General features: G+C 73.1%; 44 protein-coding genes and 2 pseudogenes. 19 read left to right on the top strand and 27 right to left on the bottom strand.

The genetic code is table 11. The features are described from left to right. Nucleotides 1–1,150, top strand: a 1,150-nt coding sequence (locus TR50_RS08460; protein ID WP_042417115.1) for a serine hydrolase domain-containing protein, incomplete at its 5' end; no start/stop codon positions are given. 25 nt (nt 1,151–1,175) lie between these two features. Here TR50_RS08460 and TR50_RS08465 read toward each other — a convergent pair. The 4 genes from TR50_RS08465 to TR50_RS08480 form a co-directional block, all read right to left on the bottom strand. Continuing rightward, nucleotides 1,176–2,732 (bottom strand): hypothetical protein, encoded by a 1,557-nt coding sequence (locus TR50_RS08465; protein ID WP_042416892.1) that lies wholly within the window; start codon nt 2,730–2,732, stop codon nt 1,176–1,178. Between the two features lie 248 nt (nt 2,733–2,980). Next, the gene (locus TR50_RS08470; protein ID WP_042416895.1) at nt 2,981–3,472 is read right to left on the bottom strand and encodes an SRPBCC family protein; all 492 of its coding nucleotides are present in this window, start codon (nt 3,470–3,472) and stop codon (nt 2,981–2,983) included. Further along, nucleotides 3,469–3,852 carry an ArsR/SmtB family transcription factor gene (locus tag TR50_RS08475; RefSeq protein WP_042416897.1) on the bottom strand — a complete coding sequence of 128 codons (384 nt, stop codon included), beginning with the start codon at nt 3,850–3,852 and terminating at the stop codon, nt 3,469–3,471. The genes TR50_RS08470 and TR50_RS08475 overlap by 4 nt, the downstream gene beginning before the upstream one ends. Before the next feature lie 95 nt (nt 3,853–3,947). Continuing rightward, the gene (locus tag TR50_RS08480; protein ID WP_063775032.1) at nt 3,948–4,481 is read right to left on the bottom strand and encodes a MarR family winged helix-turn-helix transcriptional regulator; all 534 of its coding nucleotides are present in this window, start codon (nt 4,479–4,481) and stop codon (nt 3,948–3,950) included. Nucleotides 4,482–4,585: 104 nt separating this feature from the next. Between TR50_RS08480 and TR50_RS08485 the strand changes: the two genes are divergently transcribed. Both TR50_RS08485 and TR50_RS08490 read left to right on the top strand, forming a co-directional pair. Continuing rightward, nucleotides 4,586–5,014: a nuclear transport factor 2 family protein gene (locus tag TR50_RS08485; protein WP_052440846.1), complete on the top strand. Its 429-nt coding sequence runs from the start codon at nt 4,586–4,588 to the stop codon at nt 5,012–5,014. A gap of 45 nt (nt 5,015–5,059) precedes the next feature. Then, the gene (locus TR50_RS08490) at nt 5,060–5,818 is read left to right on the top strand and encodes an SDR family NAD(P)-dependent oxidoreductase (protein WP_042416899.1); all 759 of its coding nucleotides are present in this window, start codon (nt 5,060–5,062) and stop codon (nt 5,816–5,818) included. 7 nt (nt 5,819–5,825) lie between these two features. Here TR50_RS08490 and TR50_RS08495 read toward each other — a convergent pair whose 3' ends face one another. The 5 genes from TR50_RS08495 to TR50_RS08515 form a co-directional block, all read right to left on the bottom strand. Further along, entirely contained in the window at nt 5,826–6,377 is a 552-nt protein-coding gene (locus TR50_RS08495; protein ID WP_042416902.1) for a GNAT family N-acetyltransferase, read from the bottom strand. A gap of 83 nt (nt 6,378–6,460) precedes the next feature. Next, nucleotides 6,461–7,348 (bottom strand): glycosyltransferase family 2 protein, encoded by an 888-nt coding sequence (locus tag TR50_RS08500; protein ID WP_174514817.1) that lies wholly within the window; start codon nt 7,346–7,348, stop codon nt 6,461–6,463. Between the two features lie 5 nt (nt 7,349–7,353). Next, nucleotides 7,354–8,178, bottom strand: coding sequence for a CDP-alcohol phosphatidyltransferase family protein (locus tag TR50_RS08505; protein ID WP_084699933.1), 825 nt, complete (start codon nt 8,176–8,178; stop codon nt 7,354–7,356). Further along, complete coding sequence (locus TR50_RS08510) at nt 8,156–9,217, bottom strand: iron-containing alcohol dehydrogenase family protein (RefSeq protein WP_042416906.1); 1,062 nt, start codon at nt 9,215–9,217, stop codon at nt 8,156–8,158. Before TR50_RS08510 ends, TR50_RS08505 begins: the two co-directional genes overlap by 23 nt. After that, complete coding sequence (locus TR50_RS08515) at nt 9,205–9,960, bottom strand: phosphocholine cytidylyltransferase family protein (RefSeq protein WP_042416910.1); 756 nt, start codon at nt 9,958–9,960, stop codon at nt 9,205–9,207. Before TR50_RS08515 ends, TR50_RS08510 begins: the two co-directional genes overlap by 13 nt. A gap of 205 nt (nt 9,961–10,165) precedes the next feature. On the opposite strand from TR50_RS08515, the gene idi reads away from it, so the two are divergent. Further along, entirely contained in the window at nt 10,166–10,732 is a 567-nt protein-coding gene (idi, locus tag TR50_RS08520) for an isopentenyl-diphosphate Delta-isomerase (protein ID WP_042416913.1), read from the top strand. A 224-nt stretch (nt 10,733–10,956) separates the two neighbouring features. Here the strand turns inward: idi and TR50_RS08525 are convergent, their stop codons facing one another. Further along, nucleotides 10,957–12,057, bottom strand: a complete 1,101-nt coding sequence (locus tag TR50_RS08525) for a calcium:cation antiporter (protein ID WP_042416916.1) — start codon at nt 12,055–12,057, stop codon at nt 10,957–10,959. A 128-nt stretch (nt 12,058–12,185) separates the two neighbouring features. On the opposite strand from TR50_RS08525, the gene TR50_RS08530 reads away from it, so the two are divergent. From TR50_RS08530 to TR50_RS08540, 3 genes are read left to right on the top strand one after another with little or no spacing between them, the layout of a single operon-like run. Next, a complete protein-coding gene (locus TR50_RS08530) occupies nt 12,186–12,713 on the top strand; it encodes a MarR family transcriptional regulator (protein ID WP_084699935.1) in 528 nt (175 codons plus the stop codon). Continuing rightward, nucleotides 12,710–14,113, top strand: a complete 1,404-nt coding sequence (locus TR50_RS08535) for an MFS transporter (protein WP_236654335.1) — start codon at nt 12,710–12,712, stop codon at nt 14,111–14,113. The genes TR50_RS08530 and TR50_RS08535 overlap by 4 nt, the downstream gene beginning before the upstream one ends. Before the next feature lie 44 nt (nt 14,114–14,157). Beyond that, the gene (locus TR50_RS08540; protein WP_042416920.1) at nt 14,158–14,703 is read left to right on the top strand and encodes an isochorismatase family protein; all 546 of its coding nucleotides are present in this window, start codon (nt 14,158–14,160) and stop codon (nt 14,701–14,703) included. Nucleotides 14,704–14,765: 62 nt separating this feature from the next. Here TR50_RS08540 and TR50_RS08545 read toward each other — a convergent pair whose 3' ends face one another. After that, on the bottom strand, nt 14,766–15,539 hold the full coding sequence (locus TR50_RS08545) for an SDR family oxidoreductase (protein ID WP_042416922.1): 774 nt from the start codon (nt 15,537–15,539) through the stop codon (nt 14,766–14,768). Nucleotides 15,540–15,675: 136 nt separating this feature from the next. Between TR50_RS08545 and TR50_RS08550 the strand changes: the two genes are divergently transcribed. Beyond that, nucleotides 15,676–16,419: a L,D-transpeptidase family protein gene (locus TR50_RS08550; RefSeq protein WP_042416926.1), complete on the top strand. Its 744-nt coding sequence runs from the start codon at nt 15,676–15,678 to the stop codon at nt 16,417–16,419. Nucleotides 16,420–16,597: 178 nt separating this feature from the next. Here TR50_RS08550 and TR50_RS08555 read toward each other — a convergent pair whose 3' ends face one another. The 5 genes from TR50_RS08555 to TR50_RS08575 all read right to left on the bottom strand — a co-directional run bounded on the left by TR50_RS08555 (nt 16,598) and on the right by TR50_RS08575 (nt 20,830). Next, the gene (locus TR50_RS08555; protein WP_042417133.1) at nt 16,598–17,824 is read right to left on the bottom strand and encodes a saccharopine dehydrogenase family protein; all 1,227 of its coding nucleotides are present in this window, start codon (nt 17,822–17,824) and stop codon (nt 16,598–16,600) included. Nucleotides 17,825–17,840: 16 nt separating this feature from the next. Continuing rightward, nucleotides 17,841–18,512, bottom strand: coding sequence for a class I SAM-dependent methyltransferase (locus TR50_RS08560; RefSeq protein ID WP_042416929.1), 672 nt, complete (start codon nt 18,510–18,512; stop codon nt 17,841–17,843). A gap of 84 nt (nt 18,513–18,596) precedes the next feature. Then, nucleotides 18,597–19,859, bottom strand: a complete 1,263-nt coding sequence (locus tag TR50_RS08565; RefSeq protein WP_369405707.1) for an MAB_1171c family putative transporter — start codon at nt 19,857–19,859, stop codon at nt 18,597–18,599. Next, nucleotides 19,846–20,076 carry a M48 family metalloprotease gene (locus TR50_RS48120; protein ID WP_236654336.1) on the bottom strand — a complete coding sequence of 77 codons (231 nt, stop codon included), beginning with the start codon at nt 20,074–20,076 and terminating at the stop codon, nt 19,846–19,848. The genes TR50_RS08565 and TR50_RS48120 overlap by 14 nt, the downstream gene beginning before the upstream one ends. Before the next feature lie 298 nt (nt 20,077–20,374). Further along, complete coding sequence (locus tag TR50_RS08575; RefSeq protein WP_042416938.1) at nt 20,375–20,830, bottom strand: helix-turn-helix transcriptional regulator; 456 nt, start codon at nt 20,828–20,830, stop codon at nt 20,375–20,377. Nucleotides 20,831–21,048: 218 nt separating this feature from the next. Here TR50_RS08575 and TR50_RS08580 point away from each other — a divergent pair, with 218 nt between their 5' ends. Beyond that, nucleotides 21,049–21,627, top strand: coding sequence for a hypothetical protein (locus tag TR50_RS08580; RefSeq protein ID WP_042416941.1), 579 nt, complete (start codon nt 21,049–21,051; stop codon nt 21,625–21,627). Between the two features lie 150 nt (nt 21,628–21,777). After that, complete coding sequence (locus tag TR50_RS08585; protein ID WP_084699939.1) at nt 21,778–22,677, top strand: ABC transporter ATP-binding protein; 900 nt, start codon at nt 21,778–21,780, stop codon at nt 22,675–22,677. Here TR50_RS08585 and TR50_RS08590 read toward each other — a convergent pair. Both TR50_RS08590 and TR50_RS08595 read right to left on the bottom strand, forming a co-directional pair. Further along, complete coding sequence (locus tag TR50_RS08590; protein ID WP_236654337.1) at nt 22,649–23,653, bottom strand: FecCD family ABC transporter permease; 1,005 nt, start codon at nt 23,651–23,653, stop codon at nt 22,649–22,651. The two genes, TR50_RS08585 and TR50_RS08590, sit on opposite strands and share 29 nt — an antisense overlap. A 122-nt stretch (nt 23,654–23,775) precedes the next feature. Further along, nucleotides 23,776–24,789 (bottom strand): FecCD family ABC transporter permease, encoded by a 1,014-nt coding sequence (locus TR50_RS08595; protein WP_063775034.1) that lies wholly within the window; start codon nt 24,787–24,789, stop codon nt 23,776–23,778. Nucleotides 24,790–24,945: 156 nt separating this feature from the next. On the opposite strand from TR50_RS08595, the gene TR50_RS08600 reads away from it, so the two are divergent. From TR50_RS08600 to TR50_RS08620, 6 genes and pseudogenes are all read left to right on the top strand, one after another. Further along, entirely contained in the window at nt 24,946–25,980 is a 1,035-nt protein-coding gene (locus tag TR50_RS08600; protein WP_042416947.1) for an ABC transporter substrate-binding protein, read from the top strand. Continuing rightward, nucleotides 25,980–26,798 (top strand): siderophore-interacting protein, encoded by an 819-nt coding sequence (locus TR50_RS08605; RefSeq protein WP_042416951.1) that lies wholly within the window; start codon nt 25,980–25,982, stop codon nt 26,796–26,798. The genes TR50_RS08600 and TR50_RS08605 overlap by 1 nt, the downstream gene beginning before the upstream one ends. A 172-nt stretch (nt 26,799–26,970) precedes the next feature. Beyond that, nucleotides 26,971–28,461 carry a pyridoxal phosphate-dependent decarboxylase family protein gene (locus TR50_RS08610; RefSeq protein ID WP_042416953.1) on the top strand — a complete coding sequence of 497 codons (1,491 nt, stop codon included), beginning with the start codon at nt 26,971–26,973 and terminating at the stop codon, nt 28,459–28,461. A 15-nt stretch (nt 28,462–28,476) separates the two neighbouring features. Then, nucleotides 28,477–29,757: a lysine N(6)-hydroxylase/L-ornithine N(5)-oxygenase family protein gene (locus TR50_RS08615; protein ID WP_042416956.1), complete on the top strand. Its 1,281-nt coding sequence runs from the start codon at nt 28,477–28,479 to the stop codon at nt 29,755–29,757. Beyond that, nucleotides 29,754–30,233, top strand: a pseudogene (locus TR50_RS48545) (GNAT family N-acetyltransferase); the annotation flags it as partial. The gene TR50_RS08615 and the pseudogene TR50_RS48545, both read left to right, overlap by 4 nt. Nucleotides 30,234–30,269: 36 nt before the next feature. Then, the gene (locus TR50_RS08620; protein ID WP_236654342.1) at nt 30,270–32,093 is read left to right on the top strand and encodes an IucA/IucC family protein; all 1,824 of its coding nucleotides are present in this window, start codon (nt 30,270–30,272) and stop codon (nt 32,091–32,093) included. Here TR50_RS08620 and TR50_RS08625 read toward each other — a convergent pair. The 5 genes from TR50_RS08625 to TR50_RS08645 form a co-directional block, all read right to left on the bottom strand. Next, a complete protein-coding gene (locus TR50_RS08625) occupies nt 32,080–32,628 on the bottom strand; it encodes a hypothetical protein (RefSeq protein ID WP_042417145.1) in 549 nt (182 codons plus the stop codon). The genes TR50_RS08620 and TR50_RS08625 overlap by 14 nt on opposite strands. Before the next feature lie 188 nt (nt 32,629–32,816). Further along, nucleotides 32,817–34,088, bottom strand: a complete 1,272-nt coding sequence (locus TR50_RS08630; protein WP_042416959.1) for a S53 family peptidase — start codon at nt 34,086–34,088, stop codon at nt 32,817–32,819. A 289-nt stretch (nt 34,089–34,377) separates the two neighbouring features. After that, nucleotides 34,378–35,343 carry an SGNH/GDSL hydrolase family protein gene (locus TR50_RS08635; protein WP_236654338.1) on the bottom strand — a complete coding sequence of 322 codons (966 nt, stop codon included), beginning with the start codon at nt 35,341–35,343 and terminating at the stop codon, nt 34,378–34,380. A gap of 43 nt (nt 35,344–35,386) precedes the next feature. Next, nucleotides 35,387–35,743: a DUF4387 domain-containing protein gene (locus tag TR50_RS08640; protein WP_042416962.1), complete on the bottom strand. Its 357-nt coding sequence runs from the start codon at nt 35,741–35,743 to the stop codon at nt 35,387–35,389. Then, on the bottom strand, nt 35,740–37,110 hold the full coding sequence (locus tag TR50_RS08645; protein WP_042416965.1) for an acyclic terpene utilization AtuA family protein: 1,371 nt from the start codon (nt 37,108–37,110) through the stop codon (nt 35,740–35,742). The genes TR50_RS08640 and TR50_RS08645 overlap by 4 nt, the downstream gene beginning before the upstream one ends. 166 nt (nt 37,111–37,276) lie before the next feature. Here TR50_RS08645 and TR50_RS08650 point away from each other — a divergent pair, with 166 nt between their 5' ends. Next, a complete protein-coding gene (locus tag TR50_RS08650; RefSeq protein ID WP_052440850.1) occupies nt 37,277–37,615 on the top strand; it encodes a hypothetical protein in 339 nt (112 codons plus the stop codon). Nucleotides 37,616–37,657: 42 nt separating this feature from the next. On the opposite strand, the gene TR50_RS08655 is transcribed toward TR50_RS08650, so the two are convergent. Both TR50_RS08655 and TR50_RS08665 read right to left on the bottom strand, forming a co-directional pair. Beyond that, nucleotides 37,658–38,605, bottom strand: a complete 948-nt coding sequence (locus TR50_RS08655; RefSeq protein ID WP_152648309.1) for a hypothetical protein — start codon at nt 38,603–38,605, stop codon at nt 37,658–37,660. Beyond that, nucleotides 38,602–38,931 (bottom strand): PadR family transcriptional regulator, encoded by a 330-nt coding sequence (locus TR50_RS08665; RefSeq protein ID WP_084699945.1) that lies wholly within the window; start codon nt 38,929–38,931, stop codon nt 38,602–38,604. The genes TR50_RS08655 and TR50_RS08665 overlap by 4 nt, the downstream gene beginning before the upstream one ends. 195 nt (nt 38,932–39,126) lie before the next feature. Between TR50_RS08665 and TR50_RS08670 the strand changes: the two genes are divergently transcribed. Continuing rightward, nucleotides 39,127–40,377, top strand: coding sequence for a styrene monooxygenase/indole monooxygenase family protein (locus TR50_RS08670; RefSeq protein WP_042416971.1), 1,251 nt, complete (start codon nt 39,127–39,129; stop codon nt 40,375–40,377). A 421-nt stretch (nt 40,378–40,798) separates the two neighbouring features. Here the strand turns inward: TR50_RS08670 and TR50_RS08675 are convergent, their stop codons facing one another. Both TR50_RS08675 and TR50_RS08680 read right to left on the bottom strand, forming a co-directional pair. Continuing rightward, the gene (locus TR50_RS08675) at nt 40,799–41,464 is read right to left on the bottom strand and encodes an ABC transporter ATP-binding protein (protein WP_042416973.1); all 666 of its coding nucleotides are present in this window, start codon (nt 41,462–41,464) and stop codon (nt 40,799–40,801) included. Between the two features lie 179 nt (nt 41,465–41,643). After that, the gene (locus TR50_RS08680; RefSeq protein WP_042416975.1) at nt 41,644–42,339 is read right to left on the bottom strand and encodes a hypothetical protein; all 696 of its coding nucleotides are present in this window, start codon (nt 42,337–42,339) and stop codon (nt 41,644–41,646) included. A 97-nt stretch (nt 42,340–42,436) separates the two neighbouring features. Here TR50_RS08680 and TR50_RS46605 point away from each other — a divergent pair. Further along, nucleotides 42,437–42,836, top strand: a pseudogene (locus TR50_RS46605) (hypothetical protein); the annotation flags it as partial.

The raw sequence follows: 42,836 nt of genomic DNA on the forward strand, positions 1-42,836 counted from the left end.
CGCGCCCGCCGGTGCCGCCGACGCGGCCCGCGGGCACCGGGGGCCCGACTGCGTCGCCTCCCCGGGCCCGGCCCGCGGCCAGGGCCGGGCCGTCCGCGACATCGTGGTCAAGGACCGGCGCGAGCTGAAGCTCCGCGCGGTGGTGGCCCGGGTGACCGAGCACGGCCGCGACGTGTGGACCGGCGCGGTCGGCCCGTCGATGACGGACGTCCCGGCCCGCCCCGACATGCGCTTCCGCACCGGCTCCGTGGGCATCGCCTTCATGGGCACGATCCTGCTGCAGCTCGTCGACGAGAAGCGGGTCAGCCTGGACGACCGCCTCTCGCGCTGGATGCCCGAGATCCCGCATTCGCGGGAGATCACGCTGCGGATGCTGGCCACCACCACGACCGGCTTCCGGGACTACGTCACCGACCCGGGCTTCCTCGCCGAGCTGGAGGCGACGCCGTTCAAGCACTGGTCTCCCGCGGAGCTCCTCCACTACGCGAACCCGAGGGTGCTGCTCTACAAGCCCGGCACCAACTTCAGCTACTCGCACGCGAACTTCCTGCTGCTGGGCGAAGCACTGGAGCGGATCACGCACACGCGTCTCGACCACCTGCTGGAGCAGCGCATCTTCCGCCCCCTGGGCCTGCGCGCGACCTCGAACAGCTACACGCCGGACATCCCCACGCCGGTCCTGCACGCCTTCACGGCGGAGCGCGGAACGTACGAGGAGTCGACGTTCTGGAACCCCTCCTGGACGACCGCCCCGGGCGCCGTGATCAACCAGGACATCTGCGACCTCGCCCGCTCGGCCGCCGGCATCGGCTCAGGACAGACCCTCTCCCAACACGGGTACCAGACCCTGCTCGACCCGGGCACGATCGGACTGGGCACGCCGACCAAGAGGTGCCCGGCGACCGTCTGCCTGCCGCAGACCGAAACGAACCACTTCGGCGTGTCCGTCCTGGTGGTGAACGGCTGGGTCATCCAGAACCCGTCCTTCTCCGGCTACGCGGCGGTGATGGCCTACCTGCCCTCCAAGGACCTGTCGATCGCGGTGTCGGTGACCGACTCGCCCGCCACCGACCTCAACGCGCAGAACCTGGGGAACAACATCGTCAAGGACCTCTCGGAGGCGCTGGCGCCCGACCAGCCGATCACCTGAGCCGTCACCTCCCCGTCGAGGGAGATCACGCGTGCCGGGTCAGCAGCGAGCGCATGACCTCGACCGGCAGCGAGGGGTTCGCCCCGGCCGCACACGCGACGCCCCACCTGTCGTCGTCGACCAGCCCGGCGATGACGCCCGGTGGGAGCTCCGGGCGGCCCGCGGCGGCGGAGGGGTCCGCGTGGCGGCCGGCGCGCCGCTGCGAGAGACAGGCGAGGAGGACCGGGACCGTCGCGTTCGGGTGCTCGGCGACCGTACGCAGCACGCTGTAGGCGGCGGCGTGACGAAGCACCAACTGCTCCAGCAGAGCGGGCGTGGCGTTCGGGTTCGCGGCGACGCGGTCGGCCACGCGCGGTCCGTGACGGTCGACCATGGCCCGGAGTCGGGCCTCCGAGAGGCCCGGATGCGGGGCGATCGCCGCGAGGACCCCGGCGTCCGGGTCCGCGGCGAGCGCGTCGCGGATCGGCTCGGGCAGGTCGTGGCGTACCGCCACGAGCCTTCGCAGGGCCGGATGGGTCGCCGTGGCGAGCTCGGCGACCTCGGTCGCGGTCGCTGTGACGACGCACGGGAGCGGCACGAAGCCGAGCCTCATCGAGCGGGCGATACGCGTCAGGACGTCCAGGGACAGCCCGGGGCGGTGCGCGAGCGACCGCTGGACGTCGGGGCCCTCGTCCTCGGCGAGGCGCTCGATCGCTGCCGCGTCGATCGACGGGTTTCCGGCCAGGACCGCACGGACCCGCCGCACCGGATCCTCGGCCAACCGCGCGTAGACGTCGGCCGGCAGGCCCTCCCGGGCGGCCACGAGTTCGCGCAGCTTCGCGGACGGGTGGACGGCGAGGGCAGCGACGGCGTCCACGGGTGTCGCCGGGTTGCCCAGCGCCCGGCATCGCATGGCGTGCACGGTCGACTCGTGGGCGCCGTCGCAGGCCTCGCCGGGCAGCAGCCTGCGCTCACCGCGCGGGCGCTCCGGCGCACGGCCCGGGGGAACGGGTTCCTGATCGCAGACCAGGCAGGCCCTCGCGGGCGGCAGCCCTCCGACCGTCCCTTCGCTCCCTTCGCCCGCGAGCAGGGCCCGCAGCGACCTGGGCGGGGTCTGCTCGTTGGCAGCCACCCAGCTCCTGACCTCCGCATGCGGGTGCCGCGCGAGTTCGGCCGCGAGAAGGCCCGGAGCATGGCGGGCGAGGGTGGAGACGACCCGGACGTCAGGGTCGTCCGCGAGTCTGCGGAGCACCTCCGGCGGGAGCCCGGGGCAGCCTGCCAGCTTCTCCCGATACTCCGCCGCCGGATCGTCGGCGAAGCGCCGCACCCATCGCTGGAGTCCCACCCCCTCCTCGAGCAGGGCGAGCGCGGCGAGAGGCTGCACATCCGGGTCGACGTCCTCGGCCCTGAGCGCGGCGTCGTGGACGAGTTGGACGGCGACGGACTCGAAGCGGGCCGCCAGTGCGCGGACCTGCCCGGTCGTCAGATCGGGACGCCGCGCCAACTGGCTCGCGAGCTCCTCGTCCGCCATCGGGACGAGCCGGTCGAGCAGGTCGGCTGGGAGGGAGGGATTCGCGGCGAGGCCGAGCAGCGCGGGGTTCACGGCACGCCATGCTGGCGCAACGGCCCCGTTCCCTCCTCCGGATTTCCGGTGCGGCTCGCGTATGCCGCTCGCGGGCCGCGGCGGCAGGGCGGGCCGCGGACGGCGCGACGCTCGCGCCGAAGCGGGTTCTGGGGTGGTCCGCCGACAACCGGAGCGCCTGGGCCGGGCTGCCCCGCGCCCCGCGCCCGCCCGGCCCGGTCCGGTCCGGTCCCCACACCCTGCCCGTCGAGCCCAGCCCCGAGCGCCCGTCAGTCGAGGCCGGACAGTACGTCGTCCAGTTGCTCGTAGCCCTCGATCACGCCGCGGTCCATGCCGCTGGACAGGATCATGTCGCGGTTCATGAGCGAGGCGACGAGAGACAGGACGGTGACGCGGGTGCGCCCGCCGCCGATGTCCTCGAAGGTCGCGGTGTCCAGGGCGACGCCGTCCGGGTAGCCCTCGTACGTGAAGGTCTGCACCAGGCGACTCTCGGGGCGCACCTCGTGGAAGGAACCGTAGAAGGCGGCGACCTCCTCGCCGTCGCGCAGCTGGCGGTAGCGGTAGTGGCCGCCGGTGCGCAGCTCCCAGGTGTCGAACTCGGTGGTGAGGTCCTTCGGTCCGAGCCAACGGCCGACCAGCTCCGGGTCGATCCAGGCGCGGAAGACCTTGCTGACGGGCGCGTCGAACTCGCGGGTGATGCGGATGGTGGGCAGCTGCGGGTCGGCCTCGATGGCGGTCTCGTGGACCGGTCGCGTGGTCATGGTGATGCCACTCCTTCGTCCTGCTCGTGCTGCTGGTCCTCGTGGTTTTCCTGTACGTCGTCGTCCATGGCCGCCAGCACGGCGTCCAGGCGGCGGAACCGCTCCTCGGCGTTGCGCCGGTAGCGGTCGACCCAGGCGGTCATCTCGTCGAGCACGGCCGTCTCCAGATGGCACGGGCGGCGCTGCGCGTCGCGCGTCCGGCTGATCAGCCCGGCCTCCTCCAGCACCTTGAGGTGCTTGGAGACCGCCTGGAGCGACATCGCGAACGGCTCGGCCAACTGGCCGGGCGTGGCGTCGCCGAGCGACAGCCGGGCCACTATGTCCCGCCTGGTCGGATCGGCGAGCGCGGTGAACGCCCGGGAGAGTTGGTCGTCGGCCACCGTGATCCTTTCTCCGGTCGCTTTCTCAACCGATTGGTTGACAACAACGCTACGCCGGTTCCGGGCTTTGTCAACCGATGGGTTGAAGAAGTCGCTCAGGCGGTGCCGCGGCGCTGCTGCTGCGCCGGCGCGGTCTCCTCCGCCAAGCCGGCCCAGGGCGGCGCGCCCACGCCGTCGGGCCCGGCCTCCGACTCGGGGCCGACGTTGGCCGCGAGGCGTTTCAGCAGGTCGGCGAGGAGAGCCCGCTCCACCTCGGTCAGGCCGTCGTTGAGCTGTTCGTCGAACGCCATGGCCGCCTCGCGCATGCGCAGGAAGGCGGCCTCGCCCTCCTCGGTGAGGGTGACCACGTGGATGCGGCGGTTGTCGGGGTCGCGCTGACGCGAGATCAGGCCGCGCTTGTCGAGCGCGTTCAGATGGTGGGTGAGCGTGGCCTCGCGCAGACCGACCGCCTGGGCCAGCTCGCGCTGGGTGCCCGGACGCCGGATCTTCAGGTTGAGCAGGATCAGCCAGACCGGCAGCGAGCCGCCGGCCCGCTCCAGGGCGTCGTCGAACGCCCGGCTCACCACGCGGGCGGCCTGGCCCAGCTGGAGGCCGGTGGGCGGGCGCATCGGAGGCTGCGGCGTCTGCATACCGGGAGGGTACCAGGATCCGTAGACGCCTAACCCTTTGACATCGAAGCTTTCGAGGTCTACGTTTTCGGGTGAGGGAACTTCGAGAGAACGGGAGACCGATCATGAGCAGCACGCTCTCCGGCGCCGGGACCGCCACCGTCACCGACTGGCTCACCGCCTGGGCGGCAGCCGAGCGCGAGGGCGACGCCGACGCGCTGGACGCCCTGTTGCACGAGGACTTCCGTGGAGTCGGCCCCTTCGGCTTCGTGCTCGACCGCGAGCAGTGGCTGCGGCGCTTCGCCGACGGCCTGCACTACTCGGCGTTCGCCTTCGCGCCGGATCTGGAGGTGCGCGAGGTCGCCGGCACGGCGCTCGTCATCGGCACCCAGGAGCAGGCCGGGACGTACCAGGGCAGGCCGACGGACGGCGCGTTCCGTGCCACGCTCGTCCTGACCGGCGGGCCGGCCTGGCGGCTCGCGGGCATACATCTGAGCCTCCGCACGCCGCCGACCCCTGCGCCTGCGCCTGCATCTGCGCCGCCTGCGGCCTGACACTCCCCCGGATCCCACTCGTCGTCAGGAGAAAGGCAGGGAGCCATGAACGCCCTTCAGAACCGGGTCGCGCTGGTCACCGGCAGCTCGCGCGGCATCGGCGCAGCCATCGCCGAGCTCTTCGCGGCCGAGGGCGCGCGGGTCGTCGTCCACGGGCGGGACGTCGACGCGCTCGAGTCCGTCCGCGCGAAGATCGCCGCGACGGGCGCGGAGGTGTTGGCCGTGCCCGCCGATCTGACCAGCTTCGAGCAGATCGAGGCCCTGCGGGGCCGGGTGGAGGCCCAGTTCGGCCCGGTCGACGTCCTGATCGCGAACGCCGGCGGCAACCCGGTGCGCCCCGGGCCAGTCGAGGAGATCAGCGAGGACGGCTGGCGTGCCGCCGTCGACGCCAACCTGACCAGCACCTTCCTGACGGTGAAGAGCTTCCTGCCGGGCATGAAGGAGCGCGGGCACGGCAGCATCGTCACCCTCTCCTCCGCCGCGGCGCGGCGTCCCACGCCCCACACGCCCGCTGCCTACGCGGCGGCCAAGGCCGGCGTCGAGCTGCTCACCAAGGAGCTCGCCCTCCAAGCCGGCCCGCACGGCGTCCGGGTCAACTGCATCGCCCCCGAGACCATCCTGACGGAGCGCAACCAGCGCCAGATCCCGGAGGAGATACAGCGCACGATGGTCGAGGCCCATCCGGTCCGCCGCCTCGGCACACCGGAGGACGTCGCCCGAGCCGCGCTCTTCCTCGCGGCGGATTCGGCCGCCTGGATCAGCGGCGTCGTGCTGGACGTGGCCGGGGGCTCGGTCCTGGCCTGAAGCAGGCTCACCCGCCCCGGCGAGCGGCGTACTCCTCGCGCGTGATCGCGTCGACGAGCACCCGCGTGCCGCGTACCGGGACGACGGCCTCCTCGGCGAACCGCAGGCCGAGCTTCTCCATGACCCGCCTGGACCGGTCGTTGTCCGGGTGACGGATGCTCACGATCCGGTCCAGCCCCGCCTCGTCGAAGGCGAACGCCAGCAGCGGCGCGGCGGCCTCCGTGGCGTATCCGCGTCCCCAGAATGCGCGCCGGAACCGCCAACCGATCTCCACGACCGGGAGGAGCTGCGGCAGGAACCTCGGCTCGGCCAGGGTGACCCACCCGGCGTACTCCCCGCCGTCCCGCGTGAGCACCGACAGCATGCCGAACCCGTTGTCGGCCCACCCCTGCCGTGCCCGCGCCACGATCCCCGCCGTGGACTCCGGGTCCGACGGGCCGGGGGAACCGTCGCCGATGTACCGCATGACCTCCGGGTCGGTGTTCATCTCCAGCAACGGCGCGATGTCCTCCTCGGACGGAGGACGGAGCAGGAGCCGGTCGGTCGTCAGCGTGATCATGACGCCACTGTGCCAGGGGGACGACGAACCCCCGGACTCCTTTTCGAGGAGCCCGGGGGCGGCAGCTCTGCGACGCACTCCGCTCAGATGACCGGCGGGCGGCCCAGCTTCGTCATGCGCCACACCGTCGACCAGCGGATCGGCCGACGCGGACCGGCGGGCTGGCGCCAGCCCGCGGCGAAGCCGCCGAGCCAGGCGCGAAGGGCCTCGCCGGAGGGGCGGCGTGCCAGCGTCAGCAGCAGCCAGACGCCGAGGTAGACCGGGACCAGGACCGCGGGAAGGTTGCGTCGGGCGAGCCAGACGCGGTTGCGCGCGATGTTGTGGTTGTACGTCGCATGCCGCGAGGGCAGCGTGCGCGGGTGACGGAGCACCACGTCCGAGCGGTACTCGATCTCCCAGCCCGCGTCCAGCGCGCGCCAGGCGAGATCGGTCTCCTCGTGGCCGTAGAAGAACTCGCCCGGGAGCTGTCCGGCCGTGGCGAAGACCCGCGAGCGCACCGCGCTCGCACCGCCGAGGAAGGTCGTCACGCGCGAGGAGCGCATCGGGTCGGCGGCCCGCAGGCGCGGCACGTGGCGGCGCTGCGACAGGCCCTCCTCGTCGACGATGCGGAAGGAGACGATGCCGAGCTTCGGATCGGCGGCGAACGCCTCCCGCAGCTTCTCGGCGGTGTCCTCCAGGGGCAGCAGGCCGTCGTCGTCGAGGAACAGCACGACGTCGACCTCGCGGCCGTCCGGCCCGAACGCCTCGATGCCGACGTTGCGGCCGCCGGGGATGCCGAGGTTCTCCGGCACCGCGACACCGCGCACGCCCGCGGGGAGTTCGGGCAGCGGCGCGCCGTTGGCGACGACGGCGACCTCGACCACGGGACCGCGCTGGGCGGCCACGGAGTCGAGCAGCGCCTTCAGCTCCACGGGGCGGGTGCCCTGGGTGATGACGACCGCGCCGAGCTTCAGGTCCTTGGGTTCTGTCATGTCACTCACTTGAGCCGGCTGGAGAGGACGATGCTGAGCAGGTGCAGTGCGGTCTGCAGCAGGGCGATCGCCGCGAGGACCGCCACCGCGAGGCGGGTGAAGAACAGGTCGCCGTGGACCGCGTCCGCGATGCCCGCCGCCAGGATGACCAGCGACGCCTCGACGCCGCCGATCAGGCGGTGGAACTTGAGCGCCGACGCGATCTTCCGTGCCTTGGCGACGCCCGCCGCGCGCGGGACCGACGCCGAGTCCTCGACGGCCGCCAGGCCGCGGCGGATCCTGGCGACGTCGACGAGGTCCGTCTCCGCCTTGATCAGGATCGCGCCGAGCGCGGCCAGGGTGCCGAGGAAGGCCCAGAGCCAGGCGCGCGCACCCTGCTGCTGGAACAAGTCCGCGGCACGCAGGCCGAAGCCGGTCAGCAGGGCCGCCTCGGAGAGGTAGTGGCCGATGCGGTCCAGGTAGACGCCGGTGGTGGAGGTCTGCTTGCGCCAGCGGGCGAGTTCCCCGTCGACGCAGTCCAAGCCGAGGTAGACCTGGATCAGCAGGGCGCCGAGGACGGCGCCCCAGAGGCCGGGCACCAGCAGCGCGGCCCCGGCCAGCACGCCGGCGGCCATCATCAGCCAGGTCAGCTGGTTGGGCGTGACCGGCGCGTCGACCAGGTGCCGGGTCACCCGCGAGGAGATCCGCCGCATGTAGAGGCGGCCGGCCCAGTGCTCGCCGGAGCGGCGGTCGAGCAGGCCCTCCGGGTGCGCGACGGCGCGGAACTCGGCGAGGGTCGGCTTGCCGGTCTTCATGGCGGTGCCCCGCTCAGGAGCAGACGTCTTTGACATAGGAGGAGTACGCGTCCCGGATGGCGGAGGGGGAGAGGTCGAGGTGTTCCAGGATGGTGTAGCGGCCCGGACGGGTCTGCGGCGCGAAGTGGACGGCCTGGACGAACTCCTCGTCGGAGAAGCCGATCTGGTCGGCCGCCACCGGCAGTCCGTGGCGTCGCAGGGCCTCGACCATCTGCCCCGCGACCGGCAGGTCGCCGCGCAGGTAGGTGGCGAACGCGGCGCCGAGGCCGCACTGCTCGCCGTGCTGCGCCTTGCGCTCGGGGTAGAGGATGTCGAGCGCGTGGTTGATCTCGTGGCACGCGCCGCTGGCGGGGCGGCTGCTGCCCGCGACGTTCATGGAGATGCCGGTGAGCACCAGCGCCTCGGCGAGCGCGACGAGGAAGTCGTTGTCGGCGATCGTGCCCGGGTGGCGCAGGATCGTCTCCCCGGCGGTGCGGGACATGGCGGCCGCGAGACCGTCCACGACCTCGCCGGTCTCGCGCTGCGACAGCTCCCAGTCCGCGATGCAGGAGATGTTGGAGACGGCGTCGCCGATGCCCGCGGCGACGTAGCGGGCGGGGGCCTGCCGGATGACGTCGAGGTCGACGATCATCGCGATCGGGCTGGGCACGCCGTAGGAGCCGCGGCCGGCGTCGTTGTCGAGCGTGGAGACCGGCGAGCACAGGCCGTCGTGGGCGAGGTTGGTGGCGACGGCGACGACGGGCAGGCCGACGCGGGCCGCGGCGTACTTCGCCACGTCGATGATCTTGCCGCCGCCGAGGCCGACGAGCGCGTCGTAGTGGCCGCCCTTGATCTGGTCGGCCAGCTTGACCGCCGCGTCGAGGGTGCCGTCCGCGACCGTGAACCAGGCCGCGCCCGGCAACTGCGGCGCAAGGCGTTCCCTCATCGCGGCGCCGGAGCCGTTGCTGACGGCGACGGCGATCCGCCCGGTGGAGGCGATGCCGGGGTTGGCCAGCACCTGGCCCAGGTGGTCGAGCGCGCCGCAGCGCACGTCGACCACCAGGGGCGAGGGGACCAGTCGGGTCAGTACCGGCACGCGATCTCCCGGCCGCGCGCGAGGTCGTCGTGGTTGTCCACCTCGACCCAGTCGACCTGACCGATGGACTGGACGTCGATCCGCAGGCCGCGGTCGATCATCTCCTGGTAGCCGTCCTCGTAGTACAGCTGCGGGTCGCGCTCGAAGGTGGCCTGCAGCGCGGAGGCCAGGTCGTCGGCGGCGGAGGGGTTGATCAGCGTGACGCCGATGTACTCGCCGGTCGCGTCGGCGGGGTCCATCAGCTTGGTGATGCGGCGGGCGCCCAGCTCGGGGTCGACCGTGACCTTCATCTCCTCGTCGGCCAGCTTCTTGACCGTGTCGAGGGCGAGCAGAATGCCGGGCTGCCGGCCTTCGGCGGCGAGCTTGGCGTTGGCCTCCAGCAGGGTCCGCTCGACCGAGGCCGGGTGGATGGTGTCGCTGTTGGCGAGGATCACGCCCTCCTTGAAGAGGTCGCGCGCGCACCACACGGTGTAGCAGTTGTTCCAGGTCTCGGCCTTGGGGTTGTCCACCAGGTGCAGCGTGACGCCGTGGCGCCGCTCCAGCGCGGTCTTGCGCTCACGGATCGCGTCGGCGCAGTAGCCCACGATGATCGCCACGTCGCGCATCTCCACCTCAGCGAAGTTGCGCAGGGTGATGTCGAGGATGGTCCGCTCGTCGTCCACCGGCACCAGCGCCTTGGGCAGGGTGTCGGTGTAGGGACGGAGGCGGCTGCCCGCGCCTGCGGCCGGAACAAGGCCGATCATGTGGATTCTCCAGGGATTGCCAGTGCGGTTTCACGTACGTTCACGAAGGGTTCGCCCCCACCCCATCGTGCCGATCATCATTGCGGACCTCGGCGTCGCGGGACAAGCCGCAGCAGATCCGGGGGCCTTTTGGGGCAGACTGTACCTGGCCCGAGAGGGCGCTGTTGCTGACGCTGAACCGCGCGACCGACGCGAAAGGTGATCCATGACCACCACCACCGTGACGACGACGGACGAGATCCTGCTCGAGCTTGTCGACGAGCAGGGCCGGACGATCGGCACGGCGGAGAAGCTTTCCGCGCACCAGGCCCCCGGCCGGCTGCACCGGGCCTTCTCCGTGTTCCTCTTCGACGCGCAGGGGCGGATGCTGCTCCAGCAGCGGGCGCTCGGCAAGTACCACTCCCCCGGGGTCTGGTCGAACACCTGCTGCGGGCACCCCTACCCCGACGAGCCGCCGTTCGTCGCCGCCGCCCGCCGCACGGCCGAGGAGCTCGGCGAGGCGCCGGTCCGGCTGGAGGCGGCCGGGACGGTGACGTACGACCTTCCCGACGAGGCGTCCGGGCTGGTGGAGAAGGAGTACAACCACCTCTTCGTGGGTGCCGCCGCGACCGCGTTCATCCCGAACCCCGAGGAGGTCGGCGACACGGCGTTCGTGACCCCGGCGGAGCTGGCCGCGCTGCGCGCGGAGAAGCCGTTCTCGGTGTGGTTCGGCACGGTGCTGGACGCGGCGCTGCCGACGATCCGCACGGCCTTCCCGGGCGCGGGCTGGTAGCCCCCTCGCACGTGCACGAGCCCCGGCCCGCCGCGAGCGGACCGGGGCTCTTCTGGTGCCTGCGCCTCTGTGCCTGCGCCGTGCCGTGTGCCGGCGGCTCCGGACACTCCCCCGAGTGCGCCCGGCGACCGCCGCGCCTTCAGTGTTCGCTCCGGAGCCCTTTGAGGGCAAACGATTTGATGAGGCTCGAAAGGACGAGCCAGCGACCCGGCGCGTGAGACGCGTCACGGATTGGCGGCCAGCACCAGGTACGCCGCCAGGATCGACAGGTGGACGCCGCCTTGCAGCGGCGTCGCGCGGCCGGGGACGACGGTGAGCGTGCCGACGATCATCGTGAGGGCCAGCAGGACCATGTGGGTCGGGTCGAGGCCGAGCACGAGGGGGCCGCTCAGCCACAGGGACGCGACGGCGACCGCGGGGACGGTGAGGCCGATGCTGGCCATCGCGGAGCCGAGCGCCAGGTTGAGGCTGGTCTGGACGCGGTCGCGGCGCGCGGCGCGCACCGCGGCGATGGTCTCCGGCAGGAGCACCAGCAGCGCGATGACCACGCCGACGACGGAGGCGGGCAGGCCCGCCGCGGCGACGCCCTTCTCGATCGTCGGGGACTCGACCTTCGCCAGTCCGACGACGGCGACCAGGGCGACGGCCAGCAGGCCGAGGCTGGTGAACGCGTCGCGTCTGGTCGGCGGGTCGGCGTGCTCCTCGGACTCGATGACCACGCCTCCGCGCGTCATCGGCAGGAAGTAGTCGCGGTGCCGGACGGTCTGGGTCAGCACGAACAGGCCGTAGAGGGCGACGGAGGCGAGCGCCGCGAAGGTCAGCTGGGTGGAGTTGAACCGCGGGCCGGGCGTGCTGGTGGTGAAGCGCGGCAGGACCAGGCTCAGGGTGGCCAGGGTCGCGACCGTCGCCAGGGCGGCGCCGGTGCCCTCGCTGTTGTAGATCGCGACGCGGTGGCGCAGCGAGGTGACCAGCAGGGAGACGCCGACGATGCCGTTGCAGGTGATCATGACCGCGGCGAAGACGGTGTCCCGGGCGAGGGTGGCGTTCTTGACCGGTCCGCCCGCCATCAGTGTGACGATCAGCGCCACCTCGATCGCGGTGACGGCGACGGCGAGGACGAGGGAGCCGAAGGGCTCGCCGACCTTGTGGGCGATCACCTCCGCGTGGTGGACGGCGGCGAGGACCGCGCAGGCGAGGAAGACCGCGACGACCGCGACCAGCACACCGGGAAGGGACCGCCCCCAGGTGGCGAGCAGCAGGAGCAACGCGAGCGCCGGGACGAAGACGGTCCAGGTTCGGGCGAACCGGCGCAAACGATCACTCATGGTCCGAGCTTGCCACAGCCCGACGCTCCGCCCGGGGCGACGGGCCGCGCCCGCTCCGGCGGCACATCGACAGAGAAACTCAACAGGCAAACTTGCAATATACCCTGTCGAAGTCATACGGTTGCGGTATGCGACCGACAGGAACAGCCGACGCCGCCGAGCTGGCGGTGGAACTGCACACCGTGCTCGGCCTGATCTCCCGCAGGGCTCGCGCCGCGACCGCGGCGACGGAGCTGACCGCCTCGCAGCGGTCCGTCGCCGCACGACTGCTCCGCGAGGGACCGGCCACCACGGCCGACCTGGCGCGGGCGGAGTTCGTGCGGCCGCAGTCGATGCGGATGACGCTCGGCGCACTCGAGGAGCGCGGCCTGATCGCCCGCACGCCCCACCCCACGGACGGCCGCCAGGTCCTGGTCGAGTTGTCCGAGGAGGGCCGGGCGACCATCGCCGGAATCATCACGGCCAAGCACGACTGGCTCACCTCCGCCATCGCGGGCGACCTCGACGCCGGTCAGCGCGCGGCCCTGGCCGCCGCCCTGCCCGTGCTGCGCACACTCGCCGGCGCGACGGGGAGCGAGGCAGCGGCCGAAAGAGCGGCCGGATCGGGGGCCGAACCGGCGGCCGAGACGCGGCCCGCGACGGGGGCCGAGGCGTGAGCACCGAGGCCGAAGCCCGCGCTTCGCACTCCGTTCCCGTCGCGACGCAGGGCATACGCAAGCCGTTCAGCGGCACGATGATGGCGCCGCTGCTGCTCGGCGTGGCCCTGAACCCGATCAACTCGACGATGATCGCCACCGCTCTCGTCGCCGTGGGTCACGCCTTCGGCGTCGGCGTCGCCCAGACGGCCTGGCTGGTGGCCAGCCTCTACCTGGCCAGTTCCGTCGGACAGCCGACCATGGGACGGCTCGCGGACCTCATCGGACCGCGCAAGGTCTTCCTCAGCGGGCTCGTGGTGGTGTTCGCGGCCGGACTGGTCGGCGCCCTCGCCCCGGCCTTCGGCTGGCTGATCGCCTCCCGCGTGCTGCTCGGCATCGGCACCTCCGCCGCCTACCCGTCCGCGATGGCCATGCTCCGCGCCGAGTCCCGGCGCACGGGCGTCGAGGCCCCGCGCACCGTCCTCGGCCGACTCTCGCTGGCCTCGCTCGCCAGCGCCGCGGTCGGACCCGTCCTCGGAGGCGCCCTGGCGGCGACCCTCGGCTGGCGGGCGGTGTTCGCCGTCAACATCCCGGCCGCCGTCATCGGCCTGCTGCTGGCGCTGCGCTGGGCTCCCGCCGACCCGCCGCGGCCGGCCGAGCGGGCGCGGATCAGCCTGGATCCGCCGGGCCTGCTGCTCTTCGCGGCGACCATCGCCACGATGATGCTCTTCCTGATGGACCTGTCCCACCCGGACTGGCTGCTGCTGGCCCTCTCGGTGCTGCTCGGCGCCGCGCTGGTGGTCTGGGAGCTGCGGGCCGGGCAGCCCTTCCTCGACCTGCGCCTGCTGGGCCGCAGCCCCGGCCTGACCAGGACGTTCATCCGCAGCGGCCTGACCTACCTGGTGCTCTACTGCATGCTCTACGGCTTCTCGCAGTGGCTCCAGGAGTCGCACGGGCTCAGTTCCTTCCACGCGGGCCTGATCGCGCTGCCGATGTCGGTCACCGCCGCGGTCTTCTCGCTGCTCGGCGCGCGGACGAAGACGCTGCGCGTGCCGCTGGTCGCGCTCACGCTGCTGCTCGGCGCCGGATCGGCGATGCTGCTGCTCCTGGACGGTCGCACGCCGATCGCCGTGCTGGTGTTCGCCAGCACCGTCTTCGGAGTCGGTCAGGGCCTGGCCTCCAGCTGCAACCAGGCCGCCGTCTACGCCCAGGCGCCGGCCGACGGCACCGGATCGGCGGCCGGTCTCCAGCGCACCTCCGTCTACCTCGGCGCGATCCTGTCCTCCTCCGTGCTGGCCCTGCTCTACGGCTCCCGCGCCACGGACGGCGGACTGCACGCCATCGCCGCCGTGATGGTCGCGCTGTGCGGCGCGCTGCTGCTGTTCACCGTCGCGGACCGCGCCCTGCGCGCCGGCCGCTGAACGCTTCCCGACAACCCGGATTCCGAACGCCCGAAAGGCTCCTGATGACCGCCACCACGCTCGACCCGACCACCGCGCTGATCATGATCGACCTGCAGAAGGGCATCACGGCCTTCGCGGCCGACCACGGCGTGGACGAGGTGCTCGCCAACTCCGAGAAGCTCGCCACCGCGTTCCGCGAGCGCGGCCTGCTCGTCGTCCACGTCAACGTCACGGGCGGTGCCCCGGGCCGCACCTCCTTCTCGCGGCCGCCGCGCGAGCTTCCCGCCGACTGGGCCGAGCTCGTCCTGCCGGTCGAGGACGGCGACGTCACCGTCACCAAGCAGACCTGGGGCGCGTTCCACGGCACCGGCCTCGACGCGGCCCTGCGCGAGCGCGGCGTCACCCAGGTGGTCATCACGGGTGTCGCGACCAGCATGGGCGTCGAGTCCACGGCCCGCGCGGCCCACGAGCACGGCTACCACGTGACCATCGCGTCCGACGCGGTCACCGACATGGACCCGGTTTCGCACGACCACAGCCTCGCCCGCGTCTTCCCGAAGCTCGGCGAGACGGGGACGACGGCGGAGCTGATCGCCCTTCTGGGCTGACGCGCTGACCCGCCGTCACGACGTCGTGGGCATGCCTGGGGCCTGCCCAGGACGTCGTGGGGTCAGCCCCGGCCGAGGAACGGCATGCCCGTGGCCATGATCGTCATGAACGGGACGTTCACGTCCAGCGGGAGCGACGCCAGGTGCACCACCGTCGACGCGACGTGGGCCGCGTCCATGACCGGCTCGACGACGATACGGCCGTCGGCTTGGAGGATGCCCTGGGTCATGCGTTCGGTCATCTCGGTCGCGGCGTTGCCGATGTCGATCTGGCCGACGGCGATGCGGTGGGCTCGGCCCTCCAGGGCGAGGGACTTGGTGAGGCCGGTCATCGCGTGCTTGGTCGCCGTGTAGGCGACGCTGTTGGGCCGCGGGACCTGGGCCGAGATGGAGCCGTTGTTGATGATGCGGCCGCCGGCGGGGTTCTGCTCCCGCATCAGGACGAAGGCGCGCTGGGCGACGAGGAACGCACCGGTCAGGTTGACGTCGACGACCGCACGCCAGCGGTCGGCGGGCAGCTCGGCCGCGGGGGCGGAGGTGCCGAAGGCGCCGGCGTTGTTGAAGAGCAGGTCCAACCGGCCGTAGCGGTCGGCGATCCGGTCGAAGAGCGCGGCGACGGCAGCCTCGTCGGTGACGTCCGCGGGCAGCGCCCATGCCTGGGCGATCTCGGCGGCGGTCTCTCTGAGCGCGTCCTCGCGACGCCCGGTCAGCACCACCGTCCAGCCGGCGCGCCCGAGCGCCCGCGCCGTGACGCGGCCGATGCCCGAACCCGCGCCCGTCACCAGGGCGATCCGGCCCGTCGCGCGCTGTTCCTCCGCGTTGAACCCCTGCGTCATGCAGCTCCTCCCGTTGATCCACAACGCTACCGCTTCCGGGGGACCAACCGTCGTGTCGCGCGTGCGCGGGGACAGTGATCAACACCATAGGCATTGCGGGATTCGAACTGTGACGCCACCTCAGGAGGCAACCGCCATGTCGCACGCGTCCCAACGCCGTCCCGGAAGGCGCTCCGTCCTCGCGGGCGCCGTCGCCCTGCTCGGCGCGGCCGCGCTCCTGGCGGCGACGCCCGCCCTGCCGGCCGCCGCGGCGGCGGGCGGGCGCGGAAAGCCGCCGCATGTCTCCGCGCCGACGGGAACCGGGAGCGCCCGGCAGGTGATCACCGTGCACGCGCAGGGCACCTACGCCACGGTGACGGCGTGGCAGCTGAGCCCGGTCGGGTGGCGGCAGGTCTTCGCCACCTCGGCGGCGCGGATCGGCGCGCACGGGCTGACGGACGGGGCGACACGCAAGCAGGGCACGCTGACCACGCCCACCGGCGTCTACACGATCACCCAGGGCTTCGGCAACGGCCCGGCTCCCCAGGGGACCAGGATGCCGTACCACCGGGTGACGCCGGACGACTGGTGGGTGGAGGACCCGCAGTCGCCCTACTACAACTCGATGCGCACGTCCGGGCAGGGCGGCTTCCCGCTGACGGAGGCGGGCGACCGGGGCAGCGAGCACCTGGTCGACTACCCGGTCCAGTACGACAACGCGCTGGTGATCGACTTCAATATGCATCCGGCCGTCCCGGGGCGGGGCGCGGGCATCTTCCTGCACGACCTCAGCACCTCGGCCGGCCCGACGGCGGGGTGCGTGGCCGTACCGGCCGACATGATGAGCCGCTTCCTGCGGTGGCTCGACCCCGCCGCCCACCCCGTGATCGAGATCGGCTGAGCGGGCGGACCGGCCACGACCCCGTGAGGCCCGGCCTCGTGACGCCTCGGACCGCCGTCCGGCTTCCCCCTCGCTGAGGCCCGCCGTGCGACGCGTGGGGGCCGTGCCTCCCGCCTGAACCCGGAGGCGCCGCCCCGCCGGGAGCCGAGGACGGCGCCTCGGATGAAGGCGCGCGGCGTCAGCCGCGGAAGCGGCCGGGAGCCGCGGTAGGCCGACTCTCGAGGACACGGAAGGCGATGCCGGCCGCACGCAGGCGACCGATGAGGGCGGCGCCGCAGGCGGACGCCGTGGTCTGCTGACCGGCCGTCTTGGGAAGGTCGTCGTAGGCCAGGCAGAGCGCGGTCTCGGCCAGCATCTTGGCCGTCTCGCCGTAGCCCGGGTCGCCGCCGGACACCTCGGTCCAGATGTGCCGGCCGTCGGCCGCGCCGGAGAACCTGACGGTGAACCAGCTGCGGGCGCGCTGCGCCGCGTCCGGGCCCGCGCCGGAGGGGCGGAGCTGCTCGAGCTTGCGGCGCAGCGGCGGGATCTGCGCGCCGAGGGCGACGCCGACCACGCCCGCGATGCCGGCGAGCGCGATCGGCAGGCGCTTGACCGCGGCGTAGTGGCCGTAGCGGAAGTCCGGCCCGTAAACCGGCAGCGCGGCCGCGCTGCGCAGCACGATCTGCTGGTCGATGGCCGGCATGGGCACCGCCCACGCGTGGGCGTCCTTCGACCAGCGCGGACCGACCGCCGCGCCGCGCTGCCTGCGGCCGACGGTGCGCTCCTCGACCGCGCGGCGCGCCTTGGCCGCCTGGCCCATCTGGACCGGGCGGGAGAAGGCCGTCAGCGTGGAGGCGAAGGTGCCGCCGGAGAAGGTGCCGGAGACGCGGACGTAGCCCTCGACGGCGACCGGGCCGTCGAGCTCCTCGCGGCCGGCGGCACGGGCCAGCTCGTCGACGGTGAACAGGACGCCGAGGTCGTGCGGGACGGAGTCGAAGCCGCAGGCGTGCAGCATCCGCGCACCGCTCGCCACCGCGCGGGCGTGGTAGCGGGTGTACATGGTGTCGACGAACTCCGGCTCGCCGGTGAGGTCGACGTAGTCGGTGCCCGCCTCGGCGCAGGCTCGGACGAGGGGCTCGCCGTGGCGCTGGTAGGGCCCGACCGTCGTGACGACGACGCGCGCGGAACGGGCCACCTCGGCGAGGGCGTCGGCGTCCGCACTGTCGGCGACGAGCACGGGCAGCTCGGGCAGGCCGAGCCGGTCCCGCAGCGCCTCGAGCTTGGCCCGGTTGCGGCCCGCGACCGCCCAGCGGCAGCCCTCCGGGGCGTGCCCGGCGAGATACTCGGCCGTCAGGCCTCCGGTGAAGCCGGTGGCTCCGAAGAGGACCAGGTCGTAGGCACGTTCCGACGCTCGATCAGACACCATGGGCAGCACTGTAGCGCTACCCGCTGGTAACCGGCACCGCCTCCCGGCGCTTTCGGACCAGCAGGCAGGCCTGCTCCCGGCGGACGCCGGGCAGCCGCATCAGCGCCTCGCGCTCGAAGCCCGCCGCTGCCAGCTCGGCCGCGACCTCCTCGGGCTGTATCAGGTCGATGGTGTAGTCGACCCCGGCCTGCCCGTAGGCGCCCGTGACCTGCGACTGGCCGTCACCGACGTGGAAGCCGAGCAGCGCGTAGCCGCCCGGGGCGAGGGCGCGGCGCCACTCGGCGAAGACGGCGGGCCGCTCGGCCGGAGGCGTGTGCAGCAGCGACCACCAGGACAGGACCCCGCCGAGCGCGCCGTCGGCCGCGTCGAGGGACCCGAGCGTGCCGACCTCGAACCGGATCTCCGGGTGGGCCCGGCGGGCGGCCGCCACCGTGCCGGGCGAGACGTCGACGCCGAACACCGGCACGCCGAGGTCGCGCAGGTGCGCCGCGACATGCCCGGGACCGCAGCCGAGGTCGGCGACCGGTCCGGCGCCCGCCGCCGCCACCAGCTCGGCGAACGCCGCGATCATCGCGCGCCCCCGCACGTCCTGCGCGAACAGCGCGGGCACCGTCGCCGCGTACGTCTCGGCGACCGCGTCGTAGGCACGCCGCGCCTCGTCCTCACGGTCCGACAGGGTCGTCTCCATGCGCCCACCCCCGGGGAAGTTCCGATCTGTGCTCGGATCCGTCCTACCAGGCGCGACTGACAACGCGCCGGATGCTGCAGATCGTCAAGCGCGCTCAGGAGTCGGGGACGCGGCCACGTCCCCTTCGCCTTCAACGATCGCTCCAGCGGTAGCCTGCACCCAGGGGTCCTTGCGGAGGCGCTGGATGAGCAGCAGAGCCCGCGCTTCGCTGTCGAGGTCGGCTCCTCCGGACCAGGACCCGGAGTCCGGTGGCCCCGCGTGCGGCAGTCCAGCCGACTTGGCTCGGCACGCGATCTCCAGGCGGAGGGCCTCCAAGGTCAGGTCGAGATCCTCGTCAGGCGGTCGCTGGACGTTCCGGAGTGCGGTGGTCGCGCACTCGGTCATGGCCGGCGATACGAAGCCGGCCAGTTCCCATTGCGCATCCCGGATCTCGATCGCACGGCGATACAGCCTGCGTTGCGCTCCTGGGACGCCGACCAGATCCGCCCAGCGAGAGCGAGTGACACCGAGGACGTGCCCGGGCGCGATCTGACTCAGCAGCTCCCAGAGCGGACGAAGACGATGGTACTGACTCAGTCGCCCGATGAACCGTCCCAGGCGGTGGGCCCCGATGATGCACGCGGCGAGACCGAGCATGCCCAGGCCCGCCTCCAACAGCACGACGGGAACGAACCCGAATCGTCCGTCCAATGGGTAGGGCAGCCCGAAAGCGTGGGTGAAGAGGTACCAGACACGCACGCCGACGTAAGCCGAGCCGACGACAAACCCACCGATGAGCATGCGCAGGGCGTTCCGGAGCAAGGGTGCGCCGACGCTTCGGATCCGCGGGCGGAACAACACGATCTCGACGACCAGGCTGGTCGCCAGAGCCCCCTGGTAAAGCAGTTGGTAGGTGAGGACGACAAGCGACCGCGCCTGCCAACAGCCGAAGTCAGGATGGTCGAGGCTGCGCGGAATGGCGAGGAACAAGGCGACCAGGAGAATCCCGTCGAGCGCGAGGAGCGATTGCCCGACCCGTAGCGCGCGGCGCGTCGCGGAGGTCACCCCGGTCAGCAGCGCCGCTGACTCCAACGCGGCGACCATCGCCAGGATCGCCAGAACATGGCCGGCGAGGATCGAGCCATCGGGGACGCCGGTCGTCACGTCCAGCGCGCGCCGGACACTGTATCCGGTGAGCGTCGCCGCACCGCTCGCGAACAGGAAGAGGAACATCAGCGGGCGTCGCCGGGCCGAACCGCCCAAGAAGGCGACCAGCAGCAGAGTGACGAACCACAACAACATGAGGACCGTCAGCCACACCACGCTGGGCCCGACCCCGACGACACCGTGGAGTTCAGAGCAGTTCATCCAGATCACCCAGCGGTCGAGGGTCGACGCCCGGCCAGTCCGCGCGTTCGAGGATGAGCGCGGCCATCAGCTCCGCCTCTTTCTCCTGGGGAGTGGGATAGCCACCACGCGTCAGAACACGCTCGACCATGGCGGGGTCGAGTCGGGAGAACATCGACGCGAGGCCGGCGCCGAGACCGGTGTGATCGCAGAGCATGTGCCCGATCTCGTGCAACACGATGTTCTGCTGGTGCAGCGGACTGGTTCCTCGAGCATGGAATATGTAGTCGACCCTGTCGGTCCCGATCCACATCCCGCAGGGCTGACCGGGCTCCGCGGTCGGAAGGGGCTGCAGCCGTATGGGGCGCCCACGTTCACGCGCGAGCTGCTCGCAGAGCGCGTCCACGGTGAAGGGGCGTGGCATATCGATTCCAGCCAACCGAGCCCGTAATCTCCGCAGCTGTCGAGCATGCCCCATGGACCACTCCCCCCGAAGCCTTCACACCGCAGGGTGCCGATGGTATCGGTCCGGGCCGTCAGCTGGCTGAACCACCTTCGCGGGAGGCGGGGTTGTCATGGTCGGCCGGGAGGCCCTCCAGCGATCGGGCGTGCTCGATCATGGCTTGGATGGCGGCGAGTCCGGACGCCGACAGATCCGCAGCACGCAGTGCGAGGGTGCGCACCGAGGATTCCCGCAGCGCTGCCAGCAGCTGCAACTGGGCGTCGATCTCGGCGGCGTCCTCGTCGAGAAAGTAGGACGTGGGCACGCCGAAGAACCGGGCGAGTCCCTCCAAGTGCCGCATGGTCGGGTTGTCGCGGACGCCCTTGCGCAGCTGCCACACATAGGTGTGGGAGATCATCGTGCCGCGCTCCCGGATGGCCGCCGCGACCTCCTCGTAGGTGTACTCGGCCCGGTCGGCGGGATGCACCGTGCGGAAAAGGCGGTCGAGTCGCCCAGCCAGGGAGGTGTGCGCAGCCTGCTGTTCGGTCATGTGCCGCCTCCTTCCGCCACCGGCACCCAAGTCTAGTTGACGGCCGCCGCGACTCCATCAGCTGTTGACAGCGCGCCGGACGGACGTAAACTCAGATTTATGAGCAGGGCGGCCGTCATCAACTGCCGCCCGGGCCGAGCGCGCCGGCCTTCCGCTCGACGTCGATCACGTCGCGAGCTGCGACGCCATGAAGGCACGACATCGATCGAGGAGAATTGATGATCAAGCACGCCAAGACCGCGCTGGCGATCGCGGCACTGTCCCTGGGCGTCAGCACGGCCGGGGCCACCACGGCGTCCGCGACGGAGAAGCCGGCGGCCGAATCCATCCGGGCGACCGTCGCCGCTCCCACGGCCACCTCCGCGTGGGTGCACTTCCTGCCGACCTACGAGTCCGACCACCTGAGCATCAACAGCGGTGACACGCTCGGGGTCGCGTGCTGGGTGGCCTCCGAGGGGACCATCTGGGATCTGGTGATCGACACGACCAACGACAACGCGGGCTACACCCTGGCGAGCTACCTGACGGTGACGGGGGCGCCCGCGCCGTGCGGCAGCGCGGGCATCGCCAGCGGCGTGCCGTCGCAGACCTGGATACACCTCCACCCCCAGGCGGACTGGGAGCACCAGATCCTCAACCCCGGCGACAGCATCAGGTCCCTGTGCAACCTCGGCTACGTCTACGACCCCAGCGACGGCCAAACGCTGATCTGGGACCTCGTCGTCGACAACACCAGCGGGCTGGCCGGCCTCACCTGGGACAAGGCGGTCTACGGAGTCACTCCGCCCGCATGCTGACGGGGTGACCGGTCGGCGACTCCAAGCGCGCCGCCCATCGGCGACGGGACGCCCGGCACGGGCTCCAGGAGAGCCCGCGCCGGGCGTCGGGGCTACTCCACCGCTCCGCGAGCTTGACATACTTAGGTTAGGCAAACCTAAGTTAGCCCCATGCTTGAGACCCGTGCCCTCCGCCTCTCCTACGACCGCCCCCGCTCGGCCGCGGCCACGGCCGAACCCGTCGTCGCCGACCTCGACATCGCCCTGCCGCGCGACGCCGTCACCGCGATCGTGGGCCCCAACGGCTGCGGCAAGTCGACGCTGCTGCGCGGGCTCGCGCGCCTGCTGAAGCCGGCCGCCGGATCGGTGCTGCTGGACGGCGCCGACCTGCACCGGCTGCCCTCGCGGGAGGTGGCCCGGCGGCTCGGGCTGCTGCCCCAGCAGCCCGTCGCGCCGGAGGGGATCACCGTCGAGGGGCTGGTCCGCCTGGGACGGCACCCGCACCAGGGCCTTTTCGGAGCCTGGAGCGCGGCCGACCAGGACGCCGTCGAGCGCGCCCTCGACCGCACCGGGACGTCCGCCCTGCGTGACCGGCTCGTCGACCGGCTCAGCGGAGGGCAACGCCAGCGTGCCTGGATCGCACTGACGCTCGCGCAGGAGACGGAGTTGCTGCTCCTGGACGAGCCGACCACCTTCCTCGACCTGCGCCACCAGCTCGACGTGCTGGATCTGGCGGTCCGGCTCCAGCGCGAGTCGGGCCGGACCGTCGTCATGGTCCTGCACGACCTCGGCCAGGCCGCCCGTTACGCGGACCACCTGGTGGTGCTGCGCGCGGGCCGCCTCGTCGCGGCGGGTCCGCCGCACGAGGTGCTGGACGCCGAACTGGTCGCGGAGGTCTTCGACGTGGAGTGCCGGGTGGTGCCGGACCCGGAGACCGGCACCCCGCTCGTCGTCCCGTCCGCCCGCCACGGCAGCGCCTGCGGGCTGGCCGGTCCCGCCCGGCTCGGCGTCCCCGCCGCCCTCCACGGCGGTCCCCACGCCGTCACACCGTCGCCGTCCGGCGCTCCTTGACGAGCAGTCGGACCAGGTACCCACCGCCCAGCAGCCCCGTCACCACGCCGACGGGCAGCTGGTGCCCCGGCACGGCCCGCTGCGCGGCCCAGTCCGCGAGGACGAGCAGCAGCGCGCCCGTCGCGGCCGAGGGCAGCAGGTTCGGGCCCGGTGCGCGGGTCAGCCGCCGGGCCAGCTGCGGCGCGGTCAGCGCGACGAAGGCCACCGGTCCGACGGCGGCGGCCGCCGCCGCGGCCAACAGCAGGGCGGCGATCAGCAGGGCCCCCCGGGTGCGCGCCACCGGGACGCCGAGCGCCAGGGCCGCGTCGTCGCCGAGTTCCAGCAGGCGCAGCGAGCGCCCGTGGCCGAGCAGGAGAGGCCCGAGCACGGCCAGCGCGAGGGCGACCACCGCCGCGTCCGACCAGTCACTGCCGTCGAGGCTCCCGGTCAGCCACAGCACCGCGCGGGCGGCGTCGGTGAGTTGGCCGCGCGTCAGCAGCCAGCCGTTCACGCCGGTGAGCACGGCGCCCACCGCGATGCCGACGAGCACCAACTGCTGCCGGCCGCCCCGGGCGAGCAGCACCACCGCTCCCCCGGCCACCAGCGCGCCGAGGACCGCGCCGACCGGAAGCGCGAGCGCACCGCCGCCGAGCAGGACGATCGCGGTGAGCGCTCCGGTGGCCGCACCCTGGGTGAAGCCGAGCACGTCGGGGCTGCCGAGCGGGTTGCGCGTCAGCGCCTGGAACGCCGCCCCGGACAGGGCGAGGGCCGCGCCCGCGAGCAGCCCCGTCGTCACCCGCGGCAACCGCAACTCCCAGACGACGAAGTGGGTGGCGGGGTCGGCGGCTGCCGAACCGGGGTCGACGAGGGCCCTGACGACGTCGGCCGGGGTGAGGGCCAGATCGCCACCACCCGCGAGGGCCAGCACCGCGACGGCGGGCGCGGCGAGCAGGACCAGCGCCGTCACCAGGCGCGCGCGACGGGCGGTGCGGTCCACCGCACGCACCGGCGTTCCGCCGAACCCGTACAAACCGAGCCTGCGAAAACCGAGCCCGTGGAAGCTGAGCCCGCGCAAGCCGAGCCTCGACCGAGGCCGAAACCGGGAGCGGAGCGGGGCGCTCATGCGGTGCCTCCTCGTCGGCAGACCAGCGCGAGCAGCAGCAGTCCGCCCGCGACCGCGGTCACGACGCCGACCTGCACCTCGCCCGGACGGGCGACCAGGCGGCCGAGGACGTCCGCCCCGAGCAGCAGGACCGGTCCGAGCAGCGCGCAGTACGGCAGTTGCCGACGCGGGTCGGGGCCGGTGAGGCGGGCGACCAGGTGCGGGGTGAGGAGGCCGACGAAGACCAGCGGTCCGCAGGCCGCCGTCGCCGCGCCGCACAGGAGCGTGACGGCGACCGTCGCGCCCGCGCGGGTCGCGGGCAGACGGGAGCCGAGGGCGCGGGCGGAGTCCTCCCCGAGCGCCAGCGCGCCCAGCGGCCGGGCGAGCGCCAGTGCGAGGCCGAGGCCCGCGACGACGAAGGGCGTCATCGCGGCGACGGTGCCGAGCTGCGCGGAGGCGAGCGAGCCGACGGTCCAGAACCGCATCCGGTCGAGCGCGTCGGTGTCGACGAGTTCGATCGCGCTGACATACGAGAACAGGGCGGCGTTGACGGCGGTTCCGGCGAGGACCAGGCGCGCGGGGGTGGCCGTGCGCCCGCCGCCGACGGCGTGCACCAGCACGGCGACCAGCGCCGCGCCCGCGAAGGCGAACCAGACCGCCCCGCCGAAGCCGGAGAGGCCGAGGAAGGCGGAGGCGGTGACGACGGCGGCCGAGGCTCCCGCGTTGACTCCGAGCAGACCTGGGTCTGCGAGCGGATTGCGCGTCAGCGCCCGCATGACGCCGCCCGCGAGGCCGAGGGCGGCTCCCGCCAGCAGGCCCAGCAGGGTGCGCGGCAGCCGTATGCCGTGGACGACGTCGTAGGCGGGCGCGGCCGGGTCGGTGAGGCCCTGCCAGACGGCGGTCGGCGAGAGCGGCCTGGCGCCGAGGACGAGGGAGAGCGCGAGTGCTGCGAGGAGCAGTGCGGTCGCGGCCAGCGGGAGCCGCCACCCCCGGGAGGTGGGTGAGGGCGGATCAGCGGTCAGGGCGGTCATGGGCGGGGGCCTCCGGCGGGGTGGAAAGCGAGGTGGACAGCGTGGTGGATCGCGGGCTGGACAGCCGGGTCAAAACTTAGGTTAGGCTACCCTAAGTTGACCTTGAGCTCATGGTTTCGCCTCCCTCCCGCTTCCCCCGAGAAAGCGTTCTGCGCCATGCCCGTTCAGCCCTCCCGCCGTACCCTGCTCGCCGCCGGCGGCGTCGCCGGTCTCGGCGCGCTCCTCGCCGCCTGCGGTGCCGGATCACGCTCCGGACCAGGGAGCGGCGACGCCGCGGCGTCCGGCTCCGCCTCCCGCGGGCCGTGGCGTTTCACCGACGACCGCGGCACCACCGTCTCGCTCCCCCAGGCCCCCGCCCGCGTCGTGGCCTACACCGGCACCGCCGCCGCCCTGCACGACTTCGGCGCCGCCGACCGCCTCGTCGGGGTCTTCGGGCCCACCAGGCTCGCCGACGGCAAGGCCGACCCGATGGCCGGACAGCTCGACGTCTCCCAGGTGACCGTCCTCGGCAACGCCTGGGGCGAGTTCGACCTCGAGAAGTACGCCGAGCTGCGCCCGCAGCTGCTCGTCACCGACATGTGGCAGCCGAAGCAGCTCTGGTACGTGCCGGACGCGAGCAAGGACAAGATCGCCGCTCTCGCGCCGACGGCCGGGATCAGCATCGCGAACGTGCAGCTGCCCGAACCGCTGCGCCGCCACGAGGAGTTGGCCGGACTGCTGGGTGCGGACCTCACCGCCGCATCCGTCGTCGCCGCCAAGCAGCGCTTCCAGCAGGCCGTCGAGACGCTGCGTCGCACGGCGAAGGGACGGGGCGGGCTGAAGGTGCTCGCCGCCTCCGCCAGTGCCGACCTGCTGTACGTCTCCGACCCGGCGGTCTACCCCGATCTCTCCTACTACCGCAGCCTCGGCGTCGACCTGGTCACCCCGAACAAGGTGCAGGGCGGCTTCTTCGAGCCCCTCAGCTGGGAGAACGCCGACACGTACGGCGCGGATCTGATCCTCCTCGACAGCCGCAGCTCCGCGCTGCAGCCCAAGGACCTGACGGGAAAGCCCACCTGGCAACGGCTCCCGGCCGTCAGGGCGGGTCAGGTGGTCCCGTGGCTCAGCGAGGTGCGGTTCTCGTACGCGGGATGCGCGCCGCTGGTCGAGCAGCTGGCCGGAGCGCTCGACCGCGCGAAGAAGGTCGGCTGATGACCGCCGCGCCCGCGTCCCCGTGGGAGTTCCTCGACCTGCGCGTGCTGCGGACGCAGGCGCTCGGCCCGTCCATGCGCCGGATCGTCTTCGGCGGCCCCGATGTCGACCGATTCCGCTCAGGCGGCCGGGACCAGCGCTTCAAGCTGTTCCTGCCGCAGCCCGGCGAGTCGACGCCGCTGGTCCCGACCGCCGCGGGCGCGGACTGGTACGCGCACTGGCGACGGCTCGACCCCGCCCGACGGGCGGTCATGCGCAGCTACACCGTGCGCGCGCAGCGGCCGGGCGAGCTCGCCGTCGACTTCGCCCTCCACGACGGCACCGGACCGGCGGGCCGCTGGGCTGCGGCGGCCGCTCCGGGCGAGCACGTGCTCGCGCTCGGGCCGACGGACCCGGACAACGCCGGCATCGACTTCCGCCCGCCGGACGGCACGGACTGGGTGCTGCTGGCCGCCGACCTGACGGCCCTGCCCGCCGTCGCGGGCATCACGGCCTGGCTCGGCGCGGAGCGGCCGTGGCTTCCGGTGCGGGCCTGGATCGAGGTGCCGTACGAGCGCGACCGGCAGGAACTGGCCGCGCCGATCGCGGACGCGGACGTGCGCTGGGTCGCCCGTGGCGGCCTGCCCGGTGCGGTCCTGGGAGCCTGCGCGCTCCCGCCCGGCACCCCGTACGCCTGGCTCGCGGGCGAGGCGGGCTGCGTCCGCACGCTGCGCCGCCACCTGATCGCCGACCGCGGCTTCGACCGCGCCCGCATCACCTTCACCGGCTACTGGCGTCGCGGCGCGACCGAAGAGGACCTCCTCGCCGAAGCCGCGTAGCCGCACAGCCGCAGAAGCGCGCAGCCGCAGGACCGCGCAGCGACCGCAGCCGCACCGCACCACCGAGTCGCCCGGCCGCACAGCCGCACAGCCGCCCGTCCAGCCGCGCAGCCCGCTACCGCCGCACCACACCGGGGACGCCCACGGTCACCCCGCCCCACGAGAGGACACCATGAAGCCATCGCACCCGCACGCCCAGCTGTTCAACTCCGCCTCCGTCGACGCCTATCGCGGCCTCGTCGACGACGGTGCCGCCCTGGTCGCCCGTCATGTCGCGGCCGCGCACGGCCCGTTCACTGGCATCGAACCACCGGCGCTGGAACGGGAGTTCGCGCCGATCGACCTCGACACGCCGCTCGGGGACGCCGACGCGGCGCTCGAGGAGCTGTCGCGCGTCTACCTGCGCGACGCGGTGTGGTTCCACCACCCCCGCTACCTCGCCCACCTCAACTGCCCGGTCGTGCTGCCCGCCCTGCTCGGCGAGACGGTCCTGGCGGCCGTCAACTCCTCCCTCGACACCTGGGACCAGAGCGCCGGAGGGACCCTCGTCGAGCGCCGGCTGATCGAGTGGACCGCCGGGCGGATCGGTCTCGGGCCGCGCGCGGACGGGGTCTTCACCAGCGGCGGGACGCAGTCCAACCTCCAGGCGCTGCTCCTGGCCCGCGACGAGGCGCTCGGCGGCGACCTCGTCCGCCTCCCCCGGCTGCGGATCCTCGCCTCCGAGGCGGCGCACTTCAGCGTCGTGAAGTCGGCGCGCCTGCTCGGCATGGGCGCGAGTGCCGCGATCCCGGTCCCGACCGACGACGGACGTCGCATGGACCCGGCCGCGCTGGAGCGCGCGTTGGAGCGCTGCCGCCGCGCCGGCGAACTGCCGGCGGCCGTGGTCGCCACCGCCGGCACCACCGACTTCGGCAGCATCGACCCGATGCCCGCCATCGCGGACGTCTGCGCCCGCCACGGGGTGTGGCTGCACGTCGACGCCGCCTACGGCTGCGGGCTGCTGGTCTCGCCGACCCGGCGCCACCGGCTGGACGGGATCGAGCGGGCCGACTCGGTGACCGTGGACTTCCACAAGTCCTTCTTCCAGCCGGTCAGTTCGAGCGCGCTGCTGGTCCGCGACGCGGAACGCCTGCGCCATGCCGGACATCACGCGGACTACCTCAACCCCCGGCGCATGGCCGAGCGCGGCATCCCCAACCAGGTCGACAAGAGCCTGCAGACCACCCGCCGCTTCGACGCGCTCAAGCTCTGGCTCACGCTGCGCGTGATGGGCGCGGGCGGCGTCGGCGCGCTCTTCGACTCGGTGCTCGACCTGGCCGCCGAGGGACACGCGCTGCTGGCCCGCGACCCGCGCTTCCGCGTCGTCGTCGAACCGCAGCTCAGCACGCTCGTCTTCCGCTGGCAGCCGCCGCAGTCGCCGCGCGCGCCACACGTGCCGCATGCGCCCGCCGACGAGGCCCTGCTCGACGCCGCCAACCTGTACGCCCGCGAGGCGCTCGCGGCCAGCGGTGCGGCCGTGGTCGCGGGGACGGTCGTGGACGGCCGGCACCACCTGAAGTTCACGCTGCTCAACCCCACGACGACCATGGCGGACCTCGCCGCCGTCCTCGACCTGCTCGACGCCCACGCCACCGCCTACCTGGCGGCCGACCAGGCCGCCTGAGGGGAGTTCGATTCCATGACGGACAGCGGGATCCACGACTTCGTGGCCATCGGTCTCGGCCCGTTCAACCTGGGGCTGGCCTGTCTGAGCGAGCCGCTCGCGGACCTGGACGGCGTCTTCCTGGAGCGCAAGCAGGAGTTCGACTGGCACCCGGGCATGATGCTGGAGCAGGCGAGCCTCCAGACGCCGTTCCTCGCCGACCTGGTGACGCTCGCCGACCCGGCCTCGCCCTACTCGTTCCTCAACTATCTGAAGCAGCAGGGCCGCCTCTACGCCTTCTACATCCGGGAGAACTTCTTCCCGCTGCGCAGCGAGTACGTCGACTACTGCCGCTGGGCCGCGTCCCGGCTGCGCTCGGTCCGCTTCGGGCGGGAGGTGACGTCCGTCGCGCACGACGGGGCCGAGGGCGCCTACACCGTCCGCTGCGCCGACGGCGAGACGTACCGGGGCCGCCGGCTGGTGCTCGGCACCGGGACGCCGCCGCACCGGCCGGCCGCGCTCGACGGGGTCGGCGGCCCCGCCGTGCACAGCTCCCGCTACCTCGACCACGCCGAGGAGCTGCGCAAGCGGGAGCGGATCACCGTCGTCGGCAGCGGGCAGAGCGCGGCGGAGATCTACCTCGACCTGCTCGGGGACGTCGACCGCTACGGCTACGAGTTGGTCTGGGCGACGCGCTCGCCCCGCTTCTTCCCGCTGGAGTACACCAAGCTGACGCTGGAACTGACCTCCCCGGAGTACATCGACTACTTCCACGCCCTGCCGACGCCGGTGCGCGACCGGCTCGGCACGGAGCAGAAGGCGCTGTACAAGGGCATCAGCGCGGACACCGTCAACGCCGTCCACGAGCTGCTCTACGTCAAGTCGCTGCGGGGTCCGGTGCCGACGCGGCTGCTGACCAACACCGCGCTCACCGGGGCGCGCTACGACGACGCGGCTGACGCCTACGAGCTGACGCTGCACCAGCGCGAGCAGGACGTGACGCACACCCTGCGCACCGACGGGCTCGTGCTCGCGACCGGCTACCGCTACCGCGAGCCCGCCTTCCTCGCCGGGATCGCGGACCGGCTCGCCCGCGACGGGCAGGGCCGGCTCGCGGTGCGCCGCGACTGGTCGGTGGACGCGGCCGGGCGCGGCGAGATCTTCGTGCAGAACGCCGCCCTGCACACGCACAGCCTCTCCGACCCGGATCTCGGGATGGGCGCCTACCGCAACTCCGTCCTGCTCCGTTCCCTCACCGGCCGCGAGGTCTACCCGATCGAGCGCCGCATCGCCTTCCAGGAGTTCTCCGCCGCATGAGCCAGACACCCGCCCGCCCGGCCTCCCGCCCGGCCTCCCCCGACGAGTTCACCTTCCGCCGCGTCGACCCGGACGCCGACGCCGCGCTGCTGCACGGCTGGGTGACCCACCCCAAGGCCGTCTTCTGGCTGATGCAGGACGCCACGATCGCCCAGGTCGCCGAGGAGTACGCGACGCTGGACGCCTGGATCGGCTGCTTCCGCGGCGAACCGGCGGTGCTGATGGAGCGCTACGACCCGGCCTCGACCGAGGTCGGCGACGTGCACCGCACCGCCGTCGGCGACGTCGGCATGCACTTCCTGACCGCGCCGGCCGAGCGGCCCGTGCCCGGCTTCACCCGGGCCGCGCTCACCGCCGTGATGCGGCACCTGTTCGCCGAGGCAGCCGACGCCGACGCGCGCCGCGTCGTCGTCGAACCCGACGTGCGCAACCGGGCCGTGCACCGGCTCAACGCGGCCGTCGGCTTCCGGCCCGTGCGGGCGGTCACGCTGCCGCGCTCCGGCAAGCGGGCCCTGCTCAGCACCTGCACCCGGGAGCAGTTCCGGGCCGCGTGCGGCGAGCGCGAGCGTGAGCCGCTCGCCCATCTGACCCCGCAGCTGTGGGCGCAAGCCAACCGGCTGCTGGTGCGCAAGGCGCTGGCCGAGTTCGCCCACGAGCGGCTGATCACGCCCCTGCCGCTGCCGGACGGCGGCGGCTGGTACGGCGTCGCGAGCGACGACCACGCGGTCGCCTACCGCTTCCGCGCCGAGCTGCTGACACTCGACCACTGGCGGATCGAGGCGGACAGCATCGTGCGCCTGCGTTCCGCCGACGGCGACGGCGACGAAGGCGCAGACGCAGGGGGCGTCGACGTCGAACTGCCCCTCGAAGCGGGAGCGCTGGTGCTGGAGCTGCGGCGCAGCCTCGGGCTGTCGGACGAGGTGCTGCCGCTCTACCTGGAGGAGATCACCAGTACGCTCGCCGCCACCGCGTTCAAGCTTTCACTCCCGTCCGTGACGTCGGCCGAGCTCGCCGCGGCGGACTTCCAGTCGATCGAGGCGGGCATGACGGAGGGCCACCCCTGCTTCGTGGCCAACAGCGGCCGGCTGGGGTTCGACGCCGTCGACCAGCTGCGCTACGCGCCGGAGGCGGGCGCGCCGGTGCGACTGCTGTGGGTCGCCGTCCACCCGGACCACGCTGTGCGGGCGCTCGGCCGGAACACGGAGGCCACCGATGTCTCCGACCTGCTGGGCGCGCCGCCGCTGCCGACGGAGCTGGCGGACTACGTCCCGATCCCCGTCCACCCTTGGCAGTGGCGGCACCGGCTCGCCGTCTCCTACGCGGACGAGATCGCACGCGGCCGCGTCGTGCCGCTCGGCGAGGGCCACGACACCTACCTGGCCCAGCAGTCGATCCGGACCTTCTTCAACTCCGCCGCGCCCGAGCGCCCGTATGTGAAGACGGCGCTGTCCGTCCTCAACATGGGCTTCACGCGCGGACTCTCGGCCGACTACATGGAGCACACCCCCGCCATCAACGACTGGCTCGCCGACCTCGTCGCCGCCGACCCGACGCTGACGGGCTGCGGCTTCTCGATCCTGCGCGAGCACGCCGCCGTCGGGTACCGGCACCCGCGCTACCCCACGGGCACGCCGCAGCAGAAGCAGCTCGCCGCGCTCTGGCGGGAGAGCCCCGTCCCGTTCCTGCGCGAGGGCGAGCGGACGGCGACGATGGCGGCGCTGCTGCACACCGACCGCGACGGCGCCTCCGTCGCGGCGGCGCTGATCGCCTCCTCCGGACTGGCCCCCGAGGAGTGGCTGCGCCGCTATCTCACCGCCTACCTCACCCCCGTCGTGCACGCGCTGTGCGCCTACGGCCTCACCTTCATGCCGCACGGCGAGAACGTCATCCTCGTGCTGACCCCCGAGGGCGCGCCGGTGCGCGTCTTCTTCAAGGACATAGCCGAGGAGATCGCCGTACTGGACCCGGCCACGCCGCTGCCGCCGCAGGTCGCGCGGATCCGTGCCCAGGTGCCGCGGGAGCAGTGGGCGCTCTCCCTGCACACGGACGTGTTCGACTGCTTCCTCCGCTTCCTCTCCGCCGAGCTGCACGCGGGCGGCGTCGTGCACCAGGACGCCTTCTGGGCGGTCGTGGCCCGCGTGCTGCGCGACTACGAGGCCGCGCACCCGGAACTGGCGAACCGTCTCGCCGCCCTGGACCTCTTCGCCGAGCGGTTCGCGCTCTCCTGCCTCAACCGGCTGCAACTGCGCAACAACCGGCAGATGGTCGACCTGACCGACCCGGCCGGCGCCCTTCAGTTCGCCGGGACACTGCCCAATCCCCTCACGGGCCACTGACAACGGCCTGCGCCCCGGCGACGGTCGTGGACCGACCGCGCTCGACGGCCTTGACATGCCGCCGGGCCAACCACAGCGGGACTGCACCGAAGACGCCGAAGGACATGTCGATCGGCAGCCACCAGAGCGGCAGTCCGCGCAGCGGCCCGCAGATCGCCGCGAGCGGGAGGATTCCGGCGCAGGCGATCAGCCCGAAGTCCAGCACCCACACGTTGCGGACCGGATCGCGCAGCGGGCCGAGGAACGCCACGGCGATGACCAGGTGGGCGAAGGCGAGCCAGTCGGTCCCGTAGGCGAGGAACGGGTAGCTGCGGGCGGTGGCGACCAGCCCGGCGTGGACGTGCACGGCCCAGGCCACCGCGTCCGGGAAACGCCCCGCGAACCCCGCGAGCGGGGAGCCCCGGTCCGTCGCCCACCACACCAGCCACCCGGACTCGGTCACCAGCGGAAAGGCCGTCAGCCCCGCCAGCACCAGCCCGAACACGAACAGCACGATCCACACCCGCGCGCGCCGGAGGCGCTCCCCTTCGCTCATGCGCACCATCATGGACCCGTTTTTGAACACGTTCAACTCGCCTTCTCGAGCCAACGTGCTCCAGGCCGGCAGGAGGGTGAAGATCCCCGGGGCCGGGCGCGAGGGAGAGCGCGAAAGAAGGGGCGGACGAGCCGCGGCGTGGGGTCCACGGTCCGTCCGCCCCTTCGGTCAATCGGGGCTGTGCATGGTCAGCCCGCTGTGAAGGCCGTCAGGCCGTTCGGGGTGCCGAGGCCCGTCGGGCCGTCGTAGCCCGTGCCCGCGGTGCAGAGGTAGGACGGGTCGCAGCTGCCGTTGCTGCCGCTGGTGACGTCGTTGAGGGCGTCGGTGTGCTGGTACGGGTACTGCGCCGGGTAGTCGCCGCTGCCCGGGGCGCCCGCGTCGGCGTAGACGCCCGCGATGATCGGCGACGCGGCGCTGGTGCCGCCGTAGACCTGCCAGCCGGAGGCGCCGTAGCTGTCGTAGACGGCGACGCCGGTGGCCGGGTCGGCGACGGCGGAGACGTCGGCGACGGTGCGGTTCGCGCAGCCGCTGTCGGTCTGCCAGGCGGGCTTGGGCTCGAAGGCGGAGCAGCCGGAGCCGGTGCCCTCGGTGCTGGAGGTGGACCAGACGCTCTCGCTCCAGCCACGGCTGCTGGAGTCCTTGGTGAGCGAGGTGCCGCCGACGGAGGTGACGTACTGGCTCGACGCCGGGTACTCCGCGCCGTAGGCCGAGTCGCCGGCGGAGACGGTGATGGCGACGCCCGGGTGGTTGAAGTAGCTGCTGTCGGCGGACAGGTCGGAGGAGTCCTCGGAGCCGCCGTAGCTGTTGGAGACGAACTTCGCGCCCATGGAGACGGCCTGGTTGACCGCGGTGCCCAGGTCGGTCATGTTCGCCGAGTCGGCCTCGACCAGGACGATGTGGGCCTCGGGGGCGATCGCGGAGACCATGTCGAGGTCCAGGGATATCTCGCCGGCCCAACCCGAGTCGGCGCTCGGGTAGTTGGTGCCGCCGTTCTCGTCGACCTTGCTGAAGCAGCCGTTGTCGCTGGTGCAGGCTGGCAGGCCGTACTGGCTGCGGTAGGTCGCCAGGTCCGACTCGGCGTTCGGGTCGTCCTGCGCGTCCACGATCGCCACGGTCTGGCCCGCGCCGCCGTCGGCGGGCAGGTTGTAGGCGCTGAGCAGGTCGCTCGGGCCGTAGCCGGAGGGGGTCGCGGCTGCGGACACGGCGTGCGCGGCGAAGACGTGCGGCTGGGCGACGTCGGTGCGCACCTCCGCGAGACAGGACATCATGCGGACATGCTTGGGGGCGCCGCAGAGGTGCCGGGTGTGCACGTGGTGGGAGGCGGTGCTCGCCGCCGCCTGACCCGACGCCACCGAGCTTGCGGTCGCGGGTGCGGCGATGGCGGCTGCGCCGCCGATGAGGGTGACCACGGCGATGCCGACGGCCGTGGTCGTGCGACGCGGAACAGATCCCTTGCCCATGGGGTTGAGGGGTCCTTTCGGGGTCGGCCGCCCTGTCGCCGGTGGGCAACAAGTGTCGTGAGCATGCCAAACGAAGCCCTGCTTCGCGGCCTGTCAGACCAGGACGGGTGGGGATATGACACCACAAGGTGGGGTGCGCCTTGCCGTGCTCAAGACAAGCAGTGCGTCATCTGACGCGTCAACAAGAGCCCTGAGGATTTTCAGAGGAAGACGCACACAACTCGGTCACTTGTGCGTAAAAACCCCTGCTGAGAGGCTGTCACCCGGGGTCGGCGCTCCCAGCTTTCTTTCAGGATTCGTCACCCAGCGTCGCCAGAACCGCATCCGCCATGCCCTGCTCCCCCCGCGCGTTCGGGTGGAGCGAGGCCGCCTGCGCGGTCGGCAGCAGCGGTTCGATCCAGCGGATCGAGGCCGTCTCGCAGGCGTCGTGGCCGAGCGAGGGCGTCCAGGTGTCCACGAAGCGCGCGCCGGCGGCAGCGGCGCGCTGCCGCAGCATCGCGTTCAGATGCTGCTCCTTGACCCGCAGATAGGCCACGTCGTCGACCGTCATCGCGAGCCCGGACGCGCAGGCCCCGCCGTCGGCGGGCAGGATCTCCGGGTAGCCGACCACGTACACGCGCGCGTGCGGGGCGCGGCGGTGGATCGCCGCCAGGGCGACCGCGAGCTGCTCCCCCGCCGTGCGGATCCGCGCCTCGACGCGGTCGCCGCCCGTGGTCAGCTGCTCGCGGCAGGGCGTCTGCCGCAGCAGACCCGCGGTGACGCAGCGCTCGACCAGGTCGGCGAAGCCGATGTCGTTGCCGCCGATGCCGAGGGTGACCAGCCGGGTGGAGGCCGAGAGCGCGGAGAGCTGGGCCGGGTTGGCGCCGTCGGAGGTGGACTGCCGACCATCCAGGTCCGTGATCCGCGCGCCGCTGCAGCTCACGTCCCGGAACTGGGCCGCCGTCAGGTGCAGGCGCGCGGCGAGCAGGGCCGGATAGGCGTGGCTGGACCGGTCGCAGCCGGCCGGGACCCCGGTCTGTTCGGGGATGCCGGGGCCGGCCGTGTACGAGTCGCCGAGCGCCACGTAGGGGCCGGACACGAGCGGCGTCGGTGAGAGCGAGGGCGAGGGTGAGGCCGGTGGTGGGGCGCTCGGCGCGGCCAGGGCGGCCCGGTTCGAGGAGTCCCTGGGCGCGGGCCGGTCGGAGCCGCCGCACGCGGTCAGCCCCGCGCAGAGCAGGGCGGCGACCATGGCCGCGCCCGTCCGTCGTATCCGCATGCCTACCACCCCTGAGCCGGTTCGTGCACCCACCCGGCCCACCCTACGTCGCGGGCGTGCCCTCCTCCGGGAGCGGCAGGAGCAGAGTCAGCAGCGGTCCGTGCTGCTGCGCGCCGTAGACGTCGGTCTCGCCGACGCTCCCGGACGGCAGCGGCCGACGCAGGTTGAGCTTCACGGCGCGGGCGGGATCGTAGAAGATCGGCTCGCCCACGTCCGCCGCCGGGAGGCCGTACAGCTCCGCCACGACCTGACGGTTGATCAAGCGGTCGCGCTTGACCAGTTCGTAGTGCCCGCGGGTGGTGAAGATCACGTCAAGGGTCAGCTCGAAGGGTCCGGCGTTCTTGCTGCGCACCACGTCGGCGAGGGCCGCGAGGGCGGCGAGCGGCTGTGCCTCGGTCATGACGCCCCCTCGGGCAGCTCGGTCCAGTGGATCGGGAACGACGCGCCCGGGTCGTCGACGCGCAGGAGGTGGTAGACGCTCCACTCGTAGACCGCGCCCGCGTGGAAGTCGGAGGGCGAGTACGGGAAGGCGAGGTTCCCGGCGGTCGAGAGCCGGCCCGGGTAGCCGAAGTGCAGCATGGTGGAGCGGGCGAAGGCGCACAGCGTGTCGGCCAGCGCCTGGGTGCCGGCGACCGCCTCGATGACCAGGCCGACCTCGTGCCCGGCGACCACCGGGTGCGGTTCGAGCGCGCCCATGCAGCCGTCGCGTCCGTAGACGCGGACCAGGAGCCGGTACTCGTCCGGCTTCAGGTCGGGGAAGTTGTCGGCGACGCGCTCGCGCACGCCCGCGACGATCGCGTCCAGCTCGCGGACGAACACCGGGTCGCGGGCGCCGGCCAGCGAGACCGTGCGGTAGCCGCGCAGCCGCGCTCCCTCCAGCTTGAACGTGTACGGCGCGGGCACGTGGCGCGAGCCGGTGACCCGGACACCGCGCTCCCCCTCGGGGGTGAAGACGCAGTCGGTGAGGTCGAGATGGCCGCCGGGACCGGGCAGGTGGTACGGGTCGCTCTTCTCGTAGAGGGTGTGCGCGGCCACGGAGGTGGGCGTGCAGCGGCGCTCCGGCGAGAGCGGCTCGACGGTGAAGTGGTCGCGGCGGAGGGTGCCGAGCATGCAGTCGCTGCCGCTGCCCGGCACGGCCGCGATGGCGGCGCATTCCAGGATCTTGCCGAGGTGCAGCGCGAGGCCCGCGTCGAAGCCGTGCAGCAGGGGCAGCGCGGCGAAGACCGCCGGGTCGTAGGCGCGTCCGGCCAGCACCAGGTCGGCGCCGCCGCGCAGCGCCTCGACCAGCGGCTCCGCACCGAGCTGCGCCACGATCCTGCTGCTCGCGCGCACGTCCGCCTCGGTCAGCTCCGGCCCGAACGGGACGGCGGAGATCCGGTCGGCGCGCAGCGCGTCGAGCACGGTCTGCTGCGGGACGTCGGCTGGGATGAGGGCGGTGCGCAGCCGCAGGCCCCGCTCCGCGGCGATCGCGTCGGCGATGGCCCGCAGCCACTCCAGGTGCGGAGCGGCTCCGGCGCCACCCGCAGAGCCGACCACGACGGGGACCCGGAGCCGACGGGCGGCCGTCAGCATCCGCTCCAGGTCGCGCCGGACGGCGGCCCGGTCGGTGAAAGACTCGCCCGCGCCGAGGTAGTACGGCCCGGGGTCGCTGGACCCGGCGTCCGCCGCGATCACGTGCGGTCGACGGGCGAGGCCCTCCTCGAACGCCGCGTCGGGAAAGCCGTAACCGAGGATGGCCGTCGCGGCCAGGATCCGGATCTCTTCCATCGGCTGCCCCTCCACGCGTGACCGCCTCCCTCCGACTGCCGTCTTCTGCCGCGTTCCGTCGGCTGCCGCCGCGTTCCGCCGACCTCCGCCGGCCTCCGCCGGCTTCTGCCACCTGCGCGGCCAGCATAGGCTGGCGGCCTCGGCCGACAGGGGGAGGCGGCGCGACATGGCGACCGGAGACGACAAGGACACGGCGTTGCCGAGTTCCTGCCCGCGGTGCGGGCAGGAACTCGTACGGGAGACCACCCGGTCGCGGCGCGGCACCCACGAGTGGCGGAAGTGCCCCGACTGCGCCTGGATGGGCCGCCCCGATCCCAAGGGGGCCCCGATCCTCCACCCGTTCCATCGCCCGACCGGCGAGGAAGCCGACTGCGTCTTCTGCGGCGAGGAGGAGTGCAACCGCGCGAGCGAGTCCTTCGTCTGGGACGGCCGACTGTGCGAGTGGATCGTCTGCACGGCCTGCGGCCGGGAGAACGTGCGACGGATCGGGCCGTCGCCCGCCTGAGGCCCGTCCGGCGTTGGCCCGTCCGACGCCGGCCGCGCCCGTTCAGGAGCGGACGGTCCGGCCGTCCGCTCCGCCGTCGATCCACCGTCGCCACGCGAACACCACGACGACTGCCGTCAGGACGGCCACGGACGACGTCCATGCCGGGTCCAGCCTGACCAGTTCCGGCACGTCGAAGCGCAGCAGCCCGACGACCGCCGCCACACCGAGGGCGATCGGGCCGGCGGCGTCCCTGCGGGCCAGGACCAGCGCCAGGGCCAGGACCGCCGGGACGAACCAGACGAGCGTGACGATCGGCACCGTCACCTGCGTACGGTGGACCACGAGCATGATCACGTAGGGCACCAGGGCGAGCACCCCCGTCCATCCCACCGCCAGACGGTCACGCGGGCTCGCCGCGCCCAGCATGTCGCGGGGCGCCGCGAGGAGCAGCAGCGACACGAAGAGGGACGGCAGCAGCGCCGAGCAGACCGCGTCGAGGCGCCCCGTCCCAAGGCCCGGCAGCGCCGTGAGGACGACGGGGAACTGACCCAACGTGCCGATGGCGCCCAGGATCCGCGCGGCGCCCGGTCGGCCGGACAGCAGCAGCGCGAGGACGGCCAGCCAGACCAGGGTCGCGCCCGAGGCGTCGAGCAGGACCGTCAGGTACGCCCCGCCGAGCTGCGCGAGCTGCGGCGGCGTGAGCGCCGTGACCACCACGTAGGCGAGGTAGGCGAGCCCCTGGGCCGCGCAGAGCACGACCGCCAGCGGTGCCGCGCGGGCCACGATCTCGTCGGCGCGGCCCTGGCCGCCGAGTCCGCAGCGCAGCCGCAGGCCGTGCCCCGCGACGTCCATCGCCTCGCGCAGCGTGGCGACCCGGCCCGCGCCGGCCGTGGCCTCGGCGTAGATCGCGGCGAGCTCCTGCGCGTGGGCCGTCCGGGCCGCCCTCGGGTAGGCGCGCAACGCCACCCGCAACAGGCCTGACCCGCCGTCCGTCTGATCCTTCGTCATGCCGTCGCCCCCTTCAGGCCGGGCCGGAGCGCGAGGCGTCGCTCGGCCTCCGTCGCGACCGCGCGCAGCCGTGCCGTCTCCTCCGCGAGCGCGGTCACGCCCGGCTCGGCCAGCGCGTAGACCTTGCGCGCCCGGCCGTCGACGACCTCCTCCCGTTCCACCCGGACCATCCCCTCCCGTTGCAGCCGCTCCAGCGCGCCGTAGAGCGTGCCGGTGCGCAGCCGCACCCGTCCGTTCGAGATCTCGACGACCTCCTGCATCAGTGCGTAGCCGTGCCTCGGTTCGTCGGCCAAGGCGGTGAGCAGGAGCAGCGTCGGCTCCTGCATGGGGCGTGCACTTTGACTCATGTCGCCTACATATATCGGTGACCGGCATATGTCTGCAAGAGCGCGAGCCACCTTGCCTCCGGCCGTCTCCACCGCGAGCATGAGTCCCGACGGCCCTACGGGGAGCCGTCGTTGGGCTGGGGAATCCGGCTGGGGAATCCGGCTGGGGAACTGCACTGGTGAAGGGGTGGGCGGATGCGTGAGGTGGCGGTCGTCGGGGCCGGACAGTCCGGGCTGCATCTGGCGCTGGAGCTGCAGGCGGCCGGGCACGAGGTGACGGTCGTCGCCGAGCGCACACCGGAGCAGATCCGCGCCGGACGGGTGCTGTCCACTCAGGCGATGTTCGGTCCGGCGCGGGCGCTGGAGCGCGCGGCGGGCCTGGCCCTGTGGGACGGGGCGGCCCCGGACACGGGCGCGTTGCACGTCGTGGTCGGCGTGGACGGGCAGGCGGCGCTGAGGTTCGACGCCGCCCCCGAGGAGCCCGCCCACTCGGTGGACCAGCGGGTCAAGACCGCCGCCTGGCTGGAGCTGTTCGAGGAGCGCGGCGGCCGGGTGGAGTACCGCAGGGCGGCGGCCGAGGATCTGGCCCGGCTGGCCGAGCGCAACGAGCTGACCGTCGTCGCGGCCGGACGCGGCCCGCTCGGCGGCGTCTTCGCCCGCGACGCGGAACGCAGCCGCTTCGACGCCCCGCAGCGGACGCTGGCCGCCGTCTACCTGCACGGCGTGGGACCGGCGGCGGACCTCGGTCCGGAGGCGGGCGACCTCGCCCGGATCCACATCGTCGCTGGCGCGGGCGAGCTCGTGCTCCAGCCCGGCGTGACGCTGAGCGGCCCCTGCATGATCCTGCTGTGGGAGGCCGTGCCCGGCGGACCGCTGGACATCTTCGGCGACGATCCGGACCCCGAGGAACTGCTGGCCCGCACCAGGGAACTGATCCGCCGCCATGTCCCGTGGGAGTACGACGCCCTGGCGTCGGCCGAGCCGACGGACGCCGGGGCCTCACTCGTCGGCGCGGTCACGCCGACCGTACGCCATCCCGTCGCGCGGCCCGGCGGAGCAGCCGGACCCGCCGTCCTCGGCATGGCCGACACGCTGGTGCTCAACGACCCGATCACCGCCCAGGGCGCCAACAACGCCGCGCGCTGCGCGGCCCGTTACGCCGCAGCCGTCACCGAGCGCGGCGAACTGCCTTTCGACGAACCGTGGATGCGGGGACTGTTCGCCGCGTACTGGGAGGAGGCCCGCCACACGGTGGACTTCACCGCGACCATGCTCGGCCCCCTCCCCGACCACATCGGCCTCGCCTTCGCCCAGGCCGCCGCACACCCGGCGGTCGCCGCCCGGCTGGCCCAGACCTACGCCGACCCCACGGACTTCCCCCACTGGCTCGCCACCCCGGAGGCGACCACGCGCTACCTCGCCTCCCTCCCAGCACTCCCATCCTGACCGCCCGCCCCCCGCGCGGCGGTCGACGCGCGGGGATGGTCGACGCACACGGGCGGACACGGCGGGCGCGGGACGCCTCGCCCACGGATCGAAGACACCGCGTTCCCGTCCGCCCCAGCCCGGGAGTCCCACGCCGTGCTCTGCCCGCCAGGCGGCTTCCGAAGGCCGACGGGCTCTGCGGAGTCCGACGGGTACCGACGGGCGGGCCACGTCAAAGACCTGGGGCCGGCTCAGGTCACCAGCCCGCCGCGCCCGAGCGCGGGGTCGCGGTGGCGCGGAGCCGGTCCGGCGCGCCGGTCCGCTCTGTGTCCCCGCTGTCCCCGCTGTGCCCGGCCCGGAGCCGGCTCCTGGAAGTCTCCGTCACCGGCCGCAGCCCCCCGTCTGCCTCTTCCGATCCTCACCCACCCGCGGGCAGCAGGGCTCACTCGGCCAGTTGTCCGTCGTGCAACTCCACCACGCGGTCCGCCAGTTCCATGAGGTTCGGGTCGTGCGTGGCCACCAGGGCGGTGACGCCCTCGCTGCGGACGACCGCGCGCAGCAGTTCCATCACCGAGCGGCCCGTCTCGGAGTCCAGTTGGCCGGTCGGCTCGTCCGCGATGATCAGGTCGGGCTCGTTGGCCAGCGCGCGGGCGATGGCGACGCGTTGCTGCTGGCCGCCGGAGAGCTCGCCCGGGCGCTGCGCGGCGTGGTCGGCGAGGCCGACCAGGGCGAGCAGCATGCGGGCGCGTTCCTCCCGCTGCTTCGCGGGGACGCGGCGCAGCCGCATCGGCACGCCGACGTTCTCCGCCGCCGAGAGCACCGGGATCAGGCCGAAGGACTGGAAGACGAACCCGATCCGGTCCCGGCGCAGGGCCAGCCGGGCCTCCTCGTCGAGTTCGGCGAGGTCGGCGCCGTCCAGCTCGACCCGGCCCGAGGTCGGCGTGTCCAGGCCGCCGACCAGGTTCAGCAGGGTCGTCTTGCCGGAGCCCGACCGGCCTTTGAGGGCGGTGAGTTCACCCTCCCGCGCCTCGAAGGAGACGCCGCGCAGCGCGTGCACCACGCGCGATCCGCTGCCGAAACTGCGGTGCAGATCCTTGACCACGACCATCGCCCGCGCTGCCGCCACCGGCCACCCCCCGACATGTGCCACCCCTGTTGGTGGTCATATTTGCGCATCGGTCGGCGTCCCCGCGCAAGTCCCCTCCTCCGTGCACGGAGACACGGAGGGACGGCGGGGCGGACCCTCCCCCGGAGGGCCCGCCCCGCCGTCGTCCGCCGCGGCTCGGGTCAGTGCTCGTCGAAGACCCGGTGCACCGTCACCTCGGGCTCCATCTGGGCCAGGGCGGAGACGCCCGGGCCCTTCGGTGCGGTGGCCGCGGCAGCCTTGAGAATCGCCGTCACCTGCGCGGCGAGGGCGTCCACCTGGCTCTTGAGCTGGTCGACGGGCGCGGTCGAGCGGCCCAGCGCGTCCAGCTTGCGGTGGATGTCCGCCAGCTGCCGCTCCGCGGTGGCGCTCAGCGTGAACGGGCGGGGCGTGGAGACGACGAACTGGTAGGCCCCCGCCAGGGTCTGGCAGCCGGCGCAGTGGACGTTCTCGGCCTTGCTCAGGTTGAGCGCGTTGAGGTGGATGTCGGTCCCCGCCATGGTCACGATCTGGAAGGAGAGCGCGACCGAGCGGCAGGGGGCGTTCGGCGAGCAGTACGCGGAGATCGCCTGCGCCTGGTTGCGGGCACTCGCGGCGTAGAGCGTCCCGTACTGGTGGACCGTGAAGGAGTCCTGGAAGCGGGTGGTGTGGGCGCGGTCGGCCAGGGTGTGTGCGCCGTCGCTCGCGACGCCCACGCCGGGCGGTCCGCCGATGGCCTGTGCTGCCCCGGCGGTCGCGCCGATGACGCCGAGCCCTGCGCCGGCGATCAGGCCGACGCGCAGGGCACGGCGCGCGGCGCCGACGCGCGTGCGGGGCTTGCGGTGCGGGTTGAGCTCCATGGTCTGTGCTGCTCCTCGCTGTGAACGGGCTGCTGGGGATTACCTGAGCGCCGCGGTGCCGGCACTCGTCGCGGCCGTCGTGGGCGGGGGAGGCGCCGTGGCGGACGTGGTGGGGGACGCCGTCGGCGTCGCGGAGGGGCTTGCCGTCGGACCGGTGGTCGGGCGACTCGTGGTCACGCCGGCGGTCGGTGTCGCGCTGGGGGACGTCCGGGTCGTCGCCTGCGGGGTGGGCGTGGCCGACGGGCTGACGGAGGGCTGCGGCGAGGCCGTCGCCGAGCTGCTCGGCGGCACGACGCCGCCGGGGTGGCTGTGGCTCGCGCCGGGGCTGGGCGTCGCACCGCCGCCCGAGCTGCCGCCGTGCCCGTGGTGGGTGACGGGTGGGCTCGGTTGGACGGTGGGGACGCCGGGTTGGAGCACGGGGACGATCGGCGGCTGGGCCGGCAGCGGTTTGGGGGTGAGGCCGACGAACCACGCGCAGCACAGTGCGCCCGCGGCGA

Origin of the sequence: Streptacidiphilus anmyonensis (assembly GCF_000787855.1) — a bacterium.
Taxonomy (GTDB): Bacteria; Actinomycetota; Actinomycetes; order Streptomycetales; family Streptomycetaceae; genus Streptacidiphilus; species Streptacidiphilus anmyonensis.

What these genes read in the sequence shown, in the direction of transcription:
- TR50_RS08470 (WP_042416895.1), bottom strand. Translation starts at nt 3,472, where the DNA reads ATGACCACGCGACCGGTCCACGAGACCGCCATCGAGGCCGACCCGCAG.
- TR50_RS08480 (WP_063775032.1), bottom strand. Translation starts at nt 4,481, where the DNA reads ATGCAGACGCCGCAGCCTCCGATGCGCCCGCCCACCGGCCTCCAGCTG.
- TR50_RS08485 (WP_052440846.1), top strand. Translation starts at nt 4,586, where the DNA reads ATGAGCAGCACGCTCTCCGGCGCCGGGACCGCCACCGTCACCGACTGG.
- TR50_RS08490 (WP_042416899.1), top strand. Translation starts at nt 5,060, where the DNA reads ATGAACGCCCTTCAGAACCGGGTCGCGCTGGTCACCGGCAGCTCGCGC.
- TR50_RS08495 (WP_042416902.1), bottom strand. Translation starts at nt 6,377, where the DNA reads ATGATCACGCTGACGACCGACCGGCTCCTGCTCCGTCCTCCGTCCGAG.
- TR50_RS08500 (WP_174514817.1), bottom strand. Translation starts at nt 7,348, where the DNA reads ATGACAGAACCCAAGGACCTGAAGCTCGGCGCGGTCGTCATCACCCAG.
- TR50_RS08505 (WP_084699933.1), bottom strand. Translation starts at nt 8,178, where the DNA reads ATGTCAAAGACGTCTGCTCCTGAGCGGGGCACCGCCATGAAGACCGGC.
- TR50_RS08515 (WP_042416910.1), bottom strand. Translation starts at nt 9,960, where the DNA reads ATGATCGGCCTTGTTCCGGCCGCAGGCGCGGGCAGCCGCCTCCGTCCC.
- idi (WP_042416913.1), top strand. Translation starts at nt 10,166, where the DNA reads ATGACCACCACCACCGTGACGACGACGGACGAGATCCTGCTCGAGCTT.
- TR50_RS08525 (WP_042416916.1), bottom strand. Translation starts at nt 12,057, where the DNA reads ATGAGTGATCGTTTGCGCCGGTTCGCCCGAACCTGGACCGTCTTCGTC.
- TR50_RS08530 (WP_084699935.1), top strand. Translation starts at nt 12,186, where the DNA reads ATGCGACCGACAGGAACAGCCGACGCCGCCGAGCTGGCGGTGGAACTG.
- TR50_RS08540 (WP_042416920.1), top strand. Translation starts at nt 14,158, where the DNA reads ATGACCGCCACCACGCTCGACCCGACCACCGCGCTGATCATGATCGAC.
- TR50_RS08545 (WP_042416922.1), bottom strand. Translation starts at nt 15,539, where the DNA reads ATGACGCAGGGGTTCAACGCGGAGGAACAGCGCGCGACGGGCCGGATC.
- TR50_RS08550 (WP_042416926.1), top strand. Translation starts at nt 15,676, where the DNA reads ATGTCGCACGCGTCCCAACGCCGTCCCGGAAGGCGCTCCGTCCTCGCG.
- TR50_RS08555 (WP_042417133.1), bottom strand. Translation starts at nt 17,824, where the DNA reads ATGGTGTCTGATCGAGCGTCGGAACGTGCCTACGACCTGGTCCTCTTC.
- TR50_RS08560 (WP_042416929.1), bottom strand. Translation starts at nt 18,512, where the DNA reads ATGGAGACGACCCTGTCGGACCGTGAGGACGAGGCGCGGCGTGCCTAC.
- TR50_RS08565 (WP_369405707.1), bottom strand. Translation starts at nt 19,859, where the DNA reads ATGAACTGCTCTGAACTCCACGGTGTCGTCGGGGTCGGGCCCAGCGTG.
- TR50_RS08575 (WP_042416938.1), bottom strand. Translation starts at nt 20,830, where the DNA reads ATGACCGAACAGCAGGCTGCGCACACCTCCCTGGCTGGGCGACTCGAC.
- TR50_RS08580 (WP_042416941.1), top strand. Translation starts at nt 21,049, where the DNA reads ATGATCAAGCACGCCAAGACCGCGCTGGCGATCGCGGCACTGTCCCTG.
- TR50_RS08585 (WP_084699939.1), top strand. Translation starts at nt 21,778, where the DNA reads ATGCTTGAGACCCGTGCCCTCCGCCTCTCCTACGACCGCCCCCGCTCG.
- TR50_RS08595 (WP_063775034.1), bottom strand. Translation starts at nt 24,789, where the DNA reads ATGACCGCCCTGACCGCTGATCCGCCCTCACCCACCTCCCGGGGGTGG.
- TR50_RS08600 (WP_042416947.1), top strand. Translation starts at nt 24,946, where the DNA reads ATGCCCGTTCAGCCCTCCCGCCGTACCCTGCTCGCCGCCGGCGGCGTC.
- TR50_RS08605 (WP_042416951.1), top strand. Translation starts at nt 25,980, where the DNA reads ATGACCGCCGCGCCCGCGTCCCCGTGGGAGTTCCTCGACCTGCGCGTG.
- TR50_RS08610 (WP_042416953.1), top strand. Translation starts at nt 26,971, where the DNA reads ATGAAGCCATCGCACCCGCACGCCCAGCTGTTCAACTCCGCCTCCGTC.
- TR50_RS08615 (WP_042416956.1), top strand. Translation starts at nt 28,477, where the DNA reads ATGACGGACAGCGGGATCCACGACTTCGTGGCCATCGGTCTCGGCCCG.
- TR50_RS08625 (WP_042417145.1), bottom strand. Translation starts at nt 32,628, where the DNA reads ATGAGCGAAGGGGAGCGCCTCCGGCGCGCGCGGGTGTGGATCGTGCTG.
- TR50_RS08630 (WP_042416959.1), bottom strand. Translation starts at nt 34,088, where the DNA reads ATGGGCAAGGGATCTGTTCCGCGTCGCACGACCACGGCCGTCGGCATC.
- TR50_RS08635 (WP_236654338.1), bottom strand. Translation starts at nt 35,343, where the DNA reads ATGCGGATACGACGGACGGGCGCGGCCATGGTCGCCGCCCTGCTCTGC.
- TR50_RS08640 (WP_042416962.1), bottom strand. Translation starts at nt 35,743, where the DNA reads ATGACCGAGGCACAGCCGCTCGCCGCCCTCGCGGCCCTCGCCGACGTG.
- TR50_RS08645 (WP_042416965.1), bottom strand. Translation starts at nt 37,110, where the DNA reads ATGGAAGAGATCCGGATCCTGGCCGCGACGGCCATCCTCGGTTACGGC.
- TR50_RS08650 (WP_052440850.1), top strand. Translation starts at nt 37,277, where the DNA reads ATGGCGACCGGAGACGACAAGGACACGGCGTTGCCGAGTTCCTGCCCG.
- TR50_RS08655 (WP_152648309.1), bottom strand. Translation starts at nt 38,605, where the DNA reads ATGACGAAGGATCAGACGGACGGCGGGTCAGGCCTGTTGCGGGTGGCG.
- TR50_RS08665 (WP_084699945.1), bottom strand. Translation starts at nt 38,931, where the DNA reads ATGCAGGAGCCGACGCTGCTCCTGCTCACCGCCTTGGCCGACGAACCG.
- TR50_RS08670 (WP_042416971.1), top strand. Translation starts at nt 39,127, where the DNA reads ATGCGTGAGGTGGCGGTCGTCGGGGCCGGACAGTCCGGGCTGCATCTG.
- TR50_RS08675 (WP_042416973.1), bottom strand. Translation starts at nt 41,464, where the DNA reads ATGGTCGTGGTCAAGGATCTGCACCGCAGTTTCGGCAGCGGATCGCGC.
- TR50_RS08680 (WP_042416975.1), bottom strand. Translation starts at nt 42,339, where the DNA reads ATGGAGCTCAACCCGCACCGCAAGCCCCGCACGCGCGTCGGCGCCGCG.